The 57,671-nt window shown below is 45.5% G+C and carries 48 protein-coding genes and 5 pseudogenes; 30 read left to right on the top strand and 23 right to left on the bottom strand.

Annotated elements, in window-relative coordinates; genetic code table 11:
• Positions 1-359: pseudogene (locus tag QUA78_RS09160) on the bottom strand (transposase family protein); the annotation flags it as partial.
• A 141-nt stretch (positions 360-500) separates the two neighbouring features.
• Between QUA78_RS09160 and QUA78_RS09165 the strand changes: the two are divergent.
• The 4 genes and pseudogenes from QUA78_RS09165 to QUA78_RS09175 form a co-directional block, all read left to right on the top strand.
• A pseudogene (locus tag QUA78_RS09165) lies at positions 501-1,611 on the top strand (IS5 family transposase); the annotation flags it as partial.
• A 414-nt stretch (positions 1,612-2,025) separates the two neighbouring features.
• Positions 2,026-3,003, top strand: a pseudogene (locus QUA78_RS09170) (chlorophyll a/b binding light-harvesting protein); the annotation flags it as partial.
• Between the two features lie 87 nt (positions 3,004-3,090).
• Positions 3,091-3,405: a photosystem I reaction center subunit XI gene (locus tag QUA78_RS32815; RefSeq protein ID WP_445302407.1), complete on the top strand. Its 315-nt coding sequence runs from the start codon at positions 3,091-3,093 to the stop codon at positions 3,403-3,405.
• A 728-nt stretch (positions 3,406-4,133) separates the two neighbouring features.
• Complete coding sequence (locus QUA78_RS09175; protein WP_333305979.1) at positions 4,134-4,649, top strand: transcriptional repressor; 516 nt, start codon at positions 4,134-4,136, stop codon at positions 4,647-4,649.
• A 364-nt stretch (positions 4,650-5,013) separates the two neighbouring features.
• Here QUA78_RS09175 and QUA78_RS09180 read toward each other — a convergent pair whose 3' ends face one another.
• Together QUA78_RS09180 and QUA78_RS09185 are read right to left on the bottom strand one after the other, a co-directional pair.
• Positions 5,014-5,865, bottom strand: a complete 852-nt coding sequence (locus QUA78_RS09180; protein ID WP_333305981.1) for an Npun_R2479 family HD domain-containing metalloprotein — start codon at positions 5,863-5,865, stop codon at positions 5,014-5,016.
• Between the two features lie 188 nt (positions 5,866-6,053).
• The gene (locus tag QUA78_RS09185; protein ID WP_333305983.1) at positions 6,054-6,275 is read right to left on the bottom strand and encodes a hypothetical protein; all 222 of its coding nucleotides are present in this window, start codon (positions 6,273-6,275) and stop codon (positions 6,054-6,056) included.
• Positions 6,276-6,730: 455 nt separating this feature from the next.
• On the opposite strand from QUA78_RS09185, the gene rpsL reads away from it, so the two are divergent.
• From rpsL to QUA78_RS09220, 7 genes are all read left to right on the top strand, one after another.
• On the top strand, positions 6,731-7,111 hold the full coding sequence (rpsL, locus tag QUA78_RS09190; RefSeq protein WP_172186436.1) for a 30S ribosomal protein S12: 381 nt from the start codon (positions 6,731-6,733) through the stop codon (positions 7,109-7,111).
• A 142-nt stretch (positions 7,112-7,253) separates the two neighbouring features.
• Positions 7,254-7,724 (top strand): 30S ribosomal protein S7, encoded by a 471-nt coding sequence (rpsG, locus tag QUA78_RS09195; RefSeq protein ID WP_006632196.1) that lies wholly within the window; start codon positions 7,254-7,256, stop codon positions 7,722-7,724.
• A 345-nt stretch (positions 7,725-8,069) separates the two neighbouring features.
• Positions 8,070-10,142 (top strand): elongation factor G, encoded by a 2,073-nt coding sequence (gene fusA / locus QUA78_RS09200; protein WP_333398731.1) that lies wholly within the window; start codon positions 8,070-8,072, stop codon positions 10,140-10,142.
• 101 nt (positions 10,143-10,243) lie between these two features.
• Positions 10,244-11,473, top strand: a complete 1,230-nt coding sequence (gene tuf / locus QUA78_RS09205) for an elongation factor Tu (protein WP_333398733.1) — start codon at positions 10,244-10,246, stop codon at positions 11,471-11,473.
• Between the two features lie 175 nt (positions 11,474-11,648).
• Positions 11,649-11,966, top strand: a complete 318-nt coding sequence (gene rpsJ, locus QUA78_RS09210; protein WP_006632193.1) for a 30S ribosomal protein S10 — start codon at positions 11,649-11,651, stop codon at positions 11,964-11,966.
• A gap of 440 nt (positions 11,967-12,406) precedes the next feature.
• On the top strand, positions 12,407-13,048 hold the full coding sequence (locus QUA78_RS09215) for an LON peptidase substrate-binding domain-containing protein (RefSeq protein ID WP_006632192.1): 642 nt from the start codon (positions 12,407-12,409) through the stop codon (positions 13,046-13,048).
• A gap of 214 nt (positions 13,049-13,262) precedes the next feature.
• On the top strand, positions 13,263-14,201 hold the full coding sequence (locus QUA78_RS09220) for a PspA/IM30 family protein (protein WP_333299904.1): 939 nt from the start codon (positions 13,263-13,265) through the stop codon (positions 14,199-14,201).
• Positions 14,202-14,228: 27 nt separating this feature from the next.
• Here the strand turns inward: QUA78_RS09220 and QUA78_RS09225 are convergent, their stop codons facing one another.
• On the bottom strand, positions 14,229-14,879 hold the full coding sequence (locus QUA78_RS09225) for a pentapeptide repeat-containing protein (protein WP_333299905.1): 651 nt from the start codon (positions 14,877-14,879) through the stop codon (positions 14,229-14,231).
• 196 nt (positions 14,880-15,075) lie between these two features.
• Positions 15,076-16,002, bottom strand: a complete 927-nt coding sequence (pheA, locus tag QUA78_RS09230; protein ID WP_333299906.1) for a prephenate dehydratase — start codon at positions 16,000-16,002, stop codon at positions 15,076-15,078.
• Positions 16,003-16,210: 208 nt separating this feature from the next.
• On the opposite strand from pheA, the gene QUA78_RS09235 reads away from it, so the two are divergent.
• Complete coding sequence (locus tag QUA78_RS09235) at positions 16,211-16,789, top strand: DUF1997 domain-containing protein (protein ID WP_333299907.1); 579 nt, start codon at positions 16,211-16,213, stop codon at positions 16,787-16,789.
• Between the two features lie 141 nt (positions 16,790-16,930).
• Here the strand turns inward: QUA78_RS09235 and QUA78_RS09240 are convergent, their stop codons facing one another.
• The 6 genes from QUA78_RS09240 to pgl form a co-directional block, all read right to left on the bottom strand.
• Complete coding sequence (locus tag QUA78_RS09240; RefSeq protein WP_333299908.1) at positions 16,931-17,383, bottom strand: FHA domain-containing protein; 453 nt, start codon at positions 17,381-17,383, stop codon at positions 16,931-16,933.
• Entirely contained in the window at positions 17,380-17,766 is a 387-nt protein-coding gene (locus QUA78_RS09245) for a hypothetical protein (RefSeq protein ID WP_333299909.1), read from the bottom strand. The genes QUA78_RS09240 and QUA78_RS09245 overlap by 4 nt, the downstream gene beginning before the upstream one ends.
• A 344-nt stretch (positions 17,767-18,110) precedes the next feature.
• Complete coding sequence (locus QUA78_RS09250) at positions 18,111-18,848, bottom strand: PRC-barrel domain-containing protein (RefSeq protein WP_333299910.1); 738 nt, start codon at positions 18,846-18,848, stop codon at positions 18,111-18,113.
• 55 nt (positions 18,849-18,903) lie between these two features.
• On the bottom strand, positions 18,904-19,380 hold the full coding sequence (locus QUA78_RS09255) for an FHA domain-containing protein (RefSeq protein WP_445302445.1): 477 nt from the start codon (positions 19,378-19,380) through the stop codon (positions 18,904-18,906).
• Between the two features lie 97 nt (positions 19,381-19,477).
• Entirely contained in the window at positions 19,478-20,266 is a 789-nt protein-coding gene (locus QUA78_RS09260) for an FHA domain-containing protein (RefSeq protein ID WP_333299912.1), read from the bottom strand.
• Between the two features lie 205 nt (positions 20,267-20,471).
• Positions 20,472-21,191: a 6-phosphogluconolactonase gene (gene pgl, locus QUA78_RS09265; protein WP_333299913.1), complete on the bottom strand. Its 720-nt coding sequence runs from the start codon at positions 21,189-21,191 to the stop codon at positions 20,472-20,474.
• Positions 21,192-21,643: 452 nt separating this feature from the next.
• Here pgl and QUA78_RS09270 point away from each other — a divergent pair, with 452 nt between their 5' ends.
• A complete protein-coding gene (locus QUA78_RS09270) occupies positions 21,644-23,008 on the top strand; it encodes a hypothetical protein (RefSeq protein WP_333299914.1) in 1,365 nt (454 codons plus the stop codon).
• Between the two features lie 222 nt (positions 23,009-23,230).
• On the opposite strand, the gene QUA78_RS09275 is transcribed toward QUA78_RS09270, so the two are convergent.
• From QUA78_RS09275 to QUA78_RS09295, 5 genes are all read right to left on the bottom strand, one after another.
• Complete coding sequence (locus tag QUA78_RS09275; protein WP_333299915.1) at positions 23,231-24,397, bottom strand: LptF/LptG family permease; 1,167 nt, start codon at positions 24,395-24,397, stop codon at positions 23,231-23,233.
• 81 nt (positions 24,398-24,478) lie between these two features.
• Positions 24,479-25,207 (bottom strand): LPS export ABC transporter ATP-binding protein, encoded by a 729-nt coding sequence (lptB, locus tag QUA78_RS09280; protein ID WP_333299916.1) that lies wholly within the window; start codon positions 25,205-25,207, stop codon positions 24,479-24,481.
• 172 nt (positions 25,208-25,379) lie between these two features.
• The gene (locus QUA78_RS09285; protein WP_333044586.1) at positions 25,380-25,850 is read right to left on the bottom strand and encodes an LptA/OstA family protein; all 471 of its coding nucleotides are present in this window, start codon (positions 25,848-25,850) and stop codon (positions 25,380-25,382) included.
• Between the two features lie 317 nt (positions 25,851-26,167).
• Positions 26,168-26,575, bottom strand: a complete 408-nt coding sequence (locus QUA78_RS09290; protein ID WP_333299917.1) for a DUF309 domain-containing protein — start codon at positions 26,573-26,575, stop codon at positions 26,168-26,170.
• 147 nt (positions 26,576-26,722) lie between these two features.
• Positions 26,723-27,085 (bottom strand): ferredoxin-thioredoxin reductase catalytic domain-containing protein, encoded by a 363-nt coding sequence (locus QUA78_RS09295; protein ID WP_194012549.1) that lies wholly within the window; start codon positions 27,083-27,085, stop codon positions 26,723-26,725.
• Between the two features lie 530 nt (positions 27,086-27,615).
• Between QUA78_RS09295 and cas6 the strand changes: the two are divergent.
• A pseudogene (gene cas6 / locus QUA78_RS09300) lies at positions 27,616-28,509 on the top strand (CRISPR-associated endoribonuclease Cas6); the annotation flags it as partial.
• A 149-nt stretch (positions 28,510-28,658) separates the two neighbouring features.
• Here cas6 and QUA78_RS09305 read toward each other — a convergent pair.
• Together QUA78_RS09305 and QUA78_RS09310 are read right to left on the bottom strand one after the other, a co-directional pair.
• The gene (locus tag QUA78_RS09305) at positions 28,659-30,101 is read right to left on the bottom strand and encodes a DUF2079 domain-containing protein (RefSeq protein WP_333398735.1); all 1,443 of its coding nucleotides are present in this window, start codon (positions 30,099-30,101) and stop codon (positions 28,659-28,661) included.
• Positions 30,102-30,110: 9 nt separating this feature from the next.
• On the bottom strand, positions 30,111-31,724 hold the full coding sequence (locus QUA78_RS09310) for a DUF2079 domain-containing protein (protein ID WP_333299960.1): 1,614 nt from the start codon (positions 31,722-31,724) through the stop codon (positions 30,111-30,113).
• Between the two features lie 127 nt (positions 31,725-31,851).
• Between QUA78_RS09310 and dxr the strand changes: the two genes are divergently transcribed.
• Together dxr and QUA78_RS09320 are read left to right on the top strand one after the other, a co-directional pair.
• On the top strand, positions 31,852-33,042 hold the full coding sequence (gene dxr / locus QUA78_RS09315; RefSeq protein ID WP_333299919.1) for a 1-deoxy-D-xylulose-5-phosphate reductoisomerase: 1,191 nt from the start codon (positions 31,852-31,854) through the stop codon (positions 33,040-33,042).
• A 547-nt stretch (positions 33,043-33,589) separates the two neighbouring features.
• A complete protein-coding gene (locus QUA78_RS09320; protein WP_333299920.1) occupies positions 33,590-34,264 on the top strand; it encodes a Uma2 family endonuclease in 675 nt (224 codons plus the stop codon).
• Positions 34,265-34,276: 12 nt separating this feature from the next.
• On the opposite strand, the gene QUA78_RS09325 is transcribed toward QUA78_RS09320, so the two are convergent.
• The gene (locus QUA78_RS09325) at positions 34,277-34,789 is read right to left on the bottom strand and encodes a phosphoribosyltransferase family protein (protein ID WP_333299961.1); all 513 of its coding nucleotides are present in this window, start codon (positions 34,787-34,789) and stop codon (positions 34,277-34,279) included.
• 54 nt (positions 34,790-34,843) lie between these two features.
• Between QUA78_RS09325 and QUA78_RS09330 the strand changes: the two genes are divergently transcribed.
• Complete coding sequence (locus QUA78_RS09330; RefSeq protein ID WP_333299921.1) at positions 34,844-35,593, top strand: pentapeptide repeat-containing protein; 750 nt, start codon at positions 34,844-34,846, stop codon at positions 35,591-35,593.
• Positions 35,594-35,740: 147 nt separating this feature from the next.
• On the opposite strand, the gene QUA78_RS09335 is transcribed toward QUA78_RS09330, so the two are convergent.
• Together QUA78_RS09335 and QUA78_RS09340 are read right to left on the bottom strand one after the other, a co-directional pair.
• The gene (locus QUA78_RS09335) at positions 35,741-35,941 is read right to left on the bottom strand and encodes a hypothetical protein (protein WP_190744389.1); all 201 of its coding nucleotides are present in this window, start codon (positions 35,939-35,941) and stop codon (positions 35,741-35,743) included.
• A 703-nt stretch (positions 35,942-36,644) separates the two neighbouring features.
• Positions 36,645-36,842, bottom strand: coding sequence for a hypothetical protein (locus tag QUA78_RS09340; protein WP_333299922.1), 198 nt, complete (start codon positions 36,840-36,842; stop codon positions 36,645-36,647).
• 1,641 nt (positions 36,843-38,483) lie between these two features.
• On the opposite strand from QUA78_RS09340, the gene QUA78_RS09345 reads away from it, so the two are divergent.
• Complete coding sequence (locus QUA78_RS09345) at positions 38,484-38,672, top strand: hypothetical protein (protein ID WP_333299924.1); 189 nt, start codon at positions 38,484-38,486, stop codon at positions 38,670-38,672.
• Between the two features lie 152 nt (positions 38,673-38,824).
• On the opposite strand, the gene QUA78_RS09350 is transcribed toward QUA78_RS09345, so the two are convergent.
• Positions 38,825-39,052: a hypothetical protein gene (locus QUA78_RS09350; RefSeq protein WP_333299925.1), complete on the bottom strand. Its 228-nt coding sequence runs from the start codon at positions 39,050-39,052 to the stop codon at positions 38,825-38,827.
• A gap of 87 nt (positions 39,053-39,139) precedes the next feature.
• Positions 39,140-39,839: pseudogene (locus tag QUA78_RS09355) on the bottom strand (IS1 family transposase).
• Between the two features lie 687 nt (positions 39,840-40,526).
• Between QUA78_RS09355 and QUA78_RS09360 the strand changes: the two are divergent.
• The 12 genes from QUA78_RS09360 (at position 40,527) to QUA78_RS09415 (ending at position 57,529) form a co-directional block, all read left to right on the top strand.
• Complete coding sequence (locus QUA78_RS09360; protein ID WP_333299926.1) at positions 40,527-40,661, top strand: hypothetical protein; 135 nt, start codon at positions 40,527-40,529, stop codon at positions 40,659-40,661.
• A gap of 528 nt (positions 40,662-41,189) precedes the next feature.
• Entirely contained in the window at positions 41,190-42,047 is an 858-nt protein-coding gene (locus QUA78_RS09365) for a calcium-binding protein (RefSeq protein WP_333299927.1), read from the top strand.
• Positions 42,048-42,582: 535 nt separating this feature from the next.
• Complete coding sequence (locus QUA78_RS09370; RefSeq protein WP_333299928.1) at positions 42,583-45,411, top strand: tetratricopeptide repeat protein; 2,829 nt, start codon at positions 42,583-42,585, stop codon at positions 45,409-45,411.
• 24 nt (positions 45,412-45,435) lie between these two features.
• Positions 45,436-49,527, top strand: coding sequence for a tetratricopeptide repeat protein (locus tag QUA78_RS09375; RefSeq protein ID WP_333299929.1), 4,092 nt, complete (start codon positions 45,436-45,438; stop codon positions 49,525-49,527).
• Positions 49,520-51,382 carry a tetratricopeptide repeat protein gene (locus QUA78_RS09380; RefSeq protein ID WP_333299930.1) on the top strand — a complete coding sequence of 621 codons (1,863 nt, stop codon included), beginning with the start codon at positions 49,520-49,522 and terminating at the stop codon, positions 51,380-51,382. The genes QUA78_RS09375 and QUA78_RS09380 overlap by 8 nt, the downstream gene beginning before the upstream one ends.
• 42 nt (positions 51,383-51,424) lie before the next feature.
• Positions 51,425-52,066 carry a Uma2 family endonuclease gene (locus tag QUA78_RS09385; protein WP_333299931.1) on the top strand — a complete coding sequence of 214 codons (642 nt, stop codon included), beginning with the start codon at positions 51,425-51,427 and terminating at the stop codon, positions 52,064-52,066.
• A gap of 235 nt (positions 52,067-52,301) precedes the next feature.
• The gene (locus QUA78_RS09390) at positions 52,302-53,036 is read left to right on the top strand and encodes a glutathione peroxidase (RefSeq protein ID WP_333299932.1); all 735 of its coding nucleotides are present in this window, start codon (positions 52,302-52,304) and stop codon (positions 53,034-53,036) included.
• A 203-nt stretch (positions 53,037-53,239) separates the two neighbouring features.
• Positions 53,240-54,211 (top strand): sodium-dependent bicarbonate transport family permease, encoded by a 972-nt coding sequence (locus QUA78_RS09395; RefSeq protein WP_333193532.1) that lies wholly within the window; start codon positions 53,240-53,242, stop codon positions 54,209-54,211.
• Positions 54,212-54,215: 4 nt separating this feature from the next.
• The gene (locus tag QUA78_RS09400; protein WP_333299933.1) at positions 54,216-54,524 is read left to right on the top strand and encodes a P-II family nitrogen regulator; all 309 of its coding nucleotides are present in this window, start codon (positions 54,216-54,218) and stop codon (positions 54,522-54,524) included.
• A gap of 465 nt (positions 54,525-54,989) precedes the next feature.
• Positions 54,990-56,021: a type I glyceraldehyde-3-phosphate dehydrogenase gene (gap, locus tag QUA78_RS09405; RefSeq protein WP_333299962.1), complete on the top strand. Its 1,032-nt coding sequence runs from the start codon at positions 54,990-54,992 to the stop codon at positions 56,019-56,021.
• 150 nt (positions 56,022-56,171) lie between these two features.
• On the top strand, positions 56,172-56,537 hold the full coding sequence (locus QUA78_RS09410) for a DUF1823 family protein (protein ID WP_333299934.1): 366 nt from the start codon (positions 56,172-56,174) through the stop codon (positions 56,535-56,537).
• Between the two features lie 296 nt (positions 56,538-56,833).
• Positions 56,834-57,529, top strand: coding sequence for an LPS assembly lipoprotein LptE (locus QUA78_RS09415; protein WP_333299935.1), 696 nt, complete (start codon positions 56,834-56,836; stop codon positions 57,527-57,529).
• The last annotated feature ends 142 nt before the right edge of the window (positions 57,530-57,671 follow it).

The raw sequence follows: 57,671 nt of genomic DNA on the forward strand, positions 1-57,671 counted from the left end.
CTAAACATTGTTCTAAAGCATCAGGATTGATTCTTTCAAAGACTCGTCGAAAAGTATCGTCACGCTTGGATACCATTGGGTAATTCGAGAAATTCCTCTAACCATTGCTGTTTAGCGATGCCATAATTTTCCATATCTTCCCAACCTTCGGCACCGCCAATGACGGCTAAAATAGAGATTACTAAAATATCTTTTAATAAGTGTTTTTGGGTTCTTTGAACTCTGGGGTCGGGTAGCTCTGCTACATAATTCAATAAATTGGCTTGGATTTCGCTCAGAGGTGTTAACTGTCGTTTTTCTGCTCTTTTAGCTTGAGATTTTACAGCGAGTTTCAATCTAGGTGCAAAACCCTTTGTCATTGTCTTTAACTCCGTTTCAACTTGATTGACTTTGTTAAGATTCAAACTTGATTATAGGTTTGAGTTCGCTTCACAGGTATAAAGTCTATTGGCGTTTTTTTGTCAAGTACATTTTATACCAAATTAGATGAGCTTACCCTGCCATTCGACTCATCAATGTTCGTTCATTTTAGGCAGAGAATAGGTGTCAGCCTAGTCAATAAAATCAACGAAAAAATGGTTAAAGAGCAGACTGAAGTGCCAGGAGAGGTAGTAAAAAAAAAGTCATCAGAAATAAGTGAGCCTAAAAATAAAGGTAAATTAATATTAGACGCAACCTGCGCGCCAGCCGATATTAAGTATCCGACAGACTTAGGACTATTAAATCAAGCAAGGGAACATACCGAAAAAATCATAGACGCTCTACATACTCAAATTCAGTCACCCGAAAAAAAAAACCAATCACCTATCGAAACATAGCCAGAAAAGAATACCTAACAGTGTCTAAAAACCGGAAACCATCACGAAAAGTACGAAGAAAAGGAATTAAAAAACAACTCCAATATATCAAAAGAAATTTGGCCGATCTCGATGAAATGGGTCAGCTACAGTTGCTGAGTAAATCTCATTATAAAATGCTGCTAGTAGTCACAGAAGTATACCGTCAACAGTTATCGATGTATGAAGAGAAAGAACAGAGTATTGAGAACAGAATAGTAAGTTTAACGCAACCACATATCCGCCCCATCGTCAGAGGAAAAGCTGGGAAATCCGTTGAATTTGGGGCCAAACTGTCAGCGAGTTGTCGTAATGGCTACGTGTTTTTAGACAGAATTAGTTGGGATAATTTCAATGAATCTTTAGACTTAAAAACACAAGTAGAAGATTTTAAACGATTTACGGGATGCTATCCCGAATCAATTCATGTAGATCGCATATATCGAACGCAGGAAAATCGAGCTTGGTGCAAAGAAAGAGGGATTAGGATGAGTGGCGTCCCTCTAGGAAGACCCCCTAAAAATATCAGCAAGTCAAAGAAGAAGCAAGCCTTATTTGACGAAAGAATTCGTAACTCGATTGAGGGAAAATTTGGGAGTTGCGTAAAAGAAGATTTAGCCTTGGTAGAGTCATGGCTAAACTTTCTAATACTTCTGGTACAACCATCGCCATAACTTTTCTGGTGATGAATCTTTCCGCCCTGCTACGGCAGGCTTTTTGGCTTTTTTATGTCTATTTCACAACAAAAACCTTTTTTCAGGTTTTCTGGCTTTAGTAATTAGCAAAAATTATATCTTATCAAAAAAAGATGAGCAAAATCTATGTTTTTAAGGTAATCCCAAATTCACTGATCTTTCTAAATGCTGTTTTCTGACTTTTTCAGCAAGCCCTACTTAAACAATACTCTAGCCTTAATAATATTATTTATCAATAAATTCTGAACTATTCCTTTACTTGCTATTTTTGCTAAGGCGAAGCAAACTGCCGATTAATCGTACACAACAGTTGAGAGCCTTATTTAAAGATGTTTTTTACTATTCACTTACATATCATAACTCTAATTAGTGAAAAAATTTATCAAATACCCCTTGACGAAAGTTCTAAAATTGTTGATTATCTATATCAATAACCTGATAGCGCTTAAAACTCCATTGACATCTTTCTCCAGAGGTAAATCGCCGTGACAAGCATGGCAAAAAAATCCTTCCCAGCCGAAGGAGAATGCTTTCCCTGGTGGGCAGGCAACGCCCGCTTAACCAACCTTTCCGGCCGTTGGCTCGGTACCCACGTCGCCCACGCGGGCCTGATCGTCCTCTGGGCGGGAGCCTATACCTTATTTGAGCTTTCCCGCTTCAACCCACAATTGCCCATGTACGAACAAGGCTTAATCCTGTTGCCAAACCTAGCCAGACTAGGCTTGGGCGTGGGTGCGGGAGGGAAAATAGTCGATACTTATCCGTACTTCGCCCTTGGCGCGATGCACCTAATCAGCTCAGCCTTTCTCGGCTTCGGCGGCATCTTTCACTCCCTCAAAGGGTCAGCCGCCCTCGAAGAAAGAACTTCTTTCTTTGGCTACAAATGGGAAGACGCAGAGCAAAAGACCACCATTATAGGCATCCACCTAGTTTTGCTGGGTGTCGCTGCCTTCTTGTTGGTGGCCAAAGCTATGTATTTCGGTGGTTTATATGATACCACAGTCGGGCAAGTGCGGGGAATTTCGGAACCCAAACTCAACCCCGCTGTCATTTTCGGCTACCTGTTCGGTGCAGGTGGCAAACACTGGCTCGCCTCCTTTGACAACCTCGAAGATATTGTCGGCGGTCATATGTGGGTAGGAATTCTCTGCATTGCCGGCGCCTTCAGGCACATTCACACTCAACCTTTCCCTTGGGCAAAACGCCTCTTCATCTGGTCAGGAGAAGCTTACCTCTCCTACTGTCTCGGCACTTTCGCCTTAATGGGCTTCATCGCCACCTACTTTGTGACTGTAAATAACACTGTTTATCCAGAGGTTTTTTACGGCCCAGTGGGTTTGAGAGGTTCGGACGCAGCGGTTGTTTCTTCGCGGGCTTGGCTGACGACAAGTCACTTTGTTTTAGCATTTTTGGCGCTTTACGGTCATATTTGGCACGCGCAGCGCCTTCGCACAAAAGCGGCGGGATTTGATTTTTGGTCTGAGGATTTTGAAAGGCGAACTGCTGGCAAAGTTCAAGTTGCAAGTGCACCAACAGCGGTGAGTTTTTCTGACATAACTGTGACTTTTTTGAGAAATGTGCCTATTTACTGCAAGGGTTTGTCTCTGATATTCCGGGAATTGGAACTGAGTTTAGCTCACGGATATTTCCTAGTAGGAGCCATTGCTCTGTTGATTCGGTTGCAGGAAAAAGGGTTGACACTGCTGGCGGGTTTGCTGCCGACGCTGGCATTGATTTTGATTTTGGCGATCGCCAAAATTTGGAAAAAGACAAGTCATTTTATTGGCAATAAACTCCCTAAGACGCGAGTTTATTGCAGGGCGGTTTTGTCATCGGTGGCACATCGGGAGCTTTTCTCGGCTATTTGCTGCTAAAAAGTGTTTCTGGTATAGATGCCATTCTGCGGGGTTCTGTGAATTAACTGCTCCGCCTGCGGTTGACATCGGTCGATCGCAAGCTGAGAGACTTAGCAATTGCGAAACAGACTTTCATCCGCCGAGTTTCTGAAAGCCTTGCCTCGTTGTAACAGCACAATTGCACACAGAAAATCGAGGGCACTATTCCTATTTTTTACCTACCAAGCGCCTTCAGATTGCGCTCAACCTTGAAACAATAACCGTATGACTGTCTTTTTCTAATGTTTCTGTATCACTTTGATGTTTCTGTTTTTGTGGAGTGTTTCAGTCGCATTGCGAGGAGGACTCCATCAAATCAAGCGCTTGGCTCAAATTTCTTGTTCAGATTGCCAGTTTTTTACTAATGACTACCGCCTCAAATGTACATTGCGACCCTGTGTTACTTGTACTGAGGAAGCGATCGGTTGCAATGACTTTGAACCTAAGACTTGTTTTGCCAATGCTTGTCAGCAATAATGCTCTCAAATTCACAAAAATTACGCAACAATACCGACCAACTAGTTTTTCAGTTCCACCTTTAACAAGAGGGATAGGTTGCTAGCAGATTCTTCCTTGCTCAAGGGGTAGTCTAAACTTAGATTGCTATTGTTATCGCAAAATACACTTGAGGATAATCGCACATGGAGCGCGAATAAATAACAGATAATCAAGTAAAATTCCCGTTCAACTTTTTTATTTTTAACCACATGAATTTATACAGCGCTAACTCACTCAAAGTCGAACTCAATCAGAGAGGCTGCCGCCTTACTCCCCAGCGAGAAACTATTTTGAGCGTCTTTCAAAGTCTGCGGCAAGGAAATCATTTGAGTGCGGAAGAATTATACAAGACTTTGCAGAATCAAGGAGAAAGAATTGGCTTGTCTACTGTCTACCGCACCCTGCATTTATTAGCAAGAATTGGGATTCTGCGTGAGCTAGAATTAGCAGAAGGCCACAAACATTACGAACTGAATTTGCAGGAATTGCACCACCACCACCATCTGGTTTGCATTCAGTGTCACAAAACCTTTGAATTTAGCGATGAATCGATTTTAAAAATTGGCAAAAAGCAAGTTGAAAAAGCTGGTGTAGAGCTGCTTGACTGTCAATTAACTGTGCGTGCTGTTTGTTTGGAAGCGCTGCGGGAGGGATGGCCTTCTTTGCTGCCGAGCAATTGGTCGTGTCCGAGATATCATTCCGAAATTGAGGATGAAATTAGTTGAGTTGCATCAAACTCATATTTTGCACCATTCTTGCTTAAAAAGCCCGACGGCCTGTTCCACAAAGAGTGAGTTTTCTTGTTGGCCGTTGCTCTTCTAGCCCGCCCCTAAAAAAACTATTGAAAATGGTGCAATATCTCAGATGAAATACACTTCGGTAATGGAGAATTGGTAACTCTTTAATTCAGGTACGGCAATAGCGTTGCAAGGAATGTTAGCGAAGTGATTCTTAAGAAGCAATCTCACGCATTCACAACTTGCTGTATTTCCCTTCTCCTTAATAGCGTAGCAAGGAAGGTTAGCGAAGCAATTCTTAGGAAAGCAATCTCACGAATTCACAACTTGCCACCTTCCCCTTCCCCTTCCGTCAAGCAACCTCAGAATCGCAACGTTGGTGTTCCATCCGAAATATGTTAGCGTACAAACTAGCAACAACCTGTTTGCCTTCCTGCGTCAACTGCAAGTAACCGAGAGATTCACTGATGTGCGGATAAATGCCGCTCCAGTAAAACTTAGAGTAGCTTTGCAGCAAGTCGCCCGGATGTCGGTATCCCAAAAGTTTAGTAGCACCGCTTTCTTCCAACTCGTAAAACAGCGCGCCTATTTTCTGCAAATATTGCGGGTTGCTGAGCTGACCTATCAAGTCAGCACCGCGAACTAAACTAGAGTAATTAACTGCATCCTCGTCTGTGTTGCCGTCAAGCACCGAGAAACGAGTTTGTTCTATGTTCTGCTTAATTATCTCAGCATTAATTAGCTTGTGGTTGCCGAAGCGCTCGTCAATGAACAATTTAGCTCTGTCAACTCGGTAAGGAGCTAAGCTAGCCGCTGTTGCACCGGGAGCAAGTGCAATTCTCATGCCATCTTTTCCCGTAGCATACAATCCTTCGGATTCTTGGTCTTGCCGGCAAACTCCTTTGACATATCCGATATCTTGGCACAGCAAAGAAATGATGAAGTGCAGCCAATCTTCGCAGGAAACTCCCCCCTTGCGAATGTGTTTTCCCCGCAAGATTTCTTGACCGACTAACGTAATGCAAATGGCGTGTTCTATATTGTGATAAAGAGCGTCGCTGTTGGCGATGTTTTCTAACGCCATTGCCCCCACCCAGGCAATAATATCAGCATAGTCTGATTTGTAGCCTCCGTAAGTGCGGCTGTACCCGTCCTGAAGTTGTTCGATGAAAGCCTCTATCAGCAGTTCTGTATAATTAAACATACCCTGTCCTTTTACCTTAATATTGCCTTTCAAGAGCGGTGAATCTATTTGGAAACCCTCTAATTTTATGGATGAGATTTTAACTCACAACTCATGCACCCCGTGGTTGTTCGCGGCTCGCGTGGCAATCTCAAAACTCATTGACGCCGCTACGCCGGGGGAGTCATGAAGCAATATCGCGCCCGCACTCAAAACTCCCAAGCAACTGAGTCCATCACTGACACCTCTCCCCGCCTTACTGCATAGAGTAGCCTGCTGATAATTTTTCGCTCGTCTGAAGTTCTTAAACTGTGAGAATTAATTGCGTATTGAATTTGCTGCAACTGAGTCCGATCAATTTTACCGAATTTCCCAATGTTCAAGTAAAGTTCGGAAATTCCATATTCAGGAATATAAGCTTTGGTTGTCATCTGCGGTCAACTGAATGTATATTTCTTATTGTCCGGCAATTTTAGATAACTTTATGTGATGTCGATCGACCCCTGACTGTGATGCTGAGACTGTGATGCGATCGCAGGCTCGAGTTGATGGTCGTTTCCGACAAATGGTGATTCGATCGAAATATCGATCGTCATAAATTTTGCTGAGGGCTGTGATTAGCCTGACGGTTGCGTTTAGATCATAGTATGTCACAGATCATTAGCCCGTTGAGATCGCAAGTCGAAACTGGCACCAAGGAAAGAAGTTCGACAGCCTTGCCAAATTCCTTGCCAAAGAAAGTCGAGTCGTGTACTATATAGAGTCTGGTATCCTCACTTACCCATAATTATTTTCATTCATCCCGTCCCCCTCGAGGGGAAGGGACTTTCAGTGCGGATGCCGCTAAATCACTATACTCAGCAAAAAGCTAGAAATGCCGTAACTCATGCCCACTATTCAGCAACTCATCCGTTCAGCACGGGAACAAACGCAGAAAAAAACCAAATCGCCAGCTCTCAAGAGTTGCCCCCAGCGCCGCGGAGTTTGCACCAGAGTGTACACGACCACCCCGAAAAAACCCAACTCGGCGCTGCGGAAGGTGGCTCGGGTACGGCTGACCTCTGGTTTTGAAGTGACAGCCTACATCCCAGGGATCGGTCACAACTTGCAAGAACACTCGGTAGTAATGATCCGGGGCGGTCGGGTAAAAGATTTGCCCGGAGTTAGATACCACATCATTCGCGGTACATTAGACACCGCTGGGGTGAAAGACCGCAAGCAGGCTCGTTCCAAATACGGGGCCAAGCGTCCTAAAGAGAAAAAATAACCAGGATCTCGCCCGATCAGGGTTGGGAAGCAACAATAAATCCGATCGCGCCGATTGATCGCACGCTCGATCGTCATAGATCGAGATCTGAGCCCAAAACCCCAAACTCAATCATTCAAAATCAAAAATCCCCAATAGAACTATGTCTCGCCGCACAGTTATTCAAAAACGTCCAGTTCCGCCAGATCCAACCTACAACAGCCGGTTGGTAAGCATGATGGTGAGACGGATCATGCAGCACGGTAAAAAATCCGTTGCCTCCAGCATCGTCTACGACGCCCTGAAAACCATCCAAGAACGCACAGGGGCTGAACCGTTAGACTTGTTTGAAAAAGCAGTCAAAAACGCTACACCCCTGGTCGAAGTCAAAGCCCGCCGGGTAGGTGGCGCCACCTACCAAGTGCCGATGGAAGTGCGTTCCGATCGCGGTACGACCCTCGCCCTCCGCTGGCTGATCAGATTTGCCCGCGCCCGCACCGGCCGCTCGATGGCCGCCAAGCTAGCCAACGAACTGATGGATGCAGCTAACGAAACAGGCAGTGCCATTCGCAAGCGCGAAGAAACTCACCGCATGGCCGAAGCTAACAAGGCTTTTGCTCACTACCGGTACTAATTTCCAACTCGGGCATGGAGAAGAGCGCGATCGTGCGGTATAAAAGCATCGGGCGAGAAATTTGCAAGTGTAAGTTTTGACTGTTGAGATTGCTTCCCTTGGCGCAGTTGCGATTCGTGAAGCAAACTCAAAACTCCCAGAATCAAAATTCACGCACTCAAAATTCACGCACTCTCTGAATCCTCCATGTCGCATCCTTAATATTTTTGTAAACAAATCTTGCAAAAAATATTAAAATGTAACAATAAGCTCCAGAGACTTTTGTAAGTCGCTGGGGAGTGCAAAATAGGGTTACTGTGTAGTATAATAGTATTATAACAGCAACACAAGATTAAGGAGGTAGCTGTGGCACGTACCGTCCCGCTAGAAAAAACTCGCAACATCGGCATCGCAGCCCACATCGACGCGGGCAAAACAACAACAACTGAAAGAATTCTGTTCTATTCAGGCATGGTTCACAAAATGGGTGAAGTGCACGAGGGAACAGCAGTCACTGACTGGATGGAGCAAGAGCGGGAGCGGGGAATTACGATTACTGCCGCTGCTATCACCACCAGTTGGAAAGATTACAAAATCAACATCATCGACACTCCCGGACACGTAGACTTCACGATCGAAGTCGAACGCTCGATGCGAGTGCTCGACGGAGTGATCGCAGTGTTCTGCTCGGTAGGGGGAGTGCAGCCACAATCCGAAACAGTTTGGCGACAAGCCGATCGGTACAAAGTACCGCGGATCGTGTTCGTCAACAAAATGGATCGGATGGGCGCAAACTTCTACAAAGTCTACGGTCAAATTCGCGATCGCATGAGAGCGAACGCCGTACCCATCCAAATCCCGATCGGCAGCGAAGAAAACTTCCGGGGAATTGTAGACATAGTGCAAATGAAAGCCTATATCTACAACAACGACATGGGAACCGACATCGAGGAAGTAGAAATCCCCGATGAAGTAAAAGAGCTAGCTGCAGAATACCGCACCAAGCTGATCGAGTCCGTAGCAGAAACCAGCGACGCCCTCACCGAGAAATACCTTGAAGGCGAAGAGTTAACAGAAGCAGAAATTCGTGCAGCTTTGCGCGCTGGCGCCATCTCTGGCACGATCGTCCCCATGTTGTGCGGTTCTGCCTTCAAAAACAAAGGCGTTCAGTTGTTGTTGGATGCAGTGATCGACTACCTGCCGTCGCCCTTGGAAGTTCCCCCAATTCAAGGACTCCTGCCCAACGGCGACACAGCAGAACGATTTGCAGACGACAGCGCGCCGCTGTCAGCCCTGGCATTCAAAATCATGGCTGACCCCTACGGCCGGCTGACCTTCGTTAGGGTCTACTCGGGTATCCTCAAAAAAGGCACCTACGTCCTCAACTCCACCAAGGACAAAAAAGAGCGGGTTTCTCGCTTAATTGTTCTCAAAGCCGACGATCGGATAGAAGTTGAGGAACTGCGGGCAGGAGACTTGGGAGCAGCCTTGGGTTTGAAAGACACCTTCACCGGCGACACCCTCTGCGAAGAAGGAGCGCCAGTGATTCTGGAATCTCTGTTTATTCCAGAGCCAGTCATCTCGGTGGCTGTCGAACCCAAAACCAAACAAGACATGGAGAAGCTCTCCAAAGCCCTCCAGTCGCTCTCGGAAGAAGACCCCACCTTCCGAGTCAACGTTGACCCTGAAACCAACCAGACAGTCATCGCCGGCATGGGCGAACTGCACCTGGAAATCCTGGTAGACAGGATGCTGCGGGAATTCAAAGTAGAAGCGAACGTGGGTCAGCCGCAAGTAGCCTACCGCGAAACCATTCGCAAATCCGTCCGCGCCGAAGGTAAATTTATCCGCCAAAGCGGCGGTAAAGGTCAGTACGGTCACGTCGTGATCGAACTAGAACCCACCGAAGTGGGAACCGGCTTTGAATTTGTCTCCAAAATTGTCGGCGGCACTGTACCCAAAGAGTACATCGGCCCGGCAGAACAAGGGATGAAAGAAGCGTGCGAATCAGGTATTGTAGCAGGATATCCCGTGATTGACCTCAAAGCTACTATGGTAGACGGGTCTTTCCACGACGTAGACTCCTCAGAAATGGCATTTAAGATCGCCGGTTCAATGGCGATCAAAGAAGCCGTGATGAAGGCGTCGCCCGTGCTGCTAGAGCCTATGATGAAAGTAGAGGTTGAAGTTCCCGAAGATTACATCGGGAACGTCATCGGAGACCTCAACTCGCGTCGGGGTCAGATCGAAGGTCAAGAGACGGATCAGGGGATAGCCAAAGTTTCTGTAAAAGTTCCACTAGCAGAAATGTTTGGTTACGCCACCGACATCCGCTCGAAAACCCAAGGTCGAGGCATCTTCACAATGGAATTCAGCCATTACGAAGAAGTGCCGCGAAACGTGGCTGAAGCCATTATCGCTAAGAACAAAGGGAACTAATGATTTTGGATTTTAGATTTTGGATTTTGGATTGAATCCAAAATCTAGAATCTAAAATCTCAAGTCTAAAATCGCTAAAAAAAACAAGGAACAGATCGAGAATGGCACGCGCAAAATTTGAACGGACTAAACCCCACGTAAACATCGGCACGATCGGTCACGTTGACCACGGCAAAACAACTTTGACCGCCGCGATTACGATGACTCTCTCTGCACTAGGTCAAGCAAAGGCTAAGAACTACGCCGACATCGACGCTGCCCCAGAAGAAAAAGCACGGGGTATTACGATTAATACTGCTCACGTCGAATACGAAACCACAGGTCGGCACTATGCCCACGTAGATTGCCCCGGACACGCTGACTATGTGAAAAACATGATCACCGGTGCAGCTCAAATGGACGGCGGCATCCTAGTAGTGTCAGCAGCAGACGGCCCCATGCCTCAAACTCGCGAACACATCCTGCTAGCTAAGCAAGTTGGCGTTCCCAGCCTGGTTGTCTTCTTGAACAAAGAAGACATGGTGGATGATGCTGAACTGTTGGAATTGGTAGAACTGGAAGTTCGCGAACTTTTGAGCTCTTACGATTTTCCGGGCGATGACATCCCCATCGTCACAGGTTCGGGATTGAAAGCTCTCGAAGCGATGCTTGCTAATCCCAAGACTGTCAAGGGCGAAAATGAGTGGGTTGACAAAATTTACAAGCTGATGGAAGAAGTAGATGCTTACATCCCCACCCCAGAACGCGAAGTTGACAAGCCTTTCTTGATGGCTGTAGAAGACGTATTCTCGATTACTGGTCGGGGTACTGTCGCCACAGGTCGGATTGAGCGCGGCACAATCAAAGTCGGCGAAACAGTAGAAGTGGTTGGCATTAAGGACACTCGCAGCACTACGGTGACTGGTGTGGAAATGTTCACCAAGTCCTTGGATGAAGGCTTGGCCGGCGACAACGTGGGTCTACTGCTCCGGGGGATTTTAAAGGCGGATATTGAAAGAGGCATGGTGATTGCCAAGCCCAAATCTATCAGTCCTCATACTCAGTTTGAATCTGAAGTTTACATCCTCAAAAAGGAAGAAGGTGGCCGTCACACGCCATTTTTCTCGGGCTACCGCCCTCAGTTCTACGTCCGCACGACGGATGTAACTGGTACGATCAAACAGTTCACTGCTGACGACGGCTCGGAAGCTGAAATGGTGATGCCCGGTGACCGGATCAAAATGACTGTTGAACTGATCCACCCGATCGCGATCGAACAAGGAATGCGCTTCGCTATCCGCGAAGGCGGCCGCACCGTCGGCGCCGGCGTTGTTTCCAAAATCCTCAAGTAGGACTCTGATAACAGCTTAAATAGCAGAAAAGCCGCCAAATTAAATTAGGCTTTTCTGCTATTTAGTGATTAGTTATTAGTGATGAGTCCGCAGTTAGCAGTTAGCCCAAAAACAACTGCAAACAGGCAACAGACAACAAACAACAAACTGAACCTAGAAAATTCAAGAAACAAAAATGGCAACAATTCAACAGCAAAAAATTCGCATTCGCCTCAAAGCTTTCGATCGCCGAATTCTAGACGCATCCTGCGAAAAGATTGTAGATACAGCAAATCGGACAGCAGCCACAGCGATCGGCCCGATTCCCCTACCGACAAAACGGCGGATTTACTGCTTGCTGCGATCGCCCCACGTAGACAAAGATTCTCGCGAACACTTTGAAACTCGCACCCACCGCCGCATCATCGACATTCACCAACCTTCTGCTAAAACAATTGACGCTTTGATGAAACTGGATTTGCCAGCCGGCGTAGATATCGAAGTCAAGCTGTAGATTGACCTATCTCAAACGCAAAAAGAAGGAGCAAAGGAAAAAGCATTTGTTCCTTCTTTTTGCATAAAGTTAGAGAGTCAGTAGTCATTAGTTATTAGTTATTGGTTCGGATTTATTAGTCATTAGTTATTAGTCAGTAATCAGCAATAATTTCTGCTGCGGCGCGAACTTAAATAATTATTCTTAATTAAGGTAAGGGCGGTAGCTACACAAACGCTCCTTTAGCAGTCGCTATCCTCGCCTTCAGCATCACTTAGTTCAGCAAAAAGTTAGATTGAGCATTTTGACGAAGGGACGGCTTTGTCAAGCTGCCAGCACGGGCAGGAGCGCTCACTAGATCGAATCCGCGTCGCAAAAGCCCGATCGCTCCTGCCCCGGAATTGCCTTTAATCAGTTAAAGTAAGAAAAAGAAGCGCAAGTACCGTCACTTTTGAGCGACAATGGCATCCTCTTCCTCTGTAGCAGTTCGCGAACTCCCCTTATTTCCGTTGCCGGAAGTGGTTCTATTTCCAGGTAGGCCGCTCCCGCTGCAAATCTTCGAGTTTCGCTATCGAATCATGATGAATACGATTCTGGAGGGCGATCGCCGTTTCGGTGTACTCATGTGGGATCCCAACCAAAACAAAGTCTCTGCCGTCGGCTGCTGCGCCGAAGTAATTCACTGCCAGCGCCTCCCCGACGACCGCATGAAAATTATGACTCTCGGGCAGCAGCGCTTCCGAGTGCTCGACGCAGTTCGGGAAAAACCCTATTTAGTCGGTCTAGTAGAATGGATTGAAGACGAACCGCCGCAAAAAGACCTCAGACCTTTGGGAAAAGATGTCGAACAACTGCTGAGAGATGTAGTTCGCCTCTCCAGTAAATTGATGGATCAGCCGATCGACCTGCCGGAAGACATTCCCAGTTTGCCTACAGAATTGTCCTATTGGGTAGCCAGCTACCTTTACGGTGCAGCGACAGAACAGCAAACTCTTTTAGAATTGCAAGATACTGCTGCTAGGCTGGAACGCGAAACAGAAATTTTGACTTCTACTCGCAATCACTTGGCAGCGAGGACTGTACTTAAAGATACGCTCAAGTAGCCAATTGGCACAGAAAAAAAGTAAGATCGCTTTGATCTGCATTGAAGCAAGAATTACACATAAATCATACCCTTTTCGATTTTCGATTTTCGATTGGGAATGACTGATGAACTAAGGGTTTAAAGTTTGCCTACAGTTCCCTGATATTTTGGGAACTGGTATCTGTTTAATCCTTAGCTTCAAACAGGTTCGGATAGGTTCTTTATAGCAGTAAATGCTTGTGTTAGAAAATCTCGACCAACCGAAACCATACGATGCAGTTAGAGGCGGTCAACTGCCACCTCCTGTCGGTGGTGTCGTGCTCGGTGGACTAGCAGGAGTCAAACATCGGCTGTCTAGTTCAGTCAGCGAACATCGCATCGCCGCCCTGACAGAGACATTGAATTACGGCGATGCAGGCTTAAAAATAGTCATCCAGATTTGTCAAAGCGAAACAGGGCCAGTGCAGCGGGCGGCCTGCGATTTGCTGCGAAAAAGACTGAATTCGATCGCCCGCGAAAAATTACAGGCCTTTGTAGCTTCAAGTTCAGATCCAGAAGCTGATGTAGACAGCACTCAAAAAATATTAGATCGCTCACCCGGTGCAGTATCAGAAAAAAATCACGATCGGCAGTTATTAGAAGCACAGTTAATATTTGAGACAATTATGCAGCAGATGCAACCCAATTTGTTGCTGCTAGAAGCATTGGTAGTCTCTGTAGAACGCGAGGAATTTACAAACGAACTGATGAATCTTTGGGAACTGTTAATCTTAGAAATTCAGGAACCTCTCAAAGAACTGCGTCAGGCTGTTGGCAGCGCGATTTCCGCCCAACTTCGCATTCAGTGGCTGTACAATCAAGCTGAATCTCAAGCCAATCAGTTGCAGCAGCGAGCTTTGCTAGCTCTTCAGAAAGAGGATGAAAATTCAGTTCGCCTCGCCTTGGTTCGCAAGCAGATTCAATTCGATAAGGTGGCAGAACTAAAAATTGACTTAGACGACCAAACTGTGCGAGTAGAAACTCTCAACCGCAACTTGCTGGCTTTGGAAAGTAAGATTGCTGAAGCTAATTCCAAGAAAGAGATCCTCAAGATGCAGCTTCATTTTGCTAGGGTACAAAAGCAAATAGATTTCACTTTCAGCCAAGTCAACAGTATATTTTTTAGTCCTTAGTTGTGGGATTCTCCGCTGATATATTGCCTAATCCCAGACTTGTCTGATGTAAAAGTGTATTGCCCCACTTAAAATTGCCTCATCTAGCTTAGCTCCTTGCAGATTAGCACCGCATAAAAATGCCCCGCTCAAATTAGCACCGCGCAAGTCAGCTTCACTCAAATCTGCGTACTCCAGGTTACTTTCACACAAAAATGCGCCTCTCAAACTTGCTCCCTTCAAACTCGCTCCCCGCAGTCTAGCATTGCTTAAATTGGCTTCGTTGAGGTTTGTATTGTCCAAGCAAGCATCTATGAGGTTGGCTTCCATAAGGTTTGCCCTATACAAGTTTGCACCGCTCAAATCAACACCAATCATTTTCGTATCGCTCAAGTTGGCGTTTGCCAGATTTGCCTCACTCATGTCAGCTCCTGTTAATCTCGCGAATCTTAGATCGGCTCTGCCACTCAAATCGATGCCCTCGAGTTTAGCCATCACTAGGCAAGCATTCTTGAGGTTGGCATCTATTAAGTTAGCCCAACTTAGGTCTGCTAAAGCTAAATTGACCTCCTTCAAATTCGCAGAGGCTAGATTAATGTGAATTAGAAAAGCTTTTGACAGGAAAGCGCCTATCAAATTGGCTTCGTGAAAATTTCTTTCTCCGGCTGCGTATCGCTTGAGAAGTTCATCAGCATTCATCTCGCCAGCCTCCTAAGTTTTACTTAAACTAAATTAATAAACTACATGACAGTACACTGTAACACCTCCGCAACCAAAAAATTTTAAAGTTTCTGTGTGATTTTTTAACTCTTCGAGTGCCGATCGAACAAATGCTTGGCAGGCGTTAGCCTCAAAGTCCATAAAGAAAATATATTTTCCAAAGAAAGAAAAAAGATTAAACAACTGACAGCACATTGTAGCAACCAAAGATTTTTAAAGTTTCTGTGTGATTTTTTAATTCTTCGAGTGCCGATCGAACAAATGGTTGGCAGGCGTTAGCCTCAAAGTCCATAAAGAAAATATATTCTCCGAGCGATCGCTTAGTCGGTCTCGATTCAATCCGGCTTAAATTAATATCGCGACTGGCAAATACTTGCAAAGGTTTTACCAGTGCTCCCGGCATATTGGCAGGTACGCTAAAAGCTAGTGAGGTATGGGTGCAATTAGACGTAGAAGCATCGAGGATCAATTTAGGGCCAGATTTTGTGATGGATTTAATGGATGAGAGCTCCGCTGCTTGTACGTTTGCGATTTCTCCAACACTCGTGCTGAGTACCCAAAATCGAGTGTAATTATCGGGATAATCATTAATCGGGTGAGCTAACACTGGCAAATTGTAAAGTTCAGCAGCTCTTGGCGAAGAGATCGCCGCTACATTTCTATCTTCCAGATATTGCAATGCTTCCGCAGTAGAATTCGCCGGAATCAATTGAGCTGAGGGAATAAACTGCCCCAACCATACCTGACACTGAGCTAGCGCTTGGGGATGAGAGTAAACTTTTTTAATCTCGTTAAAATTTTTAGCGTTAGACACCAGCGCGTGGGAAATTGGCAAAACTAAGGCGTGTTGAATGCGGAGTCGATCGAGCCGCCACAGTGTATCTAAGGTGACAGTCACGCTGCCTTCGATCGAATTTTCTACTGGCACAACTGAATAGTCTACCTGCCCTACGGCAGATGCCTCTAGCGCTTGGGAAATGGTGGAATAAGGACACAGGGTGCATTCTAAGTTAGTTTCCAGGCTCAACCAATTGACATAAGCTAGAGCCGCTGTTTCTGCATTTGTACCAACAGGGCCGAGATGTGCGATGGAAATTTTCATTTAGAGGCAATTTTAGGTTACAAAAGTTTGCTTTACTCTCATCAGCTAGCAAGTATGATGAAAAATTAGCGATGTCCCGAAAGCTTTTATCCGTGATTTCTCGGATGACATTGCTGGGTGCGCGACTTAGTGCGCGACTTATGTCACCTTAAAAAAGGTGATAGTTTATTAAGATATGCTTAGGAATCCTATAGTTTGATATCTTCTCATGTATATCCGCTTTAATTCTTCCCAATCCGTTGAGATCGCCGTACCAGACGAACGGGTTCCCATTCAACATTATCTGCGCCAGCCAAGGCGACTGGTGAGCGCCCTCGTCGATCGAAGTCGCACACAGCAGCTAAGCGATGACTGTTTCCGCCTGAAAATGCGGCCGTTACAATTTATGATGCTGAGCATTCAACCCACCGTAGACATGAGGGTGTGGGCTGAGTCAGACGGCACAATCAATTTGGAGTCCGTCGCCTGCGAAATTCGTGGGGTGGGTTATATAAACGATCGTTTTGCTCTCAATCTCAAAGGACAGCTTTGTGTACACCAAAGCAGCGGGGTAGCATACTTGAAGGGAAAAGCGGATTTGGAAGTCCAAGTAGAGTTACCGCCGCCGTTTTGGCTGACGCCCAAACCAATTTTAGAAGCAACGGGCAACGCTTTGCTCAAGAGTGTACTGCTGAGCGTTAAACAGCGGTTGATGCACCAGTTGCTCTTAGATTACCGCCGATGGGCAAGCAACCAAACTGAGGTAATATCGAGCGAGATTCCCCAAATCTTATCTTTAGAAGGGTGAGATCCTAGTATAGAAGCTGTTAATTAATTTATAGGCATATTTAGGTAAAAATTAGGTCACTTACTGAAAAATTAGTTAGACGATCGAATTGCGTACCTTGAGCTTTGTTTGAGTTGGCCCGCAGGAATAGATAGCTGCCGGTCAGTCAAGATCGTTTTGAGTCAGCCCTCCATGTTCATCCTCTTCTATGATTCCTACACCCCGAGGCCAAGCAGTTGACTTGTCATTTAAAACTTCGTCCTTTTGGCGGAACTCGCGCTGCGGTGGCTTGGTTATTTTGCCCGGTTGATTGGTTGCGCCCACCCGAATCCTGATTTTTGGCCCGGAATTGCCCAAGCGAATTGTCATCCCGTCCACAACTGACACCTGAGCGATCGGTCTATCATCTACATAAGTGCCGTTAGCACCAAAATTAATAATTTCCCAGCCATTGGCGTGATTCCACAGCTCTACGTGGTGGCGGGAAACTACAGCGCTGTAAATAATTACATCATTGTCGTTCGATCGACCGATCCGAACCACCGGTTCGGATTCAAAACACCAACTTTGAACCGGGACAGACTGGATAGGATGTAACAGAGTTAAGGTAATCACTGATGTTTTGACACTCCCCCGCCAGACAGAAACAGGGATGCTTCCAGATATATTTTTGGGGAGAAAACCGCAAAAAATTTGATTTTTAAAGGGGTGGTGAGTGCGTCACTCTTCCTTCGTTCTGCCGTAAAAGTTGAACTTTTGGCGGCTTGAGGCATTTGAACAAATTTTTGATCGTTAGCTTTTGGCGCAGGCGCAAATTTTTGCTTTCCTCGGTAACAACCAAACACCATGTTATTAATCTGCTGAACTTCCCAGCGATTGACAAAGGTTGAGACCGCTTGATTGATTGGGTCTGGGATGGAGCGATTGCGCCGATGGGTGAGCCGCTCAATTCGATCGGCCAAATAACCATTTTCCCGCTGACTAGCCCCATAATTCAACTCAGACCCGCGCTGGTTGCACCGCTGATTCGAGTTATCGATCTGGCAACAGTCCACTATCGACGAATCGCTGTTCGTGGAGACAGAAGTTAACCAATTATTAATGCTGGGGTCTCTAGATAAAATACTTGTTGGTTGTATCAAACAGCATAGGTCTTTTTGAGTTGCTAACATTTTCCTTATTGATGCGATACCTTTAAAATACAATGCTTTGAGGAGCACTGGAATTCTGAGCGAGAACGCCTCAATCTCCTACGCCGAAAATACAGATCGACCTTCCTCGCGCCAGCCACCTCCAAAATGCGATCGGCAATTAGTCGCAGAGCGATCGGGAAGGCCAAACTTCAACTCAAATCAGACTCGGGCGGCTCCGGATCCGGCTCTGGCGGGGCAGATTCATGCCTTTGCCGCTTCAACTCTGCAACTTTTTCTTGAGCTACATCCCTGACTTCTAGAGCTTTATCTTGGAATTTTTCCGCCAGACTTTGAGCGCCCCGCTTCACGCCTGCCACATTTTTGAGAGTTCTGTCGAAATCTTCGTGTAAAAACTCTGCTACCAGACCGACTTTTTTGTGCAGTCCCTCCGCGTACTGCACTGGCTCGGATACAGCAGCTTCAGACACGATCGCCCGCTTGCTGCCGATCGTCGAAATAGCTGCCACTGGTAGCAAGTAAATCCCGTCTAAAACGCCGCGCCAGCCGCTCGATTTAAACAGGTAGTGGATAACTGTACCTGTCCGGGAATCAAATAGGTAGTCAACCACCGTACCTGCCTTATTGCCAGCGTCCGTGAGCACCTCAAGCCCGATCGGACACACAGCTTGTTCCGGCTGATGCAATTCCGGCAGTTCCGGGTTAATGGTGACAAAAACATTTTCGCCCACCGTATCAACTTGCGCCCAAGCGAACCAAGTTTTTTTGCTGCCCAAAAGTCCCGACTTGCAAGTAAAGCCGATCGCCCGCTGGGAGTGAGGATCGAGCCAAAGTCGATCGACCCTGCCGACCTCTTCCGCTGTTCTGCGGTCGATCGTGCGGCGGTTGAGCAGTTCGCTGCGCCTAACAATCTGTTGTGATGTACTCATAAATAAACTCCTGAGTGCCGCCTTTGAAAAATTTCGATCGTCCAAAGAGGCCGATTTAATATTCTTCTTCCGAATAATGGCGAGTATTGTCTGCCTCCGTTAAATCCTCCTCTTCCCTGGAAGTGCCAACTTCTTTTTGGTCGGGAACAGGAATCGTGCTAATTTGCGCGCCGCCCGAGGGAGCGTGAATTTCCTTAGCCTCCCTTGGCTTGACGCTAATTTGTCCTAGCTGGACTGAGGACTGATTGGGGCCGACGTTGATTTGAATTTTCGGACCCGAGCGAGCCAAGTGAACGATCAGACCGTCCACAACCGGAACCTTAGCGATCGGCTTACCATCGAGGTAAGTGCCGTTGGTACCTAAATTGATCAGTTCCCAAGTTATGCCGCTGCGCCGCAATTCGATGTGGCGACGAGAAACGACAGCGCTAAAAAGAACGACCTGGTTTTCGGTCGATCGCCCGATCCGGACGACCTGCTCGTCTTCAAAGATCCAACTGCGGACGGGTATAGACTGGAGTGGATGTAGCAAGGTCAGCTTAATCACATTGGCAGCATTGAGTTTTGGTAGAGCGCCTCAAGATGCGATTTTAGATTTTAGACTTTCGATCGCCCAATCCAAACTCGATCTAAGAGATTTGAAATAAAAACGTAACCAGGTCTCCTTTGCCCAGAGAGATGCGGTCTCCCGGTCGCAACCGGTGCCGGTTTCCCTTGGGCAGCGGAGTATTGTTGACGTAAGTACCGTTGGAACTGCCTACATCTTCTAGGTAGCAAGCATCTCCCTCCACCCGGAGATTTGCGTGTACGCGAGAAACTATCTCAGAATTAGCAAATCCGGAAACATCAATATCCGGCGGCACTAAGTCATTTGGCTTGCCTATGTGAACCACAGACAGACTGTGAGGCAATTCCATCGGTGTATTTGTCTGAACGTGTAGCAGGCGCGCCGACTGCTGTTGCAGTTGAGTTTTAGCTACACCTGGCTGTGGGGCCGAAACCGGGGGAGAGGTATTTACTGGTTTTGCCACTGATTCAGTTGTAACAGGAACCGAGGGCGAAGGCGGGGGCTCTGGAATCGTAGGAATGCTGGCGGGAGTTTTTTCCAAGTTGGGCCCATTATTTAGGGTAACTAGAGGTTCCATTGCCATCAGGGGTTCGCTTGGCGGTAAATCCGGCACCGGTGACGATACCACTGTGGGGCCCACAGGCGAGGGGGACGGTACTGTCACCTCAATTTCTGGAACTATGGAACCCGGGCGCAAGTTAAAGCCGCACTGACCGCAAAACGCTGCATCTGTCTGAACAGCAGCACCGCAGTTCGAGCAACTTGCGGTAACAGGTAAAGGCGTGTAGCAAGCCTCACACTGGCTGGCCCCGTCGGGGTTCTGGTGATTGCAATTGGGACAGACAATCATCGATTTCTCCTTGCTATCGGCCAGATTTTCAAATCAGCCTCATAAAAATAGTCGTGTATATGGTCAAATTTTAACTTTAACCGCCACAATTCTTATATTGCTTCGCTAATACTAGCAACTGAGCTGACGCCGTGAGGTTGGCGGTGATGGGGAAGATTGAGTTAGTGATACTGCTGGCTGTGTTGGCAGTGGGCGGATATATCTGCTATTTTACTGCTTCGCCAGCAGCCGCATCGAGCAACCACCAAAGTTCGCCCTCTGGTTGAACGAGTCTGGCTGGATAGGTCATTTCATCGGCTGCGGGGGCAAAAATTTGAGCTAGGGCAGGTTGTTTGCTGGCTCCTGCCACCATGAAGAGGACGCACCGGGCGCGGTTGATTAAAGGGACTGTAAAGGTGATGCGGGGTTGACCGTCTTTGTTGCCGACAGTTACTAGGGCGTCGCGGACTTGCAAGGCTGCTGTGCCGGGAAATAGAGAGGCTGTGTGGGCGTCGTCCCCTATGCCCAATAGAATGATGTCGAAAGCAGGAAACTCGCCCTCCGATACTTTGAAGAACTGCTGCAATTCGATTTGGTGCGCCGAGGCGTCGGCTGCGGGGTCGCCGGCGCCTGTGGGCATGGGGTGGATGTTGCTGGCGGGGATATTTACTCGATCGAGCCACGCGAGGCGCGCCATTTTTTGATTGCTGTCCGGGTGTTCTGGGGGAACGTAGCGTTCGTCGCCCCAGAAAACGTGAATTTTGTCCCAAGGCAGGTCTTGGCCCGAGAGCGCTCTGTAGAGCGGTTCGGGTGTGCTTCCGCCCGCTGCGGCGATCGTACAAACTCCGCGTTCTGCTATGGCTTCTGAGATTTTCGACAGAACAATCTCAAGCGATCGATCTATTAGTTCTTCCCGATTTGCTAATACTTCTACTACTTTTTTCATCAATTTCCTCTCAACTTTCCTTGGGTGTGGTTCTCAGCAATTGCCAATTTTGCCTTAACATTTTGCTTTGAGGTCGATCGGCTGACACGCCCTGCAGGCTCAACACCACGTCCCGTCAAATTTTATCATCTTATGCCCCTTGATTTGAGGAAAGCAAGACATATTTCTACCAGTGCGTTATGGATTTTCATCTGTTGCATTGATCTTTCGCAACTTTCAATCAAAAGTCCGATCGCACTGCAAGCATCTCTGCAGAGAGTAAAAAGCGTTTTTTGGGAGTAGTCCCGCACAGCAAAGTAAATACATATAGCGAGACATCGCACACGGACAGTAAAAGCACAACGGAGATGCTCCCGATCCCACTTACCCCGGGACAGCAAAAATAATCAAGATTGATGTGGTAGAGTAGGAAAAATAGTTTTAAATCCGCACGCTCGGATGGAAGCAAAACTATGTCAAGTTTTAAGCGATTTCCTACATCTGTCCGCTATTTGATAGCGCGGTTGCGCCACTGGTCGCAACCGGCGGTTTGGGCACCGTTAGCGGTGCTGTGTGCGGGGGGGGTATTTATCTGGGAGGTCTCTGTACATCCAGAAAGGTTGAGCATAGATGGCGAAGAAGAAGCAGCCTCAAACAATGCAGCTTCGCTGCCGGGGCTGTCTGCGGAAGATAGCGCCATTGCGGCTGAAATCGACAGCTTACCAGTGCTAGTCAATCAGTTAAATCGCTCTAATTCAGAGTTCGGTTTGTTAAATTCATCAGTAGTCAAAAGCCAAGGTTTATTTGAGGAAATTCGCGATCGGGGCTTAGGAATTCCTCAGCCATCTTCAGCCTCAAAGCAGGTAGCAAGTCGCAGATTTTTGCCCTTGCCAAATTTAGCAAATCCTGCTGTCGGGGCCGCAAACAATAACCCGCAAAATTCTAGCTTGGCAAGTTCAAACGCGACATCAGCTTTGAGTTTATCTGGCAGTGGAGAACCCATTTCCGGAATGAAAACGATCGAGCCTGCGTCTAGGGATACAGCGACAGCAACTTTATCGCAGGCGTCGAGTGGTGCTAATTCAGGCAAACAAAACGAAAATTCTCTTCCTTTGAGTCCGCTGCAAGCAGCTATGAAAAAATACGTCGTTGCTAACACTGCTGCAACGGCGGCTGCGGCTCAGAAAACTGCAGACTCGGCTAAATTGCTCGATCGACCGGCTGCGGCTGCGGCTGCGGCAAATGCGGCAAATTTGCTCCCAACTACCGCTACAGCTCAAGCTGGAGCAAATCCTGTGAATGTTCCCGCAGCACTTCCCCCACTTGCGGCTCCGACAAATACAGCGATCGAGGAATCTCAAGAATTCTTAAAGCCGACAGCTACAGTCCCTGAATCATTTCCTGGGTTAAATTCCAGAGTGCCGAACCTCCCCGAAATTAATGCAGGGGCTGCAACGGTGGCTTTGCCGAAAAATCCCTACCAAACTAATTTATCTGGTTCCGGCTTCGCACCTGAAGTTCAACCTGCTGCACTTCCAGTAGCCATACCTTCGCCAACACCTTTACTTCCCAATGTCGGTCAATCCCCCTTTCCGAGTACGATCGGGGGAAGCAAGATAATTAGCCCTCAATTCTCTCCCAATTCAGCGAATTCTCAATTTCAAACAGCTCCACCAAGTCAGCTTAACTTGCCGGAGCAGCCTAACTTTGGAGTTGTTCCCCAAAACACAAATCAGGGCGTGCAGCCCATTCAACCTCAACCTTTTTCTACACCCCGTTCGCTGCCTCCGGGACGCTACATTGGCGGCGGCGAAATCAATACTTTTTCTAATCCTTAAATTAAGGAAGTTCGGCAACAAAAACCATAAGCCCAAGCGCATCTAAATTTTACAGTCAAGTTTGATGACATTCTTGTGGGGTGTCCCGCCCGCCCGAAAAATACAACGAAAGATGCCCGACAGCTTATATCCATTCCCAATACTTAGGCTAGGCGGTTCCTGAGCGAAGTCGAAGGGCAGTACAAGTTCCAAATTACCCATTCCTAATGTTATTGGTAAAACTTACCTAGAGGCTGCCCGCACCAACAACAATCCCCCGATTCCCAAGCCAAACATTATCGGCAGCCAAGCCGACAGAATTGGAGTCAAAACAGCTTTCACACCCATAGAACTGGTGATGAAAGAAAATACGTAGTAAGCAAAAATCACAACTACGCTAATACCAAAACTCGTTCCTCTGCCGGAGCGGCGCGGTTGAGTTCCCAAAGCGGCTCCCACTAAACCAAATACCATGCACACGAAAGGAAAAGCATATTTTTCTTGAATTCGCACCTTTAATTTGCGAATTTGCGGTTCGTCACCACTGTTTTTAATGATATCCAAACGCTCTAAAGCTTGGGCAATGTTCATTTCCTTGAAATCCCGCACTCTCGCAGCTAAATCTAAGGGCGTGCGGGGGAGTTGCAACTGCTGGTGTTGAAACCTAACTATATTGCGGTAAGAGCCATCAGGAGCTACTATATAAGCGGTTCCGTTGAAAAAATCCCAGGTATTTTCTGAGGGATTCCAAGTAGCGGATTCTGAAGAAACGATTTGATTGAGGCCAGGGGTGGAGCGATCGATAATTGTTAAACCTTTCATTCGCTGGCCGTCAAACTGTTCTGCATAAAAAAAGCGGGCCAGGGTTTCGTCGCCACCTTTTTCTGGTTTGCGAAATTCTGTGTAGATAATATTTCTATCTTGAAATATCGGTTTTTCTCGCTTCAGGGCTCTGTCTAAAGTCACAGTAGCTCTGTAGCTGGCGGCGGGTACGACTAACTCTTGCAAACCAAAGGTGAAGCCGGCAACAATTAAACTCATAATCACTGCGGGCAGTATTAATCGGTAAACGCTAACTCCGCAACTGCGGAGGGCGATGAGTTCGCTGTCGCTGGACATTCGGCTGTATGCCATTAACGTTGCTAGCAGCATTGACATGGGGAAAGCCAATACTACGAAGTAGGGAATTTGCAGCAGAAAAATTTCTAGGGCTGCGCCGTAGGGGAGGCCGGATTCTGTTACTCTGCGGACTAATTCAAATAAGGCTCCAACTGTGACGGCGACGGATGTAAAGAGTCCGACGCCAAAGAGAAATGGCCCGATTAGTTCTTTGGTAATGTACCAGTCCATTACTGAAATTCTCGGCAGCCAGTTGATGGGATTCAAAGAATTGGATATTGCTATTTTCATAGTGGCGCGTTGTCGCAGATGGCTCCTCAATCTAACATCTAAAATCTCAAATTCGACCGTTTGCCGAATGCATTCAAAAGACTATCGCACGAAGCTGTCGCCCAAGTAATACTGCCGCACTAAAGGGTTGCTGTATAGTTCTTCTTCAGCCCCGGAGGCTAAAATTTGGCCGTCTCGCATGATGTAGGCTCGATCGGTAATTTCGAGGGTTTCTCGGACGTTGTGATCGGTGATGAGGATGCCGATTTTGCGATCGCGCAGTTTGGCAATAATGGTTTGAATTTCGTCTACGGCGATCGGATCTACGCCTGCAAACGGTTCGTCTAATAATAGGAACATCGGCCCGTCTCGCCCAGCGGCTAATGCTCTGGCCAGTTCAGTCCGCCGCCTTTCTCCCCCAGATATTTGAATTCCCAAACTGGATGCTATTTTTTCTAAGCGAAATTCTTGCAATAGGAAATCAACTCGATCGCGCCATTCCCAGCGCGGCACTTGAGTTTGTTCTAGGACTAACAAAATGTTGTCGCGCACGCTCATGTTCCGGAAAATGCTTGCTTCTTGAGCGAGATAGCCAATTCCCAAATGCGCTCGCTGGTGCATCGCCAATTTAGTGATGTCTAAATCGTTTAGCCAAACAGTGCCTTGATTTGGTTTTTCTAATCCGGTTGCTATGTAAAATGTTGTGGTTTTGCCGGCACCGTTGGGGCCGAGCAGTCCTACGATTTCTCCTTGGCTTACCGAAAGATTGACGCGACTGACTACATTGCGTTTTCCGTAAGATTTGTGAATATTTTCGAGTACAATTTTCATTTTCGCCGAGGCAACCTCTACAAGCTAAATTTCAGACTGCGGGTTTGTGCGATCGAGTCTCTAATTTAAATTTTACCTTTTCACTTTTGTTAGTTTTATAAAGACGAAATTTCGCATCTATCCCAAGTAGTATGTTTTGGCTGAGGCGAAATTTCGCTGCTGCGAGCCACTGTTACCGGGGGGCTGTAGTTGGACGTTGGGAGCCAACTGCATTTTGGGCTGCCGCATCTTGTTCCGGGGCAACCAGATAGACAGATTCTACCTGTCCTGGGTTGTCTGGCAGGGCAATAAACCGCCCTTCGTCGATGAGGTATGTTATGGTTTCGCCGCGCAGGCTGTTGCCCTGCTGCAATACGTAAACATCTCCGCTGAGAATGATCCGGCGCTCGCGGCTGAAATATTGAGCTTGAGCAGCAGTTGCTTGTATTTGGCGGGCTGGATAGTTGATTTGGACGTTGCCGCGGGCTGTCACGATGCCGGTTTTGGAGTCGGCTTCTTGAATGTCCGATCGCACGCTGAGAGTGCGGGGCGGCCCGGCTTGCGGGTAGGTGGGAGAGGCGATCGCGCCTGCCAGAGTCAGGGGCAACAGCAGCGATAATCCTTTGAATATTCGGGAATTAAGTAGTTTAGCGGAGGGCATCATAACTTACAAGCCTCAAAATTTGTGAAATTGCTGAAGGGCACGATCTCCAGTTAGGTATTTTATCTTAACGGCCAGAAAGATTTTCGCGCTTGTCGATCGATTGACCCGAGAGTCTCAACCAATTATCCTAGCAAGACAACAGCGAATTTAATTGGCTATTTTGCTGAGTGCCTGCAACTTTCTTAAGCGGGAACGGGCAAAATGCTCGTTCCACAGCCAATCAATCTGCTTGTACAGCGCGCAAGAAAGCCAGCCCTCCTCTGTGTAAAAGCCAAGTCTGCTGCACACCCTAATACCAACATTTATTTAACCTTTATTTAACTTTTTGGTACTTTGATAATTCGCGGCAATTGTAAGCCTGTCACTTCTCTACCTGCGAACAACTGTACAAATTTAGCTACTTCTTCCGGGCCAGCTTGTTGCAAAGCGCTCAAAAGTTTAGCACTTTGTCCGAGCAACTCTTCAACGGCAATTCCGGCATAACTCGGCTGATAATAACTGAGCCGATTTATTCCTTCTCCCAGCAAGATTACCGCACCGCGCCAGTTTTCATTTCCTAAGTGATAAAGCGCGACCGCAATTTGCAATATTCCCTGATAAAACCTTTTTTCCGGCTCGCAGGCTTCCATCCACAAAGCCTCTAAAGTATCGTGACAAGCGTAAAATTCTTGGCTGTTAAACTGTTCGATACCTTGCCAAAATTCGAGCGGGATTTCCTCTGTCATTCGATTGGAGATTCGGGATTTTCGATGGCGGATGTGTGTTTGAGTAGGCGGCGATCGATTTCTTTTAAATAGCTAAGTCTTAAAAATAGGAAAAATAACGACCTGTTTTCAAAACTCCTGCCATTTCACGACCGCCTACTTAACCGATTACATAGTCTCTCTGACAGCTTGAATCTGATCCATTCCTATTTCCTGATTAGTTCCAGCGAAATCGTTATCTGGCGTCAGAAATAACATACAGTGACACTCTTTGCGCTCGCGCATGGGAATGCAGGGACAGTTCCAGTAGGCGGCTTTTACTTCGGCTTCTTTATCTTCGTAATGGCGACAAGGGCATAAGGGAGCACCTAGTTCATCCTTGTGTTTTGCTAGTCCTTCTATCACGACAGCAGTGACGGAAGGCTCGGAACAAAAGTATGTTCCCGTGCGCTTGGCGTAGGTTTCGGAGAAATTCTTCATCGCCTCCAAAGTTTTTTCGTTGGAGAGTTTAGATTTTTCTGTTGTGTTCATAGTTTAGGATCGGAGTTGAGGATGCTACGAGCTTTTGACAATTGTAGCGCAGAATGTGATTTTAAACACTTGTATATTTCTGTTTACTTACAAGGAAGAAAACCTTGACAAACATTGATTTTTAGGTTGTTGGTTTTTTAGTGGTTTTTCTCTATCCCGGACGGTGCGGGAAACGGGCTGCAGACCTGGTTTTTGGAGCAGACCAAAAATTTGGGCCATCGATCGCCATCAAAAATCATCCCCCAAACGGGATAAAAATCGGATAAGATAGCCCAGCGCTGTCCCTATTAGTGCCATCGCAGAGCACGCTCCATTACCGCACCCGCAGTAAAAAATCTCCTTCCTTTGGGCTGATTTAGCCCGCTGACACCGAGTTAGTCGGATTAGTGTTTGAATTGACCCCCCGCACTGCTAGCTATCTGTACGCGCAGTAGGCTATAGGTTTGCACGCTTGGTTTTGAGGTCAAGTACACCAAACTGACCCGGATTTATCGAAACTTTTGCACGATTAACAGTCAGAAAAAGCGTTTAGTATTTCGGGATTGCAAGGTGATTTGCTCCCCGGCGGCAAAGAATTCCAGCTTTTAGGCGATCGAATTTATCGCTGGTACGTAACAGGACTTTCAAAGCGAGTAGTGCAGTGGCTGAGTCAGTGGCTGCAAAATTTGCCCCAAGAGATTGATTTGCGAAATGCTCCGCTGCTAATTCGCTCTTGGGATATGGCTTTTGCTCCCACAACTTACCAGCAATTATTAACAGCAGAACCCCCATTGTCGCCAACCATTAAACTTTGTTTTGTGACTCCTACAAGCTTTCGTAGCAAAGGCCATCACTTCCCTTTGTCAGTTCCCGAAAATGTTTTTCACAGTTATTTGCGCCGCTGGAATAACTTTTCGGGGGCAAATTTTGACCAAGCAGAATTTTTGAATTGGATTGATGAAAATGCAATTATTAGCCGCCACAAATTGGAGTCGCAAAAGGTAGCGGCGGGCAAAAAAGGCATGGTAACTGGATTCACTGGGGCTGTCGAATTTGGGCTAGGGCGATCGGCTCACAATCGCCCTGATTTTGTACAATTATTTTATGCTTTGGGGCGGTTAGCGCCTTACTGCGGCACTGGCCACAAAACAACTTTTGGATTGGGACAAACGCGAGCACAATGGTTGACAGAAGCGCTCCCTGAAGTGTCGATACAAAGCATATTGGCGGCGCGAATAGATGAATTGACACAGAAGTTTATGGCGCACAAAAAGCGTACAGGCGGAAGTCGCGCTGCTGAGATTGCTGAAACTTGGGCGACGATTTTGGCGCACCGGGAATTGGGGGAATCTTTGTTTGATATTGCTGCTGATTTGGAAATGCCTTATGAAACTGTGAAAACTTACGTGAAGTTGGCAAGAAGGGCTTTGAAAGTTGAGGATTAAGGTTAAATTGATTTACTGGTTCCCAGGCTCTGCCTGGTAACACAGATCCGGAGGCTCTGCCTCCAATTTTCCTCCGCAAGCGAGGCAGAGCCTCTTGACATCGATTCCCAGGCAGAGCCTGGGAACCAGTTAAAGGAGGAGAAGATGATTTATTTGTTAGCGTTTTGGGTAAATAGGTATATGTCGTCTCGCTGATATTTTAGTTGAAATTGAGGGGTGTTTTTTAGTTGAGTTACTAAGTTATTAACAAAATCTCGATCGCTCATCCAGCCAGGATATCTAAGATTCAGCAATACATAATCAAATTCTGCGAGATTTGCAGGCGGGGCGTTAGCCAGAGTTAATTTTACTACAGGGCGGTGTGCTAAGTGAGGAGCAATCTGAGCATTTGTTAAAACACTACCTTTGGTGTTGACGAGAGCGATGGCTTCTCTGGTAGCGGGCAAAGTGTCGCTCCCATTCAAATAAATAGTCCAAAAATAGCCGTATTTCGCTAAAGCTAAGAAAGTTATCAACGACCAAATTACAATGACTCTAGGCAATGGATAGTTAGGAAGTGGTAATCTATCAAATATTGTCTTTCCCTTTTGCTGATTGCTATATGCTAAACTGGAAATTACGGCCACCAACAAAAACGGCAATATCGGCACAGAATATTGATGAATTAAATCCCGCTGAGCGGGGATGTCGGAAAGAATATTCATCCCCAACATCGGCACAGCACTAATTAAAGATGACAGATGACGCGGGGACAGCCACCAAATTATTGGTAATAGCAATAACGCTAAATATTCAAAAGTCTCTAAAGAAAACAAACGCTCTAAAACTAGGTTTGGTTTGAATATTAAATTAATAGCAATTTCAAAAACCGAGTTTCCCAAATATTGATATCGCCCGATTCCCGCGTGTTCTCTTCCCTGATTAAAATACGGTATAACTGCCTGAGTAGCTACCAGGAACCAACCCGCGCCTAGAAATAGAGCTATGAGCCCACAATTGCGTTTTTTGTCAAAACACAACAGCCACAAACCCATCGCAGCCACAGTTAAAGATAGCACGGCTTTGCAGCTCAAAACTAATACAATAGCAGCACAAAACCACAAGGTTTTATTCAGCCTCGCGGCTAAGATTGCTGCTAGCAGTGCTGGCAAAGCAATTACTTCTGGGTGGAAGTCGAAGAGATTGACATTAAATACTGCGGGATAAAGCAGATATACGGCTGAAATTGCAATTGCTTTTCGTTCGTTTAATCCCGCTTGACGTGCCAAACTCCAACTCGGCCAAGCACCTAAAGCTAGGGAAACAGCTTGCACTAAAAAAAGCCAGTGAACATCTGGATAGATTTTGTAAAGTACAGCTAGTGGATAGAAAATAAAAGCGGCGTGATCGCCCCAAATATTTATTGCCATTAAAGAGGAAAATGGCGTTTGATTTTGGGAGATTAAATAAATTGCTTGGTCAAAAATTGCTAAGTCGAATGCAGTTGACTGAAACAAAGCGTGCCGCGCGCTGCTGGCGGTAAATAAGACTATCGTTGTCACGACAATCATTAAAAATACTGGATGAGATTTTAGGGATTTTAAAGTGAGCATTTTATTGGTTTAATCAGCAATTCGTTTAAATAGCAGGACTTCGTTTTTTTGATAAGTTAAGTGAAAATCGGGAGAGTTTTTAAGTTGATTTGCTAAGGTATCACCAAGTTTTTCAGTATCAGGCCAGGGATGGCGCAGGTTTAATAATATGTATTGAAATTTAGCTAAATTTGTTTGGGGCGAAATTTGTGAAAGCAATTTTACTATTGGGCGGTGGGCAAAGTGAGGGGCAAGTCTATTATCTGTTAAAATACTGGTTTGAGGTTGAACTTGCGCGACTGCTTCGCGTGTAGCTTGCCAGGTATCTAGTCGATTTAGGTACAAATAAAAATCTTTATATTCGCCCAGGAATAGGAAAATTATTAACGACCAAATTATCATGATTTTTGGCAATTGAATTCCCAGCCAAAGGTTAGAAATTCTGAAATTTTTAACTGGTAAGTTTGACAATTTGCTATGGGAAATTTTGGACCAAATTACATCGGTCAAAAAATGTTGCTTATTGGCTTTATCCTCTTCTTTTTTTTCTCTTATTTCTTCCCTCTTCCTTATTTCTTCCTTCGCGATAACTGCTAACAATAAAAATGGAATTACAGGCACTGAATACTGATAGGCTAAGCTGCGTTGAAATGGCAAGTCAGAGAGGATATTGATTAGCAGGGTAGGGAGGGCAGGAATTAGCGCTGTTAAATATTGTAGGCGTAGTTTGCCCGAGAATGGCAATAGCAGCCAAATCACAGGTAAGGTGAGGAGAAATAAATATTTGAATGTATCGAAGGAAAGGATTTTTCCTAATACTAACTGTGGCTTTAATATGAGATTGATGATAATTTCTACTACGGATTTGCCTAAATAGCTGTAGCGCCCGACTCCAGCGACTTCGCTGCCGCTAAAAAAGGGGATGATTTTCTGGGAAGCTATCAAAAACCAAGCTGCACCGAGCAAAAGTGCGATCGCCCCGCACCGTTGCTTTTTTTCGCAAAAAAATAGCCATAAACCCATAGCAGCAACGGTTAGGGACAAAACCGCTTTGCAACTCAAAACTAACAGAATAGCGGTACAAAACCACACAATTTTATTTAAACGCGCCGCCAAAATTGCTGCCAAAAGTGCGGGTAAAGCGATTACTTCCGGGTGAAAATCAAATAAATTGATGTTAAATACCACCGGATAGAGCAAATAAATTAATGCGATCGCACGGGATTGTTCTTGATTTAAACCTGCCAAACGCGCTAAACTCCAGCTAGGCCAAGCGCCCAGGGATAATGCAACTGCTTGTACCAACAGCAGCCAATGCACATCCGGGGAAATTTTGTACAGCCAAGCTAGCGGATAATAGATTACCGCTGCGTGATCGCCCAAAATATGAATCCCCATTAAAGAAGAAAAAGGCCTTTGGTTTTGGCTAATCAAGTAAATTGCTTGGTCAAAAATTCCCAAATCGAAAGCTGTTGATTGGAATAAAGCGTGCCGTAAACTGCTACACAAAAAGAAAATTGTCGCCGCAGTAGCGATCGCCCAAACCAAACTCGACGGTAGCTGCGATCGACTTTCCTCTATATTTTCCGCGATCGAGACACTGATGTCCTCACTCGAATCAGGAAAATTTTCCCTATTCTGCATGAAATCTGGCACTAACTGACCACTCAAAATATGATTCCCTCGAATGTGCTTTCCACGCAATAGTTAACCGCTAATTTTAATCCCCGCAATCGTAATATTAGAATAGCCCAAAAAACATTAAACAATTGTGAAAGCAATAACTCTTCTCGGCTCCACAGGCTCCATCGGCACTCAGACTCTGGATATTGTAGCTCAATACCCCGATCAATTTCGGATTGTCGGGTTAACCGCCGGACGAAATGTAACGTTGCTGGCCCAGCAAATTCGCCAGTTTAGACCGGAGATTGTCGCGATTTGCGACGAAGATAAATTACAGGAATTGAAGGAAGCGATCGCAGATCTAGACCCTCAACCTATTTTACTTGCTGGCGAATCAGGCGTTGTCGAAGTTGCCCAATACGGCGACGCTCAAGCCGTCGTCACCGGCATAGTTGGCTGCGCCGGTTTGCTGCCAACAATTGCGGCTATCAAAGCAGGCAAAGATATCGCCTTAGCCAATAAAGAAACATTAATCGCAGGGGGCCCCGTTGTCAACCCCTTAATCGAAAAATACGGCGTTAAAATATTGCCGGCTGACTCGGAACATTCGGCCATTTTTCAGTGCCTCCAAGGTGTTATGGTTGGGGGGTTGCGGCGAATTATTCTCACTGCTTCGGGCGGTTCTTTTCGAGATTTGCCGATCGACAAATTAGCAGGAGTAACAGTAGCCGATGCTTTGAAACATCCGAATTGGTCGATGGGGCAGAAAATCACGATCGATTCTGCTACTTTGATGAATAAAGGATTAGAAGTAATTGAGGCTCATTACTTGTTCGGAATGGATTATGACGACATTGATATTGTCATCCATCCTCAGAGCATAATTCACTCGTTAATTGAGCTGCAAGATACCTCAGTTTTGGCGCAATTGGGCTGGCCGGATATGCGATTGCCGCTGCTTTACGCTTTGTCTTGGCCGGAGCGAATTCATACAGATTGGGAACGGCTGGATTTGGTAAAAGCTGGGGATTTAACTTTCCGAGAACCAGACCACGAAAAGTATCCTTGTATGCAGTTGGCTTATGCGGCGGGACGTGCGGGCGGTTCGATGCCTGCGGTGCTGAATGCGGCAAATGAACAGGCTGTAGCGCTGTTTTTGAGTGAGAAGATTCAGTTTTTGGATATTCCGAAGTTGATTGAGAAGGCGTGCGACAAACATCAAGCCGATAACTGTGAAAGTCCTGGTTTAGACGATATTTTGGCAGCGGATAGGTGGGCGCGGCAGGAAGTTTTGGCAGATAGTATGGAATTGGGCGATCGTATTCTTTCGGTTCGCTAATTGTATCAGCAGACTTGCACTTACCCACAAGCCCTAGGAGTGAATTAATTCCCCGTCTCATAGAAGACAGTCGGTTGAAATTGAGATATTGCACCATTTTCAATAAGGCTTTTATGAACGGGATCTCCGGCCCGTTCCACAAAGAATGAATTTCTTGTGGAATAGGCATCTTGCCTGTTGCTGATAATGCTACAACATCTCAGTTGAAACCGACTGCCAAACCTTGATAAATATCCAGTCCTCTTTCAGAGGACTTTAGCTATGAGACAGGGGTTTTTAACCCCGGGCGGACTATGCCAAAAAGTTCAAGATATCAGCTAAAGCCAAATCAAAGTTTTGCCATCTCATTCTTCAGTCCCTTGATAAAATAGAGCTATGATACCAATTTTTTATGAGGCCCCGTAGAATCCGATCCCCCCTAGCCCCCCTTAATGGGGGGGACAAGATTCCGATCTTTCGTCCCCCTTCTTAAGGGGGATGCGAGGGGGATCGAGATATGTCCAACTTCACATTAAATTGGTATGAGTCCCATTCCTAGAAGCAACCGATGCAAACTGAAACCAAATCAATAGTATTTGAACTGAATCAACTAATTGTCCCCCCCGGCAATAAAGTGCAGTTACAAAACGTTAGCTGGGAAATCTACTCGTCTATCCTAGACGAGTTAGGAGAAGGTTACGCCATTCGACTTACTTATTACAAAGAAACACTGGAAATCAGAATGCCATTACCCAAACATGAAAAAGCTAAGTCATTGATTGGCGACTTCGTTAAGTTAATGCTGGAAGAGCTTAATATTGATTGTGAAGTTTTAGGTTCCACTACTTTCAAAAGCAAAGATATGCAGAGCGGCGTAGAACCTGACGATTGTTTCTACATTCAGAACCAAGCTGCTGTCAGAGGCAAGGATCGAATAGATTTAACAGTAGACCCGCCTCCGGATTTAGCGATCGAGATTGACAACTCCTCACAAACCGCTTTAAACAGCTATCAAGCTTTGAAAGTGCCGGAACTTTGGAGATATGACGGGCGAACCCTGAAAATCTATCTGCTTCAAGAGGGAAAATATACTGAGTCCGATACTAGCCAAAATTTCCCCGACTTTCCCATTATTGATGTAATTCCCGAATATGTCGATCGCAGCAACACCGAAGGCAGAAGCCCAACAATCAAAGCATTTCGAGCTTGGGCAAAAGAGCAACTACAAATCAAAGACTCCTAGGGGCGGGTTTTACTAATTTTTGACTTTCGCCGCAAAATCAGCGGCACTCATCTTTTCGTACATTTCAAAAGGTTGGTGAATCCAAGGATTATCGGCTAAATAATCTACATAATAATCAGGCTTTGCAACAGAACAAGCCTTGTACCAGAGTACAGCAGTCCGAATTTCCTGAATATCCTCGCCGTAGCGACTCTTCAGCCAAGCGATACCTTGCTGCAAACTAATTCCCGAATCCACCAAATCGTCAACCAGCAGAATGTGGCTGCCCAAATTATCGCCCACCATTGTTAAATCACGCGCAAACTCGATCGCACCCCGAACTTTTCCCTCGGCCCCACCATAGGACGATGCCGCTAAAATCGCCAGAGGTTTGTCGAAAATCCGCGACAGAGTATCCCCAACCCGCAGCCCTCCCCTCGCCAGACAGACAATTCGATCGAATTTCCACTGAGATTCATCAATTTTTACAGCCAAATCCTCAATTTTTCGATGGTATTCAGACCAAGAAACGTAAAGGTCGCTCATGCCTAATATTATTGACATATCAAAGATATTATTAAATATTTTGGGGGAAATGACATGGATGCAGACGAACTTCTCAGACGGTATGCAGCCGGAGAACGGGTGTTTCACAAAATAGACCTGAGCGGTGCCAATTTGTCAAGGACAAATTTGCGCGATATTGACCTGAGTCAAGCTAGTTTAAAGGGTGCAAGTGCGATGGGCATCACCCTTTACAGAGCCAATCTGTATCAAGCAGATATCAGCCAAGCCAACCTCTCCCAAGCCAACCTCATGTCCGCTAATTTTGGCGAATGCGAGGCGGTGGGAGCGAACTTGAGCGGAGCCATATTGCGGAGTGTCCTGTTCAGCGGGGCAGATTTAACGGGGGCGAGTCTCAGGGGTGCAGACATGAGAGATGCAAACCTTCAGCGGGCAATTTTGATTCAAGTTTATGCAGTTAACGCTAACTTCCAAGGTGCAAACTTGACAGAAGTAAAACTTTTCGGAATCAACCTCAGCAAAGCAAATTTAACCGACGCGAACTTAACACAAGCTGATCTCAGCCGTGCTAACCTAACTCAAGCAAATCTGAGTTGGGCAAATTTGACGGAAGCAAATCTCGAAAAAGCGGATTTCAAGGGAGCCGATTTGAGCGGAGCTAACTTGAGCTGTGCAAATCTCCATCTAGCAGATTTGAGCGGAGTTTCCCTTAAGGGAGCAAATCTCCGGGGAGCAAACTTGCATCAAGCTTCTTTGCGCGGGACAAATTTGAATGAAGCGAATCTGAGAGAGGCGATGATGCCTGACGGCAAAATCTCTGAATAAATAAGCTGGGAAAATAGAAGTTAAAACAGCAGGGTGCCTGTGGCGCACCCTACATTTATGCTAATGCCTGATTTTTTTAAGGGATTTAATTCTGCCTTCAAGTGACAGTGCATTTAAAGAGTAGTGGCAAAAAATTTAGAACCGAGTTTAATCTACAACTTTCAGCCAGCCGCGGCGAACTGCGTGGAGCAAGCGGTTGATGGCTGTTTGATCTTCTTCGGTAAGACTGTCATTTAACAGGGCTGTCTTGAGCTGTTGTCGGTGAGTGGGAGTCAGCAGACCGGAGTGATATACCTGAAAGACTAGCTCTGCAATAGTAAATTGAGGTAAAAACGTTTGGGTAATCATCTGTTTTTTTTGTTTGAACTCACTTTTGATAGTATTGACTGATTTTCCCAATATTTATGTGATTCAACTACGCGACTAAATGTGATCGATTTGGTCTTAATTAGTGATTTGTGTCAGTGGGACTTGGGGATCGGATCTTTCCTCGATCGCCCTGCAACTTGAAACGCCAACCCCGTCCCGATTCCTCGCTTTTGGGAACTCCGAAATCTCTACTGTTTGTCAAGAGACTGTGACAAATCTATTAATATTTATCTATTAATAGATTACTAATGACTGCTAGCTAAATCGCTTGGCTTAATTCAACGTAAAACTTTTACGGTGTTTATAAACCCGCTTTTACTTACATTTACTTAGTTTCTTGGTGTGGTCTTTGTTCCGTAGATATACTTAATAACCCGCCAAAAAACCGATACAAGTTTCCGACAGGAGCGGCCACCGATCCAAAATTTTAAGCTCTAGTTCATGCTCCCAAATTCATCTGTGAAGTTAATCTAAAATCTAAAATCTAAAATCTAAAATCGACTGGCTGCTTCAAATCAAAAATCCCGGCTTCTTCAAGAAACCGGGTTCGAGCTTTTCGATCGAAGTACAATTTTTTTTGGAGAGTGTTAATGCAGCGACCTACTCACGAAAATCTTATTGTTGGCAAAGCTTGACAGGAGAGAAAGTAGAAATACTCATCTCAACTTCTTGTGTGAGAGGACTAATCGGAAATCCTGACCCATCCGCGACGGATGGCGTGAAGCAGGCGGTTTACTGCATCTCGGGCATCTTCGCTGAGAGCACTTTCGCACAGTGCGTGCAGTCCGTGGCTTTGAGTGCGAGTCAGATTGCCTGAATGGGTGACTTGATAGAACAGTTCAGCGATCGCGCGATCGGATTTTAAAGTCAGAGCTTGCATGAAATATCGTTGAACTCGACAATTGTAGTATCGAGGATTTGAGAAAAGAGTAGGGTGATTGCAGTCGGCTAAGCTGTGCGATCGTTCTTAGCTCCATTTGTGACCGAAGTCTGCGAGTATACGTGAGTTAAATCACAGAGAACCAAAGACCTCGATCGCATAACCTGTCATTGCGGTGGTAGCCTCAAGGTTTGACTAAACCTCGAAAATTCCTGAGCGCAAGACTTTTAGCCCCCCAGGGCCGCTGCACAGCGGGAGTGCGCCCCCTCTACATCCCAGGCTCTGGACTCGGAGAACTGTGAAACTTTGGGTTTTAGACACTTGCAGCTTGCACCACAGGGCCTAAAGTTGCGATCGGCGAGCCACACCCTGAGATACAATATTTATAAATACTTCTATCCCATCTCTAGGCAGGCAAGTAAAAAAATGATAATGATTAGCTACTTTTCGATTGCCTTAATCGTTTTTATTGTTTGGTTCAAAAGTTTTTGGAATGATACTGCGACATCTAAAAAAGACGTCATCTCTTGGATAGCATTAATAATCGGCCCTCTGTTTTGGCCTGTTGTTCTGCCCCTATCCCTTTTGCAAATTACCAGCAAAAAGTCTGTTGTAAAAACTGCTCAATGCGAGCAAGAATTATAATAAATTGTGGAAGTAACTGGCTTAAACCAAGTCGGTTATCTCGTCCTAAATGATCCGGCGTGCATCGCTCCTCGCAGCGAGTAAATCATCTTGTTTGATGGTTATAAAAATGCAGTTATAAGGTAGAATTAAATAAAAATCCTGAATCCTAAAACAGTATTTTTTTACCGCTCCAAATTCTGCCTTCTGCTTTTCGACCCCGCCCAAAAACGGATACAAGTTTCCGAGAGTAGTCGCCAGCCGGCCAAAATTTTCGACTCTTGTTCAAGCTCCCAGATTCATCTGTGGAGTAAATCTCAAATCTCAAATCGTTCGACTGAGCGCGACTCCACTGATATCTCGCCTAACGTCTCACGGCAAAGTATCAAATCGACTGACGCCTACTTTTCTTCTGTAACATCGTGATTTAATGGTGTCGCTGAGTCAAAATTGTCAGACCCAAATAGTCGGACAGCGACCGCAACATTTTTTTACTCAAAGATTATCTGCCACCTCAACCAAGCTCAAAATTAATCTGCAACGTAACACGGCCTGTTGCTGGCAAAACTATAACTTAAGACATATTTTTTCCTTCTGCTGACCAACTTAAGAATTTTTATTACTTCCGGTCACTGCGCACCATTAATCGAATTTGGTAAAATCCTTACTTAGCCTTAAAAAAAGCTAGACGCCTTGCCCTGTAACCTTTTACATCTCAATTTTTTTAAAGTGCAGCAGCTCTAACAAATAAATTGTAGAGTTCGTTTGCGCCTGAATTGCCTAACTCTTACCGCAGTTAGATAGACAATTAAAGGCAGAGACTGCAATATGAAATAGGCAACAACAACTGTTTCAAATCTCAAGTACGATTTATTTTGGGCGATCGGGCATCACGAGTGTATAACGCGAGCAAGCGAAATTTTTAGAGGTGCTGGATTTTTGGGTTTGGGAACTTCTCAAAAAAAAGTGCCGTCACTGTATCCACATTCGCTATTTGCATAAAAAGTAGGAGTAAAAATGAACGAAGTGTCTGAGAAACCAATTTATAGAATTCTTAATCTAGTATCGCTGCTAGCGCTGAGCTACTATGCAGCTACTTCCATCAATTATATGTTCGAGAGCGACGCTCACATCTACAGCTACGACAGCCAGAGCAATTCCAACGCGTCAACAGCGCAACTAGAAGCACACCATCGGAATAAATAGTAGAGCTTTTCTATGAATGCCGAACCAAATTTCCTGGAAATCGCTAATTGTTAATTAGCAGCTCGAAGTTAACAATTAGCAATCAAATATTTTGTGATAAGTTAATATTTTTACTGACAGCTATTTGCCATCAAATCTACTACAAAAATTAACTATGTATTTGGTTCTAAAAATAGACCAGAGTGATGAAAACAGTTCAAAGCATTTTCATCAGTAATAGCATTAAGAGCTTTAGTAATCGCTTCATCAAGAACATTTGAAGTTTGAGCTGCTTCAGAACCGAGAATTACTTCGATTTTTGACCAACACAACTCGATGGAAAATAAATTCGGCGAGTAGGGAGATAAGCATTTCACTTGAACTCCGACAAATTGAATCAAACTTTCGACGGCTTCGGCATGATCGACAGGTAAATTATCCCTAAATACAATTGCGCCAACCCATAACGGCGTTGCATATATTGATAATCATGATCGAGGAAAAACAGGGAAATATTTTTGATGCTGGTGCTTGAGATAAAAAAGCAACAAACGAATTGAAAGTTGCAACATCTCTTGAGACTTGGAATAACATAAGGTCTTGCGATGTAACCCGCGCCAGATAATGTCTTAATCTCGTGTTGTCTCCTTCCACCCTTGTCATATAAGTCTTGCAAACAATATGGTCTTCAGAGTTGATATATTTTGGGTAAACACAATAGCCCTCAGTGACCCAGAAATAGCAAGACCAATTTTTACTCATCCTCCACAAAGCCACAAAAGTGTCACTGCTGCTATCCCCTAACGTCCAAGCAAGAATGCCCTCAGCAAAATGATTTACTGCTGTCTATACAAGGAGCTTGTTTTTTTTGAGCCAACAAATGTCTGGAGTTCGTCGATTTCGCCTACTTCTGCTATGGTTTCAACTGCCTCAGTTTCAGGTAATCGTCCCCCTGTTTCTTTGACCCAGTTGATGATACTATTGTGGCTGATACCAGTACAACGCTCCATTTGTCTCGCGCCATTACAGTACATTAAAGGAGCAAATTTGTTTGGAATCCTCAGAATATCCACGCTCACTATAGGTTTCGACAAACTGGCGATTGCATTGCTTACATCGATAGCACTCTTTTCCGTATTGATGTCCATTTTTAACTGCATCTTCACCGTTGTATTTGGGGCATTGCATTTTTGAACTTTGAACAACTTTGCCTTTATTATGCCACTCCACATTTTTCAATATCATTATGAATATATGCAACGCCGCATATTTTTCTGTTTGACACTGTGTCCCGAACCAAGAGACAATTAATACCTTTTTAGATTTGAGATTTGAGGTTTTAGATGGGGAAGGATTGAGGACGGAGTTTGGAGCTTACGAGCAGTTGCATTCTGTTTATAAACTGGTACAAGATGCGCAGCAGTTTCTTCTCAGCTTTGACCCCGCCCAAAAACGGATACCAGTTTCCGACAGGAGTCGCCAGCAGCCCAAAATGTTAGATCTTTGTTCAACCTCCCAGATTCATCTGTGGAGTAAGTCTAAAATCTCAAATCTCAAATTTAAAATCGACTGACAGTACCGTCACCACTCTACCGGCCTACCGTTCATCTCAACTTCCCAACACAAGCGCTGCATTGTCAGATTGTCGGGATGGATGCGGCTCATGGCTGCAATGACCTATTTGGGTTGAAAAACCGGGTTTTTCAGCCAAAATCCTGGGTTGAGTGCGAGGGATTTCGGTGGAAAAATCAAGGTGATGAGCCTCAAGAGTCCGTCGGGGATTGTGTTGGGACGCACTTTTGATTGAATGCGGCCTCCAGCGTGCGCGGGCTTGCTTTGAAAGCTAGCTAAAAAATTTTGATTTCTGGGGAACTATTGGCGAAAATCAAAAGTCTGGTCAACTACAGTGTACTTAAAAGTCGCAACTCAGTTCCAGCCCGATTCCGGGCGATCGAACTTCCCGGCGATCGACAGTGCCAAGAAGGGCCCGGTGCGATTTCTCAATCTTGAGAGCATACTCCGATTAAAAATGGTTTATGTGTATTTCCCGGCTATTGTTTTAAAAATGACTAGCCGCATCGAAGCTCAGTATGGTACACTCACAAACGTTTAGCTGAAATATTTTGGTGTTAGAGGAGGGAGGGAGTGGTGGAGTCGAGAGTCCACAGCAGGAAACAACCGATATTTGCTGCTCAAGGAATACAGGATTCAACTTGCGATCCCGACCTCCTTACGGACAATTTAAATTACATGACAACTTATGGCAGCCGGGTCAATTAGGGTCTCAACCAATGTCCGGTTTCGTTGGCTAAAAGCTTCAAAAAAAATAGTTGTACTCATTTGAAAAATAGGGTGCTGCTCCACCCGAATTTACGCCTGTGGACAAGTAGGAGCCGACTCCCTTGGTAGAAGCAGGAAGCAGACCCTCTAGAAACTACTTCTAGTTGAATGGTGGAGCTTAAATAAGCTTAGCCAGGTTTTGTATAGCAGAGAAAAGTGTATTGTAGAAAAATGGTTCATCCTTTAGGAGGAGTGTAAATGACACAGGTAACTAATCCAACACAGCCGACAAGTTCTACTCAAAACGCTGGGGGCGGACTTGATATTATCGGCGGCTCCAACGCTAGCAGGTTGAACGGTACTGCCCAAGCCGATATCATCCTGACTTTTGGGGGCGATGATGTTATCGCCGGTGGCGATGGCAACGACCTGATTGTATCGGGCGGCGGCAATGACAGTGTCGGCGGCGGCGGCGGCAACGATACCATCCTTTCAGGCAGCGGCAACGATGTGGTCGCTGGTGGCAGTGGCAACGATGTCATCTTTGGCGGTAAAGGGAATGACCTCGTAGACGGCGGCGATGGCGATGACTTGGTTTCTGGCGACAGAGGCAACGACACCGTACTCGGCGGAGGTGGGAACGATACAGTCTATGGCGGCCAAGGCAACGATGTTGTCGGCGGCGGCGACGGCAACGACAGCCTGTTCGGCGGTAAAGACAACGATACTGTCGATGGTGGCTCTGGCAATGACTTTATCACTGGCGACAGAGGAAGTGATGTCCTGACGGGTGGTGCTGGCAGCGATACGTTCTACTTCTTCTCCAGCGGTGGCGATTATGGCGTAGACACGATTACTGACTTTACCCCAGGCGAAGATAAGATCCGCTTGAAGCAGGGCGGTGTGTTCTCTGGTTTGGGCAGCAGCTTCGACGCCACCGAGTTTGTAGTCGTTTCTGGTTTCAACGCAGCTACCCCAGGAGCAGGCACGACGAACAAGTTGATCTACGACCCAACAAGCGGTGCGTTGTACTTCAACGGCAGCAACGGAGTGCTAACTGTTGCTCAGTTGCAGACTGGTCTGACAATTACCTCGAACAGCTTCGAGTTGTTCTAAAACAAGTGGCAGTTGTGGGGCAGCACCAGATAAAATCTGGGGCTGTTCTCACACTACTGAAAGTCTTGGAAGCTTTCAACTTCATTCTGCCTGCGGCGGAGCGAAGTTGAAAGCTTTAATGTAGAGACATGACTTAGGCACGTGGAGTCAGAAATCCGGTTTCTTGGTAAATATTTCCCTAGGAAAGTTAAGATACAGCAGATTCCAAATTAATGAGGTACAGCTCAGAAACCCGGAGGGCAGGCGCTCTTGGCACCGCCCCGGAGCGAAACCAGTTTTTTGTAATTCATTTGCCAGCAAAAGTGTCGTATCTCGTAGAAACGGCGTTTATGAGGCTTGAGTCTCAGAAGCAAAAGAAAGTAGGAAGTAAAACTCGGGGATTGGTGTCAACTTTAACGTCAAGCGTAAAAATTTTAACGATTTATTAGTGAAATTAATCGATCGCCCGATCGGGCAAAATATAAATACAAAGTTTTTAAATCAGAATTTCTAAGTTTTACTGAAGCGGTAAAGTAACCGCAACTGCTGGCGATCAATGAACACTCAAGAATATATCCGGCAAGCCCAAGTTTATTTGAACAGGGGGAAGTTAACTGAGGCGATCGAGTTTTGCAAAAGGGCGATCGAACTTCAACCGTTTTCGCCCTCGGCTTATACCACTTTAGGCGAAATTCTGGAAGCTCAAGGCGATCCGACGGCGGCAAGAGACGCTTTTGTGCGAGCTTTGGAGATTTCGCCGCAGTTTTTTCTGGCTCATGCTTATTTGGGTCAACTTTACAGCGAGTATTGGTGGCTGGATGAGGCGGTTTTTCACTACCGGCAAGCTCTGAATTTGAAACCAGACTGGCCGGAAGTTCATTATAACTTGGGAAATGTTTTTCACAATCAGGGTAATTTGTTGGGGGCGATCGACTGTTACCGAAAGGCGATCGCTCTTAACCCCAATTATCTACTTGCTTTCTACAATCTGGCTGTGGTTTTAGATGAAAATAATCAGCTCGAAGCGGCAATTGATACCTACCGACAGGTGATTGCTCTGAAGCCGGATTACGTGGAAGCTTACAGCAATTTGGGTGGGATTCTGCTGAAGGACGATCGCGCTGCTGAGGCGATCGAGGTTTACCAACGGGCGATCGAGATTAAGCCAGATTGGGCGACGCTGCACAATAATTTTGGTCAAGCGTTGCTGGACCAAAATCCCGATCGGGCGATCGCATCTTACCTCACAGCTATTGAGTTGCAGCCGGACATGGTTTTGGCTCACTACAATCTGGGGAAAGCGTGGCAAATACAGGGAGAACATTCGGCGGCGGTTGCTTGTTTCGATCGCGCGATCGAGCTGAATCCCGAACATATTTCGGGCTATACAGACGCCGGGTTTTCTTTGATGGTTTTGGGTCAAGTTGCCGAAGCCATGCCTTATTTTAAGCGGGCGATAGCTCTGAAGCCTGATTTTGTTGAGGCTTACTGCCGTTTGGCAAAAAGGCACAGAATTGCTGCTTTAGAAGATGATGAATTGTCAAGAGCGATCGCTGCGTGCGATCGATTTCTCGCAGCATTGATGGGGAGTTCGGCAACCGAGGTCACGGATGTCACAGATTTAAGGGATGTCACGGATGTCACAGATTTAAAGGATTTAAAAGTAAAGAAAAAAGATGGTGCGGCTAGATATTTGTCAAGTCCCGATCGCGAATTGCCTGTTGCTGAAATTTGCGATTATTTAGCCGAAATTTACTTGCACTTGGGAAATGCTTTAACAGAGTACGGCGGACACGAATCGGCCACCGCTTATTATCAAAAAGCTTTGCAAATTCAGCCACAAAATGCAGAGATTTACTGGCGGGTGGGAAATTCCTTAGCCCAGCAACAGCGGTTCAGTGCAGCAATTGCAGTTTACCGCATGGCGTTGACGATTCAACCTGCTTTACCGCAGGTTTATTTTGAGTTGGCAAAACTCCTGGAAAAACAGGGGCGCTGGGATCGGGCGATCGATTATTATCAAAAGGTTTTAGAGTTGCAATTGCACGGGTATGGGGAGCGGAAAGAGTGGAATAAAAAGAGTTTTATCTCGCCCGATACTAATTCTATAGAACCTCCTCATGGTATTTATTTATCGAGTTGGGATTGGCTGGTTAATGCTAAGTTGGAAGCAGAAAATTATGTCGAAATAGTTTGGAAATCTGCACCAGAAGCCTGTGCCGAAAATATTCAGACTGCCGTATTTTCGTTAACTAATTCGCAATTGAAAAATTCTGATTGTACAGGTTTAACTTGCGGGCTGTGTTTGCAGAGGATTTCTAAGTGGTTCGATCCGGTGCATTTGGGTTGGGGAGTTTGCCGTTTGTCGAACTTGCAACGGCTACCTGTGGAGTCGCCAAAGACTTTTGTGGCACAGATTCCCAACGGGCGAGTTTGGATTGTTCCGCAGGAAAATTATTGGATGATTTGCAAGGCGATCGCTGTAATTACTCCTGACAATTATTTATTGGCTGATGTGTCGAGAGATTATCCGGGGTTTTTGCCGGGATGCGAAAAGCATGATGTTAGAAAACACAGCGTTTTTCAGTTAGAATCCTTTCCGCCTTTAAAGCAAATTGACGGTAGCGTGGCGGTGCTTTCTGGTTTGTCGGGAAATGTCTATTTTCACTGGATGGTTGATGTTTTGCCGAGGATAGAATTGCTGCGGCTCAGCGGTAGGGATTTGGCGGAGATTGATTGGTTTTTGGTGAATAGTTGTCAGCACCAATTTCAGCGGGAAAGTCTAAGAATTCTGGGCATTCCTGAAGAGAAAGTATTGGAGAGCGATCGCTTGCCTCACATTCAAGCAACAGAGTTAATTGTGCCGTCATTTGCGGGATATTTGGGCTGGCCTCCTGGGTGGGCGATGGATTTTTTGAGGCGCGAGTTTCTCAAGGGAATTACACCTAGTTCCAGCTATCCAAAACGCATTTATATCAGCCGCAGCAAAGCGAGATACCGGCGAGTTTTGAACGAGGAAGATGTGGTTGAGGTTTTGGAGAAATTTGGCTTTGTTTCTATTTTGCCGGAGTCGATGTCTTTGGCAGAGCAAATTGCTCATTTTTACCACGCTGATGTGATAGTTGCTGCCCACGGCAGCGGCTTGACAAATACGATTTTTTGTCGCCAGGGAACTAAAGTAATTGAGTTGGTGTCGCCTCACTATATCAGCCATTATTACTGGGGAAGCAGTCAATATTTGCAGTTGGAACATTACTTTTTAGCGGGGGAGGCTTTTGAATGCTATCCTATTAGACAGTTGATGTATCAGAATTCGCTGACTGAGGATATTTTAGTGAACTTGAGTTCGCTGAAAAGGATGGTTGAAGTGGTGCGTTTGGGTTAGTTGGCATCTGGAGTAAGTTTAATTATGCCCTCGATTGAGAAGATGGAAAAAGCAGCGGTTGATTTGAGTCGGCAAGCAGAAGTTTATTTAGCCGAAGGAAGGTTAAATGAGGCAGTTGCTGCTTGCGAGTTAGCGTTGAAAATTGAACCGAATTTGGCGACAGCTTGTCAGACGCTGGGGAAAGTGATGCAGGTTCGAGGTGAAATCGAGCAAGCTAAGCAGTGGTATGAAACGGCGATCGAGCGTAATCCAAATTTGCCGGAAGTTTACGCTAATCTCGGTAGTTTGTATGCTCAAGGAAAACAGTGGGAAAAGGCGATCGCAAATTGTGAAAAAGCGATTTCGCTAGCGCCGAATTTTGCTGCTGCTTATCGGCAGTTGGCGAGAGTTTGGACGCAGTTAGAGAAGCGAGAAGAGGCAGCAGACTGTTGGTATCAAGCTTTTAATATCGAGCCTAATTGGGCAACTGCTGATGAGCACGTCACTCTAGGAAATAGTTTTGTTGAATTGGGAAAGTTCGATCGCGCTATTGAATGTTATTCGCGGGCAATTAAGTTAAACCCGAAGCTGGCAACAGCTTATCACAATTTGGGGGAAATGCTGGTCGGGGAGAAACGGTGGGATGAGGCGATCGCCAATTACCGACAAGCCATTGCGCTCAATCCAAATTCGTTTGAATCTTACCACAGTTTGGGTAAAACTTGGGCGGAGCGAGGAGAATTCGATCGGGCGATCGCCTGTTATAACAAAAGCGTCGAACTCAATCCAAATTATGCTCGTGCTTACCTGGGTTTGGGCAATGTTTTGGTGCAAAAGCGCGAGTTTGATGCAGCCATTAAATGTTACCGTCAGACTCTGGAAATTAACGATCATTCCTACTGGGCATACAATTGTTTAGGGGAAGCTTTGGCTCAAAAAAAACTGTGGCAGGAAGCTATTAGTTGCTACCGCAAAGCTATTGAAATCAATCCAAATATTCCTTGGTTTTATGTGAATTTTGGAATTGCCTTCACCTGCGAAAAATCCTGGGATGAAGCTGTTAGCGCCTACCTGCACGCGGTTCAGATTGAGCCGAACTTGACGGGAATTAATCAGCGGTTGGGATATGTTTTGCGGAAGCGAAGCGAATCGGGTTTAGACAGCACAATTGAAACTTACTGTCAAGCTATTGAGATACTTGCAAGCGGGAAAAATTACCACAAATTGCTGGGAATTGAGTTAGATGGAGCGGAGTTTTATATAAATTTAGGCAATAGTTTAGCGAAACAAAAGCAGTTGGAAGGTGCGATCGTATTTTATAGTATGGCACTGCAAATTGAACCCAATGCTGCGGAAGTTGTCGCAAAACTCCAGGAGGTTCGGGCGAAACAACAGGAGTTGTACGCACAAATTGCCACTTACCGTCGCGAAATTGATCTCGCTCCGAGAAATTCTCAGCCTTACAACGATTTAGGAAATATTTTACCGCAATTAGGGGAATTAGAAGAAGCAATTATTTGCCACCAAAAAGCGAGCGAATTGAGGGGTTGGCCTGAGTGTGCGGCGAAAGATTATCAATTTACCCAAGATTGGTTTACCCACAATATTCCTATTTGGCAACGGCATTTGCAGGAATTTACCGGAATTTCGGATTTTCAAGTTGTGGAAATCGGCAGTTTTCAAGGAATGTCGGCTTGCTGGCTGCTGGATAATATTTTAACTCATCCGACGGCAAAGATTACTTGTATTGATTTGTATTTTCAAGAACATTTTAAGGGCAATATTGTTAAAACGGGAGCGGCCGATAGGGTAATTGAATTACAAGGTTACTCTCAAGATTTGTTAGTGAATTTGAATTCGGAATATTACGATGTTGCTTACATTGACGGCTGTCACAAACCTACCAGTGTTCTGCAAGATGCGATTTTATCTTGGAGGTTGGTGAAAGTTGGGGGATTGATGATTTTTGACGATTACCAGTTTACGTTTCCCGACAGCCCGGAGCAAGATACTAAAATTGGGATAGATGTTTTTTTGGAGATGTTTGGAAGTCAGTTAGAAATAGTACACAAAGGCTATCAACTGATTGTCAAAAAAATCGGCAATCAAAGTTTGGGCGAAGAGCAAACTCTGTTGTCTCTGGGTTGGGAAAAATTGGGGGATATTGCGGCAAATGCGGGTTATTTGGATGAGGCGAGCGCCCGCTATCAAACAGCTATTAAAATTAAGTCGGGCAACTACTTAACTTACCACAAGTTGGGTAAAACTCTGCAAGAGAAAGAACTGTTTGACGAAGCTCGGGCCGCTTACCAACGGGCGATCGCACTAAACCCTAATTTTAGTTGGGCTTACTACTTTTTGGGGGAAACTTTGCAGGCGATTGAGGAACAGGGCGAAGCCGCTGCTGCTTACCGCAAAGCTATTGAGTTAAATCCCGATTTTTGTTGGACTTACAACAATTTAGGCGATGTGCTGATGGAGCTTTCTGAGTGGGAGGAAGCTGCTTTTGCTTACCGCAAGTTAGTTGAACTAAATCCCGCTTTTTGTTGGTCTTACGATAGATTAGGTAAGGCTTTGGTTGCACTGGAAAACTGGGAGGACGCGGCGGCGGCTTGCCGCAAAGCTATTGAATTAAATCCCGATGATTGTTGGCTGTACAATAGTTTGGGAGAAGTTCTGGAATCACAAGAAAATTGGCCAGAAGCAGCAGTGGCTTTTGGTCGTGCTATTGAGCTAGAATCTGAGCATAGTTGGCTCTACAAAAAGTTGGGCGATGCACTGCGGAAGCAAGGGGAATTGGAAAAGGCGATCGCAATTTATGAGCAAGGCATCAATCTCGATCCAAAATCCTGTTGGTGTTACGAAGGATTGGGTTTGAGTTTAATTGCCAAACAGCAGTGGGAACCTGCGATCGCTAATTTAGTTCAAGCACTGCAAATTCAACCCGATTTGTTTGAAGCTTACGATAATATAGGTTATGCTCTGGAACAACAAGGAGAAGTCGATGAGAGCGATCGGGCAGAATACAGCAATCAAATATTACCCTTAAGTGTTCTCAAAAAATACTGTGGGTTTACAGAAGATTTGACCGTTGCAGCAGAATCCAATCCTAACCTCACCTGCATTGACATCCATCCTGCGAGTCACATCAATTTATCGGATTCCAAAACAATCGACAGCAACAGCAGATTTTGGGAACATCAAAGTCATTCAAGAAAAGCTTTTGTTGCCGTATTGCCAAACGGACGAGCTTGGGCAGATGTTGTGACTACCGCCGTAATTACTTCAGACAATAAACTTGTTCGTGATATTTCAATGGGTTGTGCGGAATTGGTAATCACTTCCGACAAATTGCCTGCCGCTGAACACGTCGATGGAAATGTGGCTTTTTTATCTGCTCGCTGGGGTGGAGCCGCTTATTTTCATTGGATGTTTGATGTGATTACCCGATTTGACCTTTTACAGCGGAGCGGATTGATAGAAACTATAGATAAGTTTGTTGTCAATGCCTGGGATTATCCCTATCAAGCAGAAACTTTAGAGACTTTAGGAATTCCTCAAGATAAACTTTTAGAAAGTCGCTGCAATTTACACATTACAGCAGATAAATTAATAGTTCCGTCAATATCTTATAACGGATCGGGAGCGGTTTCCAAATGGAAGTGCGAATATCTCAGAAAGACATTTTTAAATGAACAACAGCCACTAAACACAGACTATTCAGAGCGAATTTATATCAGCCGCCAACAAGCATCCTATCGGCGAATTGTCAACGATGAAGAGGTAATTAAATACTTAGAAAAATTTGGGTTTCGCAGTGTCAAGTTGGAAACGATGTCGGTAGCGGAACAAGCATCGTGTTTGGCTGCTGCTAAAGTAGTTGTCGCACCTCACGGAGGGGGATTGACTAATCTAGTTTTTTGCAGTCCAGGAACTAAGGTAATTGAGATTTTTTCTCCCCTTTACGTTCCGTATTGTTATTGGATGATTAGCAATTTATGCGGTTTGGAACATTACCATTTAATTGGCGATTTGGTTGATGATGGAACTCAGATCAAACCCTTACATAAAGATATGCGGTTGGATTTGAACTCGCTGGAAAAATTAATTAGTTTTGCAGGAGTGTTGCATGGATAATGACTACCATAATTTGGGGAATTCTCTGCAAGAAAGCGGTCGGTTTGATGAGGCTGTTGCTGCGTACAAAAAAGCTATTGAATTAAATCCTAATTTTTCTTGGTCTTATCACAGTTTGGGCGATGTTTTGCTGAAACTTGAAAAATGGGAGGAAGCTGTCGCTGCTTACAAAAAAGCTGTTGAGTTAAATCCTGATTTTTCTTGGTCTTATCACAATCTGGGCGATGCTTTGCTGAAACTTCGGCGATGGGAAGAGGCTGCTGCTGCTTACCGCTGCGAGATTGCACTCAACTCGGATTTTGCTTGGTCTTTTTGCAATTTAGGCGACGCTTTAACTAAACTAAAACAGTGGGATGAAGCTATCGCTACGTATTTAAAAGCTGTTGAAATTGACGAAAATTTGCCAGGAATTTACGAGAAGTTGGGATATGCTGTCGGACAAACAGAGTCTGATTTGAAGTTGGTGTTAGAACAATTTAAATTGCAAATTACACCGGAAAATCGGGAATTTTATTGGCAGTTAGGAAAGAATTTAGCACAGTACGATCGCCCAAAAAGCGGAATTATTATTTACAAATTGCTATTGACAACTATGCCGAGTTGTGCAGAACAGTCAGCAGAATTAGAAGAGTTGTTGCAGCAGCAAGAAAAGTGCGTTAGCGAAGCCCTCGAAGAGGATCGCGCATTAGCCTCATCTCGCGCAATTGTCGCTCAAAAACCAGATGATTGCTGGTCTTATTACAATTTAGGTGCTGTTTTGAGCCACCAAAAATATTGGGAGGAAGCGGCGGAGGCATTTTGCCAAGCAATAAAAATAAATCCCGATCTTCCTTGGTGGTTTTATTACAATTTGTGGGAAGTTTTGGTTAGGCAAAACAAGCTAGATGAAGTTGAGAACTTGTGCCGCGAAGTTGTTGCAGCTAAGCCGGAGGCTTTTTGGCCTTATCTGAATTTGGGGGAAGCTTTGACCAGGCAAGGTAAAATTGCCGAGGCGATTGATTTTTATCGAACTGTCAGTTACAAACAAAGTTTTGCATCTCTTATCAGTAAGAGAACAGGCAAGCTGCCTGTTCCACAAGCAGATACAGGCAAGATACCTGTTATACAAAATTGGAACTTAAAACCAGTCAAAGTTCCTAACTTTATAATTATTGGTTCTCAACGGTGCGGCACAACTTCTCTGTATACTTATTTAGCTCAACACCCGCAAATTTTGACTCCGATTAAAAAGGAGATGGATTTTTTTTCGTGGCACTTTGACAGAGGGATTGATTGGTATTTGGCTCATTTTCCGCCAATGCCTCCGGGAGAGCAATTTTTGACAGGCGAAGCAAGTCCGAGCTATTTTGACTGTCGGGAAGCACCGGAACGTCTCTACAGCCTGTTTCCAGAGGCGAAACTGATTGTACTGTTACGAAATCCGGTCGATCGGGCGATTTCTCAATTTTACCGCTTGACTGGCTTAAATTGGGAAGCGCGATCGCTCGATCGAGCAATTAGCGATGAAGTTGAACGGTTGAATCAAAATCCAGAATACATCATCGGCGAGGAACCGGGGAATTATTTAGCTCGCGGTAGGTACATAGAATTTATCAAAAACTGGCGGACTTTCTTTCCCCGAGAACAGTTGCTAATTTTGAAAAGCGAAGATTTTTATGCAGGTGCGGCGACAACAGTCAAGCAAGTTTTAGAATTCTTAGATTTGCCGGAATATCAATTGTCTGAATACCAAAATGCTAATCCTGGTTCTTATCAGCGGGTAAATGAATCGGTTCGCGACAGGTTGAGCGATTATTTCCGACCTTACAATCAGGAATTAGAGGAATATTTGGGGAGGCAGTTTGATTGGGAATAAAGTTGAGCTAAGATTAGAACAACTTCTAAGGAGGTAATACCGATGCTGACGAGCGAGCTAGATACGCTACTTAAGGAACAAGCACTCCAACGCCAAGATCCTGAAGATCGCTACATTACCGATAGCGCCAACTGGGAACAATACGAGACACTGCTGAATCGGATTGGAGATACAGCGGGATATCGAGTTACTTATTTAGATGGAGTTTTGGAAATTATGTCGCCTTCTCGCCGCCATGAAAGTCGCAAAACTGGCATTGGAAATCTGCTAGAAATTTACTTTGTAGAAGCTGAAGTCGAATATTTTCCTTTTGGGTCTACAACTCTGCGACAAGAGGAAAAAAGTGGCGGTACGGAACCGGATGAAGCTTACTGTATTGGCACAGATAAAGAATTTCCCGATTTGGTAATTGAAGTGATTGTTACCAGTGGCAGCATCAATAAACTAGAACTGTATAGAAGGTTGAATGTGCAAGAGGTTTGGTTCTGGCGAAATGACCGATTTTCTATCTACCATTTGCGAGAAGAAATTCCGGTTGAATTCGTGTCCAACTGCGGTTATGAATTAATCACACAAAGCGAATTGCTACCGGGAATTGATATCGATATGTTGAGAGAATGTGTAAAAAATCCTCACCCGTTAGCAGCAGCAAAGGAATGGAGACAGAATTGCCGACCTACTTAAACAGCAAGTTTTAAATCTGCTAGCTGTCGCAAAGACAATGAACTGAGCTCGCGCGCGCCGCGAGATTGATTCGGACTATGATTCAAACTATCGTCGCAAAGACTTTAATGAACTGAGCTCGCGCGCGCGCCCAAGTCCGAGCAAAAGACCCGCCTCCCCTTGACAAGTCATACTCGTTATGAGTACGCTAAAGTAAGCAAAAGAATTGAATCTAAGTACCTAAGAATTTAAAATCATGCTGACGAACCAAGAAGGTCAAAGAGTACCCAAAGTCACCTTCCGCACTCGCAAAGACAACGAGTGGGTGGATGTCACCACCGATGATATATTTGCAGGCAAAACCGTAGCAGTGTTCTCGCTACCGGGAGCTTTTACTCCCACTTGTTCGTCAACGCACCTCCCCGGTTACAACGAATTGGCGAAAGTTTTCAAAGAAAATGGCGTAGACGAAATCGTTTGTATTTCCGTCAACGACGCTTTTGTGATGAACGAGTGGGCAAAAGACCAAGAATCAGACAATGTGACGTTAATTCCCGACGGTAACGGCGAATTTACTCAAGGCATGGGAATGCTGGTAGACAAAACAGACTTAGGCTTTGGCAAGCGGTCTTGGCGTTATTCGATGCTGGTAAAAGATGGCTTGGTTGACAAAATGTTTATTGAGCCTGATGAACCGGGAGACCCTTTCAAAGTGTCGGATGCCGAGACGATGCTCAACTACATCAACTCCGCAGCAGCCAAGCCGAAGGTAGTTTCGCTGTTTACAAAAATGGGCTGTCCCTTCTGCGCTAAGGCTAAGGCAATGCTGAGTCAAAATGGCTTGGATTATGAAGAAATCGTCTTGGGCCGGGATGCCACAACTCGATCGCTCCGGGCTGTGACTGGGGCTACAACTGTGCCGCAAGTATTTATCGACGGCAAGTTGATCGGTGGTTCCGAAGACCTAGAGTCTTATTTGGCTGTTGCTTAGTTAAACACAAATACTTAACCTGCGGGTGCGAAGTGCACGCCTTACTGGTTGTAGGGTGTGCAGTGTGCGTCTTTGCCCTTTTTGGCGGTATTTAGCCCCGTCGAGCTTTCGCTTCAAAAGTTCGATCGCTCTATCGATCCCTTCTCGTGCAACAATTACTGGGGAAGTAATACTAAAAACGCAAAAAATGGGAGTGAACGATCGTGGATTTGAGTTTAGTAGCGTCAAATATCTTAAATCCCCCAATATTAGCTTTTTTCATGGGAATGCTGGCAATTTTTCTCAAATCTGATTTAGAAATTCCAGCGCCCATCCCCAAACTGTTTTCGCTATACCTGCTGTTTGCGATCGGATTTAAAGGCGGCGTCGAACTGTCCAAAAGCGGAATTGACCAGCAAATCGCCCTGACAATTTTTGCAGCGATGCTGATGTCAATCTTAGTACCAATTTATACTTTTTTTATACTGAGGATCAAACTCGACTCCTACAATGCCGCGGCGATCGCAGCCACCTACGGTTCCATCAGCGCCGTCACATTTATCACCGCAACCTCCTTCCTCACAGCACAGGGGATCGAGTTTGACGGTTACATGGTAGCCGCGCTAGCATTAATGGAATCCCCGGCAATTATAGTCGGTCTCATTCTAGTCAGTGTATTTGGCGGGGAAGAAGGAAAACGCGAAATAGTTTGGCCAGAAGTGTTGCAAGAAGCATTCCTAAACAGTTCAGTTTTTCTGCTGATTGGCAGCCTAATTATGGGCATACTAACAGGAGAACACGGTTGGCAAGTTATGAGTCCGTTTACTCAAGACTTATTTTACGGAGTTTTGACTTTTTTCTTACTAGACATGGGTCTGGTTGCGGCCAGCAGAATTAAAGATTTGCAAGAAGCAGGAATTTTTCTGATCGGCTTTGCAATCCTAATTCCCATACTCAACGCAGTAATTGCTTTGCTAATAGCCAAATTAATCGGACTGCCGCAGGGAGACACTTTGCTGTTTGCCGTCTTGTGCGCGAGTGCTTCTTATATAGCAGTACCAGCAGCCATGCGCCTAACTGTTCCCGAAGCGAATCCAAGTCTTTACATTTCAACTGCCTTAGCAGTGACATTTCCATTTAATATCATTGTAGGCATTCCCCTGTATCTATACGGAATCAATATGTTTTGGAGGTGAGATAATGGAGTCAGTCAAAAGAGTAGAAATCATAGCCCACTCAGTAGAACTCGGCAAGATTTTAGACGGTTTAGACAAAGCTGGCGTACCCGGTTATTCGGTGATTCGTGATGTGGCGGGAAAAAGCACCAGGGATCACGTTTCCCGCAATTCATCAATGACGGCGCTGGATAACGTTTATGTGGTTGCTTTTTGTTCTCCCGCTCAAATATCAGCAGTTGCAGAAAACATTAGACCCGTGCTCAATAAATTTGGCGGGTCGTGTTTTATTTCAGATGCGGTGGAATTGCTAACTACTAAGTGCGTCGGGTAGTCATTAGTCATTAGTCATTAGTGATTGGTGATTATACCAATTCTCTAAAGTAGAGCGACATATAGATTGTACGCCATCGGTGTAGGGACACGGCATTGCTGTGTCCTTGTGCGTATCTGTGACTTTAATCCTAGGCTTCGGGCCCCGAAAGCCGCCACTGGTGAGAATATCAATCTGTTTTGGCTTTTGCAGAAGTTTTTTATTATTACTTTAGCCTGATTTTAAAAAGGCGATTTTTAAAAGAATTTCTGTCTGTTATAGCACTTTTACAATCATCAGCCATCAGCCATCAGCCCTTAGCCAGCGGTCATTTCAGGATTAATTGCCCTTCGCTACCCGGGCATAATTCAGAATTCTTAAGATATAGAAAAGAATCAGTTGCAAATATCAGTTAGCGTGGTAAATTCTAAGCCACAACAGGCGATCGCCCGATCGACTAGCGAGATTTTCAAGAGGAGTTTAAACATGGCTGCATTAAAAGTTGGCATCAACGGATTTGGTCGCATAGGACGGCTAGTCATGCGTGCCGGCATCAAAAACCCCAACATCAAATTTGTCGGCATTAACGACTTAGTTTCGCCAGAAAACCTGGCTTATCTTTTCAAATACGACTCCACCCACGGCATTTACGACGGCGAAGTTGAAAGCAAACCCGACGGGATTGTCGTTGACGGACTATTTATCCCCTGCACAGCGATTAGAAACCCTGCCGAATTGCCTTGGGGTAAATCCGGCGCAGATTATGTTGTAGAATCTACCGGATTGTTTACAGATTTTGAAGGCGCATCAAAACACTTGACGGCGGGAGCAAAACGAGTAATACTTTCAGCACCGACAAAAGATCCTGAAAAAGTACCAACATATCTAGTAGGCGTCAACCACCACAAATTTGACCAGGCAAAAGATACTGTTGTTTCCAATGCTAGCTGTACGACGAATTGTTTAGCACCAATTGCCAAAGTGATCGACGATAACTTCGGCTTGGAAGAAGGTTTAATGACTACAGTTCACGCCATGACATCTACTCAACCAACTGTAGACGGCCCCAGCCAAAAAGATTGGCGGGGAGGACGCGGTGCGGCTCAAAATATTATTCCATCTTCCACCGGTGCAGCAAAAGCTGTTACTTTGGTGTTGCCGGAATTGAAAGGAAAATTGACTGGAATGGCTTTGCGGGTGCCAACTCCCGACGTGTCTGTAGTTGACCTTACTTTTAAAACTGGGAAGGAAACTAGCTACAAAGAAATTTGTGAGGCAATGAAAAAAGCCTCGGAGGGCGAACTCAAAGGCATTCTTGGATATACTGAAGATGCGGTGGTTTCTACAGATTTTAAGGGCGACGCGCGATCGAGCATTTTCGATGCAGGTGCGGGAATTGAACTAAATTCTAAGTTTTTCAAAGTTGTTTCTTGGTACGACAACGAGTGGGGTTATTCTTGCCGCGTGATTGACTTGATGCTGTCGATGGCCGAGAAGGACGGAATTTTGAATAATTGATTTTTTGTGGGGTGGCATTTTGGGCGGGCTCGCGTGCCCACCCCACAAACAAATTCCTATGATTTTTTGTGGAACGGGCCCGAAAGCCTGTTCCTGAGAATAGTACCTAATGTGAGTTAAACTTTTTGTGTTTCCGATTCGATCGCGCTCATGTCTGAATTACCACCGCTGAATAACGAAACTATTTGGGCTATCCTCAACGAAGAAATAGACGATGCTGCCGTCAACCGATTAGTTTGGCATTATCTGGGCTACCGCTGCGATGCCGAGACTGGTAAGTGGAACAGTGCTGATGTTGCTACCGAGTGGCGCCAAGAATACCCGGAACCGCCGGATTTTATCGATTCTAGGCCGGCGACCGTGAAATTGACTCGATCGACCCCTCCAGAAAACAAGCAGTTGCTGAAGGAAAAATTGGGGTTTAAGGGCTATAAAATTGGGGAATTCGGGCCGAGACAAACTCGCAGGGCGACGATGGCTAATTGGTTGATGGGTTTTATGGAAGCTGGGGCTTAGGAGGTATTTGGGATTGCTGTGCGGTTGTTGCCCGCGTTACAGTACAAAGATCTTAGATTTTTTGGCAGGAAAACCCCTAAATCCCGATTAAGGATTGAAACCTTTATTAAACTCTTCCTTTCTTTCTCTGTCTCCTTTGCGTCCTCTGCGGTTAATTAACAAAAATTAAGCCTTTTGAAAGTCAAAAAACACTAAAATCCGATCGCCAATTCCAACCTCCTCACCGCCAACCCTGACATCGGGCTGTTCCGTAAAGTATCCTAGAGTCGGCACAAAACCACTGTGAGGAAACCTTTATGAAAACAACCACCATATCTCGCTTAACCAGCATTTCCCTCGCTACCCTAATGCTAGCCGGGGTTTCAGTCAACGCGACCGCCACGCCAGCCACCACCCAACCCGCAACCCAACTCGCCCAAGCTACTGCCAAAAAGCGCCTAGTCGTCATGGACTTCGACTACGGCACCACCAACAGCTATTACACTTCCTACAGGGGAGTCGGGGCCGCTAAAGGCATCAGCGAACTGCTAATCAACGAACTTGTCAACAATGGCACTTATACAGTAGTCGATCGTAGCAAACTCGAACAAGTGCTCAAACAGCAAAATCGCAGCGGTGCGATGGATGCCGGCACAGCAGCAGAAATTGGCAAGGAGTTAGGAGTTGACGCCGTACTCATCGGCACCATTACCAAGTTTAATATTGACAAACAATCAGGCGGCGGCAGTTTCATGGGAATCGGCGCCGGGTCGCAAAAAACCAAAGCTACCGTTCAAATAGACGTGCGGTTAATCGGTACAGCTTCAGGAGATATTCTTGCCACCGCCAAAGCAGTAGGAGAATCCGATCAAAGCGATTCTAATATTTCTGTCAGAGGTATCAGCAGCAATTCTGGCAGCAGTAATGAGGATACTTTGTTGAGTCAAGCTGTTGACAAAGCGGTCGATCAAATGGTAAACAAACTCGCTGAAATTGCCAAGAAATTGCCATAATCTAATCCTATCAAGTCCGGTTAAAAATTTATAGTTAAGTTTGTAGTAACGTATCCAGTCCTCTCTCATCTTCAAGGACTGACTGCCAACTATTTTACGATCGGTGATTAACCGGACTCTATCTAACTAATATGTCAGCTAA

Origin of the sequence: Microcoleus sp. K4-B3 (assembly GCF_036704615.1) — a bacterium.
Taxonomy (GTDB): domain Bacteria; phylum Cyanobacteriota; class Cyanobacteriia; order Cyanobacteriales; family Microcoleaceae; genus Microcoleus.

Excerpts from the sequence above, each read along its gene's own strand:
- QUA78_RS09175 (WP_333305979.1), top strand. The coding sequence starts at position 4,134 with ATGAATTTATACAGCGCTAACTCACTCAAAGTCGAACTCAATCAGAGA.
- QUA78_RS09180 (WP_333305981.1), bottom strand. The coding sequence starts at position 5,865 with ATGTTTAATTATACAGAACTGCTGATAGAGGCTTTCATCGAACAACTT.
- QUA78_RS09185 (WP_333305983.1), bottom strand. The coding sequence starts at position 6,275 with ATGACAACCAAAGCTTATATTCCTGAATATGGAATTTCCGAACTTTAC.
- rpsL (WP_172186436.1), top strand. The coding sequence starts at position 6,731 with ATGCCCACTATTCAGCAACTCATCCGTTCAGCACGGGAACAAACGCAG.
- rpsG (WP_006632196.1), top strand. The coding sequence starts at position 7,254 with ATGTCTCGCCGCACAGTTATTCAAAAACGTCCAGTTCCGCCAGATCCA.
- tuf (WP_333398733.1), top strand. The coding sequence starts at position 10,244 with ATGGCACGCGCAAAATTTGAACGGACTAAACCCCACGTAAACATCGGC.
- rpsJ (WP_006632193.1), top strand. The coding sequence starts at position 11,649 with ATGGCAACAATTCAACAGCAAAAAATTCGCATTCGCCTCAAAGCTTTC.
- QUA78_RS09215 (WP_006632192.1), top strand. The coding sequence starts at position 12,407 with ATGGCATCCTCTTCCTCTGTAGCAGTTCGCGAACTCCCCTTATTTCCG.
- QUA78_RS09220 (WP_333299904.1), top strand. The coding sequence starts at position 13,263 with ATGCTTGTGTTAGAAAATCTCGACCAACCGAAACCATACGATGCAGTT.
- QUA78_RS09225 (WP_333299905.1), bottom strand. The coding sequence starts at position 14,879 with ATGAATGCTGATGAACTTCTCAAGCGATACGCAGCCGGAGAAAGAAAT.
- pheA (WP_333299906.1), bottom strand. The coding sequence starts at position 16,002 with ATGAAAATTTCCATCGCACATCTCGGCCCTGTTGGTACAAATGCAGAA.
- QUA78_RS09235 (WP_333299907.1), top strand. The coding sequence starts at position 16,211 with ATGTATATCCGCTTTAATTCTTCCCAATCCGTTGAGATCGCCGTACCA.
- QUA78_RS09250 (WP_333299910.1), bottom strand. The coding sequence starts at position 18,848 with ATGAGTACATCACAACAGATTGTTAGGCGCAGCGAACTGCTCAACCGC.
- QUA78_RS09260 (WP_333299912.1), bottom strand. The coding sequence starts at position 20,266 with ATGATTGTCTGTCCCAATTGCAATCACCAGAACCCCGACGGGGCCAGC.
- pgl (WP_333299913.1), bottom strand. The coding sequence starts at position 21,191 with ATGAAAAAAGTAGTAGAAGTATTAGCAAATCGGGAAGAACTAATAGAT.
- QUA78_RS09270 (WP_333299914.1), top strand. The coding sequence starts at position 21,644 with ATGTCAAGTTTTAAGCGATTTCCTACATCTGTCCGCTATTTGATAGCG.
- QUA78_RS09275 (WP_333299915.1), bottom strand. The coding sequence starts at position 24,397 with ATGAAAATAGCAATATCCAATTCTTTGAATCCCATCAACTGGCTGCCG.
- lptB (WP_333299916.1), bottom strand. The coding sequence starts at position 25,207 with ATGAAAATTGTACTCGAAAATATTCACAAATCTTACGGAAAACGCAAT.
- QUA78_RS09285 (WP_333044586.1), bottom strand. The coding sequence starts at position 25,850 with ATGATGCCCTCCGCTAAACTACTTAATTCCCGAATATTCAAAGGATTA.
- QUA78_RS09290 (WP_333299917.1), bottom strand. The coding sequence starts at position 26,575 with ATGACAGAGGAAATCCCGCTCGAATTTTGGCAAGGTATCGAACAGTTT.
- QUA78_RS09295 (WP_194012549.1), bottom strand. The coding sequence starts at position 27,085 with ATGAACACAACAGAAAAATCTAAACTCTCCAACGAAAAAACTTTGGAG.
- QUA78_RS09305 (WP_333398735.1), bottom strand. The coding sequence starts at position 30,101 with ATGCTCACTTTAAAATCCCTAAAATCTCATCCAGTATTTTTAATGATT.
- QUA78_RS09310 (WP_333299960.1), bottom strand. The coding sequence starts at position 31,724 with ATGCAGAATAGGGAAAATTTTCCTGATTCGAGTGAGGACATCAGTGTC.
- QUA78_RS09320 (WP_333299920.1), top strand. The coding sequence starts at position 33,590 with ATGCAAACTGAAACCAAATCAATAGTATTTGAACTGAATCAACTAATT.
- QUA78_RS09325 (WP_333299961.1), bottom strand. The coding sequence starts at position 34,789 with ATGAGCGACCTTTACGTTTCTTGGTCTGAATACCATCGAAAAATTGAG.
- QUA78_RS09330 (WP_333299921.1), top strand. The coding sequence starts at position 34,844 with ATGGATGCAGACGAACTTCTCAGACGGTATGCAGCCGGAGAACGGGTG.
- QUA78_RS09335 (WP_190744389.1), bottom strand. The coding sequence starts at position 35,941 with ATGATTACCCAAACGTTTTTACCTCAATTTACTATTGCAGAGCTAGTC.
- QUA78_RS09340 (WP_333299922.1), bottom strand. The coding sequence starts at position 36,842 with ATGCAAGCTCTGACTTTAAAATCCGATCGCGCGATCGCTGAACTGTTC.
- QUA78_RS09345 (WP_333299924.1), top strand. The coding sequence starts at position 38,484 with ATGAACGAAGTGTCTGAGAAACCAATTTATAGAATTCTTAATCTAGTA.
- QUA78_RS09365 (WP_333299927.1), top strand. The coding sequence starts at position 41,190 with ATGACACAGGTAACTAATCCAACACAGCCGACAAGTTCTACTCAAAAC.
- QUA78_RS09370 (WP_333299928.1), top strand. The coding sequence starts at position 42,583 with ATGAACACTCAAGAATATATCCGGCAAGCCCAAGTTTATTTGAACAGG.
- QUA78_RS09375 (WP_333299929.1), top strand. The coding sequence starts at position 45,436 with ATGCCCTCGATTGAGAAGATGGAAAAAGCAGCGGTTGATTTGAGTCGG.
- QUA78_RS09380 (WP_333299930.1), top strand. The coding sequence starts at position 49,520 with ATGGATAATGACTACCATAATTTGGGGAATTCTCTGCAAGAAAGCGGT.
- QUA78_RS09385 (WP_333299931.1), top strand. The coding sequence starts at position 51,425 with ATGCTGACGAGCGAGCTAGATACGCTACTTAAGGAACAAGCACTCCAA.
- QUA78_RS09390 (WP_333299932.1), top strand. The coding sequence starts at position 52,302 with ATGCTGACGAACCAAGAAGGTCAAAGAGTACCCAAAGTCACCTTCCGC.
- QUA78_RS09400 (WP_333299933.1), top strand. The coding sequence starts at position 54,216 with ATGGAGTCAGTCAAAAGAGTAGAAATCATAGCCCACTCAGTAGAACTC.
- gap (WP_333299962.1), top strand. The coding sequence starts at position 54,990 with ATGGCTGCATTAAAAGTTGGCATCAACGGATTTGGTCGCATAGGACGG.
- QUA78_RS09410 (WP_333299934.1), top strand. The coding sequence starts at position 56,172 with ATGTCTGAATTACCACCGCTGAATAACGAAACTATTTGGGCTATCCTC.
- QUA78_RS09415 (WP_333299935.1), top strand. The coding sequence starts at position 56,834 with ATGAAAACAACCACCATATCTCGCTTAACCAGCATTTCCCTCGCTACC.